Raw genomic sequence first — 53,460 nt, forward strand, 5'->3', positions numbered from 1 at the left:
CCGCCAGGCACCCATTAAAATCTGCGGTAAACGCAGTGCTTTTTGCCAAGATTGAGGCGAACAAGCGACGACTTCAGGAGCATAGTGAGCTATGTGACTGAACGAGGATGCGAAGTTCAACGATAATATTGGCGAAAAGAACCAGTTTGGTGCGGAGTGGTAGTTCAGTTGGTTAGAATACCGGCCTGTCACGCCGGGGGTCGCGGGTTCGAGTCCCGTCCACTCCGCCATCTATAACGAAGAACCCAGCCTAACGGCTGGGTTTTTTCGTTTCTGGCGGATAGACGGTTGAGTGGGTCTGCTCGCTCTGGTGTAACAACACATCCCTGTGAGATCCCTCCTGTCGGCATCCATGCCTCCACCTCGCCGGACTGCGATGCGTTGCATCGGTTCCGACTCACCCAAACGGCTGGTTTTTTTCGTTTCTGGCGTATGGACGGTTGAGTGGGTCTGCTCGCTCTGGTGTAACAACACACCCCTGTGAGCTCCCTCCTGTCGGCATCCCTGCCTCGTGCTCCGGGCCTGCGTCGCTGTGTGACCATCGATAACGAGACAATCCAATCGAGCCCCTGGAGCCATTTTCTTTACTCCAATTTTTGTTGGCATCTACTGTTCAGGAATCCGGTAACGCTCTCTTTCTTAGCGCTTTTCCCGATTTATACTGGGATCTAAGCCTAAAATGGGGTGGTGAAAAGTTGCGCAAGGTGGTCGATCTGGCCGCTCAGATTACGTAGACTGCGCCTTCTTTTAATCCGGCACCTGCCGATATTGAGTGGAATCGACCTTACTGTGCCTGTTTCTGTGACATTTGATGCGAACCTTGCCGAGCACCACACCTTTGGTGTTTCGGTGTGTTCTCGTGCCTTGGTGGTTGTCGACAGTGTGGATTCGCTGGCTCGATGCTATCGCAATGAGGAGTGGCAAAGCCTGCCCAAACTGGTTGTTGGCGGTGGAAGCAATCTGCTCTTTACCGAGGACTTCAATGGGCTGGTGATCCTGAACCGCATCAAAGAGCGCACGGTGTCCGAGTCGTCGGGTTGTTTTCGTCTTCACCTCGGAGCGGGCGAGGGCTGGCATGAGGTTGTGGCCTGGTCTCTTGAGCAAGGGATGCCGGGTCTTGAGAATCTGGCGCTGATTCCAGGAACCGTCGGTGCGGCACCGGTACAAAACATCGGTGCCTATGGAGTCGAGTTGGCAGACTTCTGTGAGTATGTCGACTACTGGGACTGCGAGCTTGGCAAGGTGGTTCGTTTGCCGGCCGCTGAGTGTCACTTTGGTTACCGTGAGTCGATTTTCAAAGGTGCTCTGAAAGGGCGGGCCGTAGTCGTCGCGGTGGGTTTGGCGCTGCCGAAAGCCTGGTCCCCCAAGTTGGGGTACGGACCGTTAGCTCAGCTCGGTGAGGAGGCGGCGCCCTCAGCCATCTTTGAGGCGGTATGCCAGATCCGTTCCAGTAAGCTCCCTGACCCGGAGCAGTTGGGCAATGCGGGTAGCTTTTTTAAGAACCCGGTGATCGATGCTGTCTTGTTTGAGCGCATCCAGCGTTCACACCCAGAGATCCCAAGTTACCCTGCTGGTCCGGGCGAGATGAAAGTACCGGCAGGCTGGCTGATCGATCAGGCCGGCCTCAAAGGTTACCAGGTTGGAGATGCGGCCGTTCATACCGAGCAGGCCCTGGTGTTGGTTAACCGTGACAAGGCCACGGCCGAGGAGATCACCACACTGGCTCGACATGTCGTTGCGACGGTTGAAGCCCGTTATGGGATCGAGTTGGAGCCGGAGGTTCGGATCCTTGATGGTCAGGGCGGAGCAGGCTGGTAAACGTGTTTCCTGTGATTCGACAGCAGCTGATTGCTGCACTTTCAGATGGCCAGTTTCATTCTGGTGCTTTACTGGCAGAACAGCTTGGCGTGTCCCGTGCTGCAATCCATAACCATATTGAATCTTTGGAGGAGATGGGGCTCGACCTTTACCGGGTTAAAGGTAAAGGTTACCGGCTTTCCCGTCCCTTAAGTCTGCTGACGCCAGAGGCTCTGGCCGCTGAGGCTCGCCCTGCACCACTCCATCTGTTTTGGCAGGTGGAGTCCACTAACGGCTATATGCTCGAGCGTGCAAAACGAGCCGTCAATGGCGAAGCCTGTCTTGCTGAGATGCAGACCAGCGGGAGAGGACGAAGGGGGCGTACCTGGGTATCGCCCATCGCTTCCCACCTTTATCTTTCCTACTTCTGGCGCTTGGACCAGGGTCTGGCTGCCGCGGCAGGATTGAGTCTGGCGGTTGGTGTGGTGCTGTGTGAGGCGCTGGAGTCTCTCGGAGTAGAAGGGCTGTCCCTCAAGTGGCCCAATGACATCTATCTCGGTGGCAAAAAGCTTGCTGGCATCCTGGTTGAGGTTTCGGGACAGCAGGGTGAGGCATGTGAACTGGTGATAGGCTGCGGCGTTAACGTCAGCATGCCGGAGTCGATCGCGAACCGCATCGACCAGCCCTGGGCCGACCTGAGCGGTGAGTGGGAGATACCGGACCGTAATCAACTCGCTCGAGCAATCCTAACCCATCTGGATCAAGGGTTGCTGGCGTTTGAGCAGGAAGGTTTAGCGCCATTTGTGGAGCGCTGGCAGCAGCGCGACCAGTTCGCGAACCGGCCGGTCAAATTGCTGCTGGGCAGCCAAACCCTGGAAGGGGTGGCGAGGGGTATCGACCAGCAAGGCCATCTGTTATTGGCCCTGCCAGACGGTACGGTTAAACGCTTTGCTGGTGGTGAGCTGAGTTTGCGGGCGCGAGATTAACCGCGCAGCCTTATCTGCTCAATGCGGTGCTCGGCGCCTTTGCTCAAAATCAGGGTCGCCCGCTCCCGGGTGGGAAGGATGTTCTGATTCAGGTTGGGTCCGTTAATCTCTTCCCAAATCTTACTGGCCGTTTTACGGGCTTCCCCTTCACTTAAGTGCGCGTAGTGGTGGAAGTAGGAGTTGGGGTCTTTAAAGGCGCCATCCCTAAAGCTGATAAAGCGGTCGATATACCAGGACTTCAGCAGATCCTCTTCGGCATCCACATAGATGGAGAAGTCGACGAAGTCTGAGACGAATGGGCGGTTGCCATCCGGGTAATCCATCCCGCTCTGCAATACGTTCAACCCCTCCAGAATCAGGATATCCGGGTTGTTGACCTCCTGATGGGTATCCGGGATCCGGTCGTAGCTCAGGTGAGAGTAGAGCGGGGCAGCGGTGCGTTCACCGGACTTCACGCCGCGGACAAACTCCAGCAGCATCCGAATGTCGTAGCTTTCAGGGAAACCCTTACGCTTGAGCAGGTCCCTACGCTTGAGCTCTTCTAGGGGATAGAGAAACCCGTCAGTGGTGACGAGTTCAACCTGGGGATGTTCAGGCCAGCGCTGCAACAGAGCCTGAAGAATACGGGCCGTCGTGCTTTTGCCCACGGCAACGGAGCCGGCAACACTGATGATGTATGGCCCGCGGGAGGGGCGACGGCCTAAAAACTGCTGCAGCACATCGCCACGCCGTTGATTGGAGTGCACGTACAGATTCAGCAACCGGGAAAGAGGAAGATAGACCGCTTCCACCTCTTCCAGCGAGACACTCTCGTTGATACCCCGTAAGCGCTCCAGCTCTTCTTCACTGAGGGGAAGGGGAACAGCGTCCCGCAGGGCGGCCCATTGACGGCGGGAAAAGCCCTGATAGGCACCAAGTTTGGTCTGGGCGTTCAAAGGTATCGTTTCTCCATAGTTTGCGACCGCGACATTACCTTAACCACTGGCAAAGGTACAGCATGGCAATCCCCCGGGGCGGCTGAGTTTAACCATGTCTTTCACCGCTTCGCTCTCTGGTTAAAAGCTCATCAGTTGCACGGGTTGAGTGATTTTTTTTGAAAATCCTATTGCGCTGAATCGGCCGTTTTCCTATCATGCGCTCCGCACATTAGTGCAGTGCCGGCATAGCTCAGTTGGTAGAGCAACTGACTTGTAATCAGTAGGTCCCGAGTTCGACTCTTGGTGCCGGCACCAAATTTGGAGGGGTTCCCGAGTGGCCAAAGGGAGCAGACTGTAAATCTGCCGGCTCCGCCTTCGAAGGTTCGAATCCTTCCCCCTCCACCATTTTCTCCCTGGCAAGTTGCCCGAGGGAAATCGCGGGCATCGTATAATGGCTATTACCCTAGCCTTCCAAGCTAGAGATGCGGGTTCGATTCCCGCTGCCCGCTCCAGTTTTAAGTGCTGATATAGCTCAGTTGGTAGAGCGCACCCTTGGTAAGGGTGAGGTCCCCAGTTCAAATCTGGGTATCAGCACCACTCCTCTCGCATCATGCCGATTTTTCCTTGTTATACTCAATTTCCGAGTACCAATAGCCCAGTGGGTCTACCCACTTCGTTTGGATCGAGGCAACACCATGTCTAAAGAAAAGTTTGAACGTACGAAACCTCACGTTAACGTTGGTACCATCGGCCACGTTGACCACGGTAAAACCACTCTGACCGCTGCTATCACCAACGTGCTGGCTAAAGCCCACGGTGGTCAAGCTCGCGCTTTCGATCAGATCGACAACGCTCCGGAAGAGCGTGAGCGTGGTATTACCATCGCCGCTTCTCACGTTGAGTACGACACTGAAACTCGTCACTACGCTCACGTAGATTGCCCTGGCCACGCCGACTACGTTAAGAACATGATCACCGGTGCTGCCCAGATGGACGGCGCGATCCTGGTATGTGCTGCTACTGACGGCCCGATGCCGCAGACTCGTGAGCACATCCTGCTGTCCCGTCAGGTTGGCGTACCGTACATCATCGTGTTCCTGAACAAGTGTGACATGGTTGATGACGAAGAGCTGCTCGAGCTGGTAGAGATGGAAGTTCGTGAACTGCTGTCCGAGTACGACTTCCCGGGCGACGACACTCCGGTAATCCAGGGTTCCGCTCTGAAAGCGCTGGAAGGCGAAGCTCAGTGGGAAGAGAAGATCCTGGAGCTGGCTAACGCTCTGGACACCTACATCCCTGAGCCGGAGCGTGCTGTAGACGGTGCCTTCCTGCTGCCGATCGAAGACGTATTCTCCATCCAGGGCCGTGGTACCGTAGTAACCGGTCGTGTTGAGCGTGGTATCGTTAAAGTTGGCGACGAAGTAGAAATCGTTGGCGTTAAAGAAACCACCAAGACCACCTGTACCGGTGTTGAAATGTTCCGCAAGCTGCTGGACGAAGGCCGCGCTGGTGAGAACTGTGGTGTTCTGCTGCGTGGTACCAAGCGTGAAGAAGTTGAGCGTGGTCAGGTACTGGCCAAGCCGGGCTCCATTACCCCGCACACCAAGTTCACCTCTGAGGTTTACGTACTGTCCAAAGAAGAAGGTGGTCGTCACACCCCGTTCTTCAAAGGCTACCGTCCTCAGTTCTACTTCCGTACCACTGACATCACTGGCACCATCGAGCTGCCGGAAGGTGTTGAGATGGTAATGCCGGGTGACAACATCCAGATGACTGTTACCCTGATCGCTCCGATCGCGATGGAAGAAGGCCTGCGTTTCGCTATCCGTGAGGGTGGCCGTACCGTAGGTGCTGGTGTAGTAGCGACCATCGTTGAGTAATCAACGGCTGCACTAAACCAGAAAAGGGCGCCATTTGGCGCCCTTTTTGCGTTTGCGCGGGTTGGTCGTCTTGTCAGCGATGGTGAGAATGCATAGAATCTAGGGCTGCTTTTTTGCCGGTGGATGGCCCAGTGAAGGCGTTCCAACTGCAGCTGCCGGCCTACCAACACTTGCTGGACGAAACCAGTTGGGTGTTACAGACTCGAATACGGGATTGTTGTAATGAGTACCAATACTGAAAATCAAGGCAGCTCCATGGATACTCTGAAGTGGGGTTTGGTGGCAGTGATCCTTGCCGCTGCAGTAGTGGGCAACCACTATTTTGCTGCTGAATCTGTGCTGATCCGCGCTGTTGGCGTGGTCGTTGCGATTGCGATCGCCCTGTTTATTGCCGCTCAGACTGAGAAGGGCAAAGCAGGTTGGGCTTTTGCACAAGAGTCCCGGATGGAAGTCCGCAAGGTCGTGTGGCCGACTCGCCAGGAAACGGTTCAAACCACGTTGATCGTGTTTGCCGCCACCGCGTTTATGGCGTTCTGCCTCTGGCTGCTGGATATGGGCCTGGTGTGGATCGTTAATCTGATTACTGGGGTATAACTGAATGTCTGAGCAACCGAAAATGCGCTGGTATGTGGTACAGGCTTTCTCCGGTTTTGAGGCGCGCGTCGCCCAATCCCTGAAAGAGCACATCCAGATGCATGGCATGGAAGAATTTTTTGGCGAGGTGCTGGTTCCCACCGAAGAGGTGGTTGAGATGCGTGCCGGTCAGCGTCGCAAGAGCGAGCGCAAGTTCTTCCCTGGCTACGTGCTGGTTCAGATGGTGATGAACGACCAATCCTGGCACCTGGTACGCAGCGTGCCGCGTGTGATGGGTTTCATTGGCGGTACTTCTGACCGTCCTGCTCCGATCACTGAGAAGGAAGCTAACGCGATTCTCAACCGTCTGCAGGAAGCCAGCGAGGCTCCGCGCCATCGCACTATCTTCGAGCCGGGCGAAGTGGTTCGTGTTACCGACGGCCCCTTTGCCGATTTCAACGGCACCGTGGAAGAGGTGGACTACGAGAAGAGCCGCCTGAAGGTGTCCGTGATGATCTTTGGCCGTTCCACTCCGGTGGAACTGGAGTTTGGCCAGGTCGAAAAGTCCTGATCAAAAGATCGTCAAGAAAGCGTTTGTCCTGGGGCGGCGAATTTGGCTATAATTCGCCGCCCCTTTTTCATCGGGGAGCCGAATTTCTGTTCGGCGCTTGAACCCAAATTGAGGTAATTACTCATGGCTAAGAAAGTCCAAGCCTACATCAAGCTGCAAGTTGCAGCTGGTGCTGCTAACCCGTCTCCGCCGGTAGGTCCGGCTCTGGGTCAGCACGGCGTAAACATCATGGAATTCTGTAAGGCGTTTAACGCTCGTACAGAAAAACTGGAAAAAGGTCTGCCGATCCCGGTTGTTATCACCGTTTACGCTGACCGTTCCTTCACTTTCGTTACCAAGACTCCGCCGGCTTCCGTTCTGCTGAAGAAAGCCGCTGGTCTGAAGTCTGGCTCCAGCCGTCCGAACACTGAGAAAGTGGGTACTGTTACCCAAGCTCAGCTGCGCGAAATCGCTGAAACCAAGGCTGCTGACATGACTGGTGCGGACGTCGATGCAATGGTTCGCTCCATCGCTGGTACTGCCCGTTCCATGGGCCTGGTAGTGGAGGACTAATCGATGGCTAAGATCTCTAAGCGCATGCGCGTAATCCGTGAGAAGGTTGACGCCACTCGCGAGTACGACATCAACGAAGCTGTTGCTCTGCTGAAAGAACTGGCTACTGCCAAGTTCGTTGAGAGCGTAGACGTTGCTGTAAACCTGGGCATCGATGCTCGTAAATCCGACCAGAACGTACGCGGTGCCACTGTACTGCCGCACGGCACTGGCCGCGACGTACGCGTAGCCGTGTTCACTCAAGGCGCCAACGCCGATGCCGCCAAAGAAGCTGGTGCTGACCTGGTAGGTATGGACGAACTGGCTGCTCAGGTTAAAGCTGGCGAGATGAACTTCGACGTAGTTATCGCTTCTCCGGATGCGATGCGCGTTGTTGGTCAGCTGGGTCAGATCCTGGGTCCGCGTGGCCTGATGCCGAACCCGAAGACCGGTACTGTAACCCCGAACGTAGCTGAAGCGGTTAAGAACGCCAAAGCTGGTCAGGTTCGCTACCGTAACGACAAGAACGGTATCATCCACACCACCATCGGTAAGGTTGACTTCGACGCTGAGAAGCTGAAAGAAAACCTGGAATCCCTGCTGGTAGCACTGAAGAAGGCCAAGCCTGCTTCTGCTAAGGGCACCTTCGTTAAGAAAGTGACCATCTCTACCACCATGGGTGCTGGTGTTGCGGTTGACCAGGCGACTCTGGAAGCGCAAGCCTAATTTGCAGGGCGCGTGATTTCCTGTATAATTTCGCGCCCTGAGGTCGAAGTCCGGATGGCGACATTCGGACTTTCGTCCAAGACCGCAGGTGGAGCCCCGGCTCCTTAATTTCCTGCGTAGACGGTGAAGGACCTGAAGAAGATTTCTAATCTTCTGGAACTCCCCGCCGTATGGAATCCCCCAGTTTCTGGGGTTGTTAAGTTTCTAGGCGCAAGCCTAGGTGGAATCCAGGAGTGAAGCCCAATGGCAATGAACCTCGAAGGCAAGAAAGCAATTGTTGCTGAGGTCAATGAAGCTGCCAAAGGTGCTCTGTCTGCTGTTGTTGCCGACTGTCGCGGCGTAACTGTAGGCAAGATGACCGCTCTGCGTAAGCAAGCTCGTGAAGCTGGTGTTGTTATGCGCGTTGTGCGTAACACTCTGGCCAAGCGCGCTGTTGAAGGTACCTCTTACGAGTGCCTGAGCGACGCATTTGTTGGTCCGACCCTGATCGCTTTCTCTATCGAGCACCCCGGTGCTGCGGCGCGTCTGTTCAAAGACTTCGCCAAAGATGAGCAAGCTTTTGAGGTCAAAGCACTGGCATACGAAGGGGAGCTGATCCCTGCCGAGCAGATTGACCGTCTGGCTAAGCTGCCGACTTACGAAGAAGCGATTGCACAGTTGATGATGACCATGAAGGAAGCATCTGCTGGCAAGCTGGTTCGTACTCTGGCTGCTCTGCGCGACCAAAAAGAAGAGCAAGCTGCCTAATTCTGTTGGCCGCTTAACCTTTTACAGTAATTTTTAGGATTGTTAGTAATGTCTATCACCAAAGACCAAATCATCGAAGCCGTTGCAGCTATGTCTGTAATGGAAGTTGTTGAACTGATCGAAGCTATGGAAGAGAAGTTCGGTGTTTCTGCTGCTGCTGCTGTTGTAGCTGGTGGCGCCGGCGATGCTGCTGCTGCTGAAGAGAAGACCGAGTTCGACGTAGTTCTGGCTGAAGCTGGTTCCAACAAAGTTGGCGCTATTAAAGCAGTTCGCGGCGCAACTGGCCTGGGTCTGAAAGAAGCTAAAGCTCTGGTAGAATCTGCTCCGGCAGCTATCAAAGAAGGCATCTCTAAAGAAGAAGCCGAAGCTCTGAAGAAAGACCTGGAAGAAGCCGGCTGTAAAGTTGAGCTCAAATAAGCTATCTTCTAGCTTATTGACCTGAGCAATCAGGTTGGGCTGGTGGTTATTTGACCACCGGCCCTTTTGCGCTATGAGCGCAAGCAAACCCGAGAAGGGTTTGCTTCCCCATCTTGGAACGCGGGCCTGGCAGAGATTATTGGTTGGGTTCTTGCGCATTTAGGACGAAATGCCTCATTTAGAGCGCATTTTGGATCTTCAATCACGAGCAGAGGAACCACATGGTTTACTCCGATTTCGAGAAAAAACGCATCCGCAAGGATTTTGGTAAGCGTCCCAAGGTACTGGACGTTCCTTACCTGCTTTCAATCCAGCTGGACTCGTTCCAAAACTTCCTCGAGCAGGATCCCGATGGCGAGCGCGGCCTGGAAGCGGCCTTCCGCAGCGTATTCCCCATCAAGAGCTTTTCCGGTTACTCCGAGCTGCAGTACGTCAGCTATAAGCTGGGCGAGCCGGTATTTGACGTTAAAGAGTGTCAAATCCGCGGCGTAACCTATTCCGCTCCCCTTCGTGTAAAACTGCGCCTGGTCCTGATGGACAAAGAGGCCGGTGGTGCCGTGAAGGACATCAAGGAGCAGGAAGTGTACATGGGCGATATCCCGCTCATGACCGAGAACGGTACCTTTGTGATCAACGGTACCGAGCGTGTGATCGTATCCCAGCTGCACCGCAGCCCGGGCGTGTTCTTCGATCACGACAAAGGTAAGACCCACTCCTCCGGCAAGGTGCTCTACAACGCGCGGGTTATCCCGTACCGTGGCTCCTGGCTGGACTTCGAATTCGATCCGAAGGACAACCTGTTCGTTCGTATCGACCGTCGCCGCAAACTGCCGGCCTCCATCATCCTGCGCGCTCTGGGTTACTCCACCCAGGAGATCCTGGATCTGTTCTTCGAGAAGGTTCAGTTCTCTCTGAAGAAAGACAAGCTGGTGATGGACCTGATCCCTGATCGTCTGCGTGGCGAAACCGCCCTGTTTGACATCAAGGACAACAATGGCGATCTGATCGTGGAGAAGGGCCGTCGTGTGACTGCTCGCCACATCCGTCAGCTGGAAAAAGGCGACGTTAAGCAACTGGAAGTGCAGGTTGAGTACCTGGTTGGCAAAGTGACCGCCCAGGACTACATCGACGAAGCGACCGGTGAAGTTGTTGTACACGCGAACCAGGAACTGTCCCTGGAAGACGTGGCCAAGCTGTCTCAGGCTGGCGTTAAGTCTTTCGAGACTCTGTACACCAACGATCTCGACCACGGCCCGTACATCTCCACCACCCTGCAGGCGGACAGCACCTCTGACCGCATGGAAGCGCTGGTTGAGATCTACCGCATGATGCGCCCTGGCGAGCCGCCGACCCGCGAAGCCGCGGAAGCGCTGTTCGAGAACCTGTTCTTCTCTGAAGATCGCTACGACCTGTCCACCGTTGGTCGGATGAAGTTCAACCGTCGTCTGGGCCGTGATGAGTCCACCGGCGTTGGCATCCTGACCAAAGAAGACATCGTTGACGTAATGCGTAAGATCATTGAGATCCGCAACGGTAACGATGAAGTGGACGACATCGACCACCTGGGTAACCGTCGTATTCGCTCTGTGGGCGAGATGGCTGAAAACCAGTTCCGTGTTGGTCTGGTGCGTGTAGAGCGTGCCGTTCGTGAGCGTCTGTCTCTGGGTGATCTGGATGCCCTGATGCCTCAGGACCTGATCAACGCCAAGCCGATCTCCGCAGCGGTGAAAGAGTTCTTTGGCTCTTCCCAGCTGTCCCAGTTTATGGATCAGAACAACCCGCTGTCCGAAGTGACTCACAAGCGTCGTATCTCCGCGCTTGGTCCGGGCGGTCTGACCCGTGAGCGTGCCGGCTTTGAGGTTCGAGACGTACACCCGACTCACTACGGTCGTCTGTGTCCGATTGAGACCCCTGAAGGTCCGAACATCGGTCTGATCAACTCCCTGTCTACCTTTGCTCGCACCAACGAGTACGGCTTCCTGGAAACCCCGTTCCGTCGCGTAATCGACGGCAAGGTGACCGAAGAGGTTGAGTACCTGTCTGCCATTGAAGAGAGCAACTTCGTTATCGCTCAGGCTAACGCCCAGCTGGACGAAGAAGGCAATCTGGTGGACGAACTGGTAGCAGCGCGTCAGAAGGGCGAATCCATCTTCGCCACCGCCGATCAGGTGAACTTCATGGACGTGTCTCCGCAGCAGATCATCTCCGTGGCGGCGTCTCTGATTCCGTTCCTGGAGCACGACGATGCTAACCGTGCCTTGATGGGTGCGAACATGCAGCGTCAGGCCGTTCCGACCCTGAAGGCTGACAAGCCGCTGGTAGGTACTGGTATTGAGCGTGCGGTAGCGGTTGACTCCGGTGTAACCGTGGTGGCCAAGCGTGGCGGTGTGATCGACTACGTGGATGCTTCCCGCATCGTGGTTAAGGTGAGCGAAGATGAGCTGATGGCCGGTGAAGCCGGTATCGACATCTACAACCTGACCAAATACACCCGTTCTAACCAGAACACCTGCATCAACCAGCGCCCTGTGTGTGCGGTTGGTGAGCCGGTAACCCGTGGTGACGTACTGGCCGATGGCCCGTCCACCGACCTGGGTGATCTGGCACTGGGTCAGAACCTGCGCGTCGCGTTCATGACCTGGAACGGTTACAACTTTGAGGACTCCATCCTGCTGTCCGAGCGTGTGGTTCAGGAAGATCGCCTGACCACCATCCACATTCAGGAACTGTCCTGTATTGCTCGTGACACCAAGCTGGGTCCGGAAGAGATCACCGCTGATATCCCCAACGTGGGCGAATCCGCTCTGTCCAAACTGGACGAGTCCGGCATCGTGTACGTGGGCGCTGAGATGAAGCCGGGCGACATCCTGGTGGGTAAGGTAACTCCGAAAGGTGAAACCCAGCTCACTCCGGAAGAGAAGCTGCTGCGCGCCATCTTCGGTGAGAAGGCGTCCGACGTTAAGGACTCCTCTCTGCGTGTGCCTAACGGCGTTTACGGTACCGTTATCGATGTTCAGGTCTTTACCCGCGATGGCGTAGAGAAGGACAAGCGTGCCGTTGACATCGAGAACATGCAGCTGCGTGACGCCAAGAAGGATCTGACTGAAGAGTTCAGCATCCTGGAAAACGGTGTCTACGACCGTGCCCGCACTCTGTTGCTGGGTGCTGGCTTCACCGAAGCTCAGTTGGAAAAACTGTCTCGCGACAAGTGGCTGGAGCAGCCGCTGGACAACGAAGCCAAGCAGACCGAACTGGAGCAGCTGGCTGATCAGTACGAAGAGCTGAAGGCTGATTTCGACAAGAAGTTCGAAATCAAGCGTCGCAAGATCACCCAGGGCGATGATTTGGCCCCGGGCGTACTGAAGATCGTTAAGGTTTACCTGGCGGTTAAGCGTCGCATTCAGCCGGGCGATAAGATGGCCGGTCGTCACGGTAACAAGGGTGTAATCTCCACCATTGTTCCTGTTGAAGACATGCCGCACGACGAAAACGGCGTGCCGGTGGACATCGTTCTGAACCCGCTGGGTGTACCGTCCCGTATGAACATCGGTCAGATCCTGGAAGTTCACCTGGGTATGGCTGCTAAGGGCATCGGTGACAAGATCAACGGCATGCTGGAGCAGCAGCGCAAGGTTGAGGAACTGCGTGAGTTCATGCAGAAAGCCTACGACCTGGGCAACACCCAGCAGAAAGTGGACCTGTCCACCTTCTCTGATGCCGAAGTTCTGCGTCTGGCCGATAACCTGAAGGGCGGTCTGCCGATTGCTACCCCGGCGTTTGACGGTGCAGCAGAAGCGGAAATCAAAGACATGCTGCGTCTGGCCGAGCTGCCGGATTCCGGTCAGTTCACGCTGTTCGATGGCCGTACTGGTAACGCTTTCGAGCGTCCGGTCACTGTTGGCTACATGTACATGCTGAAGCTGAACCACTTGGTAGACGACAAGATGCACGCCCGTTCCACCGGTTCCTACAGCTTGGTTACCCAGCAGCCGCTGGGTGGTAAGGCTCAGTTCGGTGGTCAGCGTTTCGGTGAGATGGAAGTGTGGGCCCTGCAGGCCTACGGTGCGGCTTACACGCTGCAGGAAATGCTCACCGTTAAGTCTGATGACGTTAACGGCCGTACCCAGATGTACAAGAACATCGTGGACGGTAACTACCAGATGCAACCTGGCATGCCTGAATCCTTCAACGTGGTACTTAAAGAGATCCGTTCTCTGGGTATCAACATCGAGTTGGATCAGGAATAAGCCGTCCGCTGCCTAGGCAGCCTGGTATCGGTCGAGTGCCCCGCTTGCGGGCGGGGCACACGGGTTAAAACCTCCATTTAGGAGACGATCGTGAAAGACTTACTTCAGTTTCTTAAGAAACAGAATGCGTCCGAAGAATTTAACGGCATCAAGATCGGCCTTGCGTCGCCGGACATGATCCGCAGCTGGTCTTTCGGTGAAGTGAAGAAGCCGGAAACCATCAACTACCGTACGTTCAAGCCGGAGCGTGACGGTCTGTTCTGTGCCCGCATCTTTGGTCCGGTGAAGGACTATGAGTGTCTGTGTGGCAAGTACAAGCGTCTCAAGCACCGCGGTGTGATCTGTGAGAAGTGTGGCGTTGAAGTGACCCAGACCAAAGTGCGTCGTGAGCGCATGGGTCACATCGAGCTGGCTTCTCCGGTTGCCCACATCTGGTTCCTGAAGTCCCTGCCGTCCCGTATTGGTCTGTTGCTGGACATGACCCTGCGTGACATCGAGCGGGTGCTGTACTTCGAAAGCTACGTGGTTATCGAGCCGGGCATGACCGCCCTGGAGCGCGGCCAGATGCTGACCGAAGAGGAGTATCTGGATGCCCTGGAAGAGCATGGTGACGAGTTCGACGCCCGCATGGGTGCCGAGGCCGTTCAGCAGCTGCTGAAGGACATCGATCTGGAAGGTGAAATCGCGGTAATGCGCGAAGAGCTGCCCCAGACCAACTCCGAAACCAAGCGTAAGAAGCTGACCAAGCGTCTTAAGCTGATGGAAGCCTTCTACAACTCTGGCAACAAGCCGGAGTGGATGATCATGGGCGTTCTGCCGGTTCTGCCGCCGGATCTGCGTCCGCTGGTACCGCTCGACGGTGGCCGCTTCGCGACCTCCGATCTGAACGACCTGTACCGCCGCGTGATCAACCGTAACAACCGTCTGAAGCGCCTGCTTGACCTGGCGGCTCCGGACATCATCGTGCGCAACGAAAAGCGGATGCTTCAAGAGTCCGTGGATGCCCTGCTGGATAACGGCCGTCGCGGTCGTGCCATCACCGGCTCCAACCGTCGCCCGCTGAAGTCGCTGGCTGACATGATCAAGGGTAAGCAAGGTCGCTTCCGTCAGAACCTGCTGGGTAAGCGCGTGGACTACTCCGGTCGTTCCGTAATTACCGTAGGTCCGACTCTGCGTCTGCATCAGTGTGGTCTGCCGAAGAAGATGGCTCTGGAGCTGTTCAAGCCCTTCATCTACGGCAAGCTGGAAGCCCGTGGCCTGGCCACCACCATCAAAGCTGCCAAGAAGATGGTAGAGCGTGAAGTGGCTGAGGTGTGGGACGTTCTGGACGAAGTGATCCGTGAACACCCGGTTCTGCTGAACCGTGCACCGACCCTGCACCGTCTGGGTATCCAGGCGTTCGAGCCGGTACTGATCGAAGGTAAAGCGATCCAACTGCACCCGCTGGTGTGTGCGGCCTATAACGCGGACTTCGACGGCGACCAGATGGCGGTACACGTACCGCTGACCCTGGAAGCCCAGCTGGAAGCCCGTGCGCTGATGATGTCCACCAACAACATCCTGCCGCCCGCCTCCGGTGACCCGATCATCGTACCGTCTCAGGACGTGGTACTGGGTCTGTACTACATGACCCGTGAAAAGGTGAACGGCAAAGGCGAAGGCATGGTGTTCTCTTCCGTTGAGGAAGCAGAAAAGGTGTACCGCGCCGGTCTGGTTGACCTGCACGCTCGCGTGAAGGTTCGCATCACCGACAGCTACAAGACCGAAGAGGGTGAGATCGTCGAAGAGCGTAAGATCGTCGACACCACCATTGGCCGTTCCATCCTGTCCATGATCCTGCCGAAGGGCCTGCCTTTCGAACTGATCAACCAGGACATGGGTAAGAAGCCGATCTCTGCGGTTCTGAACAGCTGCTACCGTGTACTGGGCCTGAAAGCGACCGTAATCTTCGCTGACCAGCTGATGTACACCGGTTTCCACTTCGCCACTGTGTCCGGTACCTCAGTAGGTATCAACGACATGGTGATCCCGGACGCCAAGAAAGAGATCGTTGCTGCTGCCGAAGAGGAAGTGGCGGAGATCTCCGAGCAGTTCCAGGCTGGTCTTGTGACCGCCGGTGAGCGCTACAACAAGGTGATCGACATCTGGGCCAGCGCCAACGAGAAAGTCTCCAAGGCGATGATGGAAAACCTCAAGACCGACACTGTGATCAACCGTGACGGTAATGAGGAAGAGCAGAAGTCCTTCAACAGCATCTTTATGATGGCTGACTCCGGCGCTCGTGGTAGTGCCGCTCAGATCCGTCAGCTTGCTGGTATGCGTGGCCTGATGGCCAAGCCGGATGGCTCCATTATCGAAACCCCGATTGTGGCCAACTTCCGTGAAGGTCTGAACGTACAGCAGTACTTCATCTCAACCCACGGTGCTCGTAAGGGTCTGGCGGATACCGCACTGAAGACCGCGAACTCCGGTTACCTGACTCGTCGTCTGGTAGACGTGTCTCAGGATCTGGTGATCGTTGAGCAGGACTGTGGTTCCGTAGAAGGCATCTCCGTTAAGCCGCTGATTGAAGGTGGTGACGTGGTTGAGCCGCTGCGTGAGCGCGTACTGGGTCGTGTGGTTGCTCAGGACGTACTGAAGCCGGGCAGCGAAGACGTTGTACTGATCCCGCGTAACACCCTGCTCGACGAGAAGTGGTGTGACGTTATCGAAGCGAACTCTCTGGATGAAATCCAGGTACGCTCCGTGATCACCTGTGAAACCGACTTCGGTGTGTGTGCCCACTGTTACGGTCGCGACCTGGCCCGTGGTCACCTGGTGGCCCAAGGTGAGGCGATCGGTGTGGTTGCTGCTCAGTCCATCGGTGAGCCGGGTACCCAGCTGACCATGCGTACGTTCCACATTGGTGGTGCGGCTTCTCGTGCTTCTGCCGAGAGCAACGTACAGGTTAAGAACAGCGGTATCCTGAAGCTTCAGAACGCCAAGTACGTGACCAACGCCGACGGCAAGATTGTTGTAACCTCCCGTTCTACTGAACTGGCTGTTATCGACGACCTGGGTCGTGAGAAGGAGCGTTACAAGCTGCCTTACGGTGCGGTTCTGGACAAGAGCGAAGGCGATGCCGTCAACGCTGGCGATATCGTTGTGAACTGGGATCCGCACACTCACCCGATTATCACCGAGGTGGAAGGTCGCATTCAGTTCGTAGACATGGTTGAAGGCGTCACCATGACCAAGCAGACCGACGAACTGACCGGTCTGTCCAGCATCGTGATCCTCGACGTGGCTCAGCGTACCAGCGCGGGTAAAGAGATGCGCCCGATGGTGAAGCTGATCGACGAGTCTGGTAACGACATCCTGATCCCGGGCACCGAAGTGCCTGCCCAGTACTTCCTGGGTGGCCACGCGATTGTGAGCATCGAAGATGGCTCCACTGTACGCGTGGGTGACGCTCTGGCTCGTATTCCGCAGGAATCCGGCGGTACCAAGGATATTACCGGTGGTCTGCCGCGCGTGGCCGACCTGTTTGAAGCCCGTAAGCCGAAAGAGCCGGCTATCCTGGCTGAAATCACCGGTACCATCTCCTTCGGTAAAGAGACCAAAGGTAAGCGCCGTCTGGTTATCACCCCGCACGATGGCGGTCAGCCCTACGAGGAGATGATTCCGAAGTGGCGTAACCTGAACGTGTTCGAAGGTGAGAAGGTTGAGCGTGGCGAAGTGATCGCTGATGGTCCGGAGGCTCCGCACGACATTCTGCGTCTGCGTGGCATCCATGCCGTAGCGAACTACATCGTTAACGAGGTTCAGGACGTATACCGCCTGCAGGGTGTGAAGATTAACGATAAGCACATCGAGGTGGTGATTCGCCAGATGCTGCGTAAGTGCATCATCGTAGACGGCGGCGACTCTGAGTTCCTGTCTGGTGAGCAGGCCGAAGTGGCCCGCGTTAACCAGGCGAACCGCGACCTGCTGGCCGAAGGCAAGCAACCTGCGACCTTCGAGCGTGAGCTGCTGGGTATCACCAAGGCGTCTCTGGCGACCGAGTCCTTCATCTCTGCGGCCTCCTTCCAGGAGACCACTCGCGTCCTGACCGACGCTGCCACTTACGGCAAGCGTGACGATCTGCGCGGTCTGAAAGAGAACGTGACTGTGGGTCGTCTGATTCCGGCGGGTACCGGTTACGCTTACCACCGTAGCCGTCAGCAGAAGAGTGAAGAGGCCACCCCTGCGGTGACCGCTTCCGAAGCTGAGCAGAACCTGGCGGATCTGCTGAACGCTGCTGGCCCGAACGACCAGTAATCTGGCCGTATATCGGTAAAGTAAGGGGCGCCGAGAGGCGCCCCTTTTTATTCTGTGGCGATAAAGCCACCAAGGCCTTTGGCTAATTCTTGACACCTACCTGGCAGGTGCTTAAAATTTCGCGTCCCCCATATGCGGGGATCGATTTTTCGCACCTAAAACTGAGTAGTTGAAGCTAATCAGGAGATTTTAATGGCTACTGTTAACCAGCTGGTACGTAAGCCGCGTAAGGACAAGGTTAAAAAGACCAACGTTCCTGCGCTGGAAGCGTGCCCTCAAAAACGTGGTGTTTGCACTCGTGTGTACACCACCACCCCGAAGAAGCCGAACTCTGCACTGCGTAAAGTGTGCCGTGTTCGTCTGACCAACGGTTTTGAAGTTACCTCCTACATTGGTGGTGAAGGTCACAACCTGCAGGAGCACTCCGTAGTGCTGATCCGCGGCGGTCGTGTAAAAGACTTGCCGGGTGTTCGCTACCACACTGTTCGTGGTGCCCTGGATACCGCCGGTGTGAACGACCGTCGTCAAGGTCGTTCCAAGTACGGCGCCAAGCGTCCTAAGTCTTAATGGTTCTCCGTTAAGTAAGGCCAAGCACTTAAATCGTTCATCCTGTTTTGGATAAACCTGAAAAAATCGGAGTATTCCCATGCCAAGACGTCGCGTCGTAGGTCAACGTAAAATTCTGCCGGATCCGAAGTTCGGATCTGAGCTTCTGGCAAAGTTTGTCAACGTAGTAATGCTGGACGGTAAGAAGTCCACTGCTGAGAAGATCATCTATGGTGGTCTGGCAGCGGCTGCTGAGAAATCCGGCAAAGCTGAGTTGGAAATCTTTGAAACTGCACTGGATAACATTCGTCCGACCGTGGAAGTTAAGTCCCGCCGTGTAGGTGGTTCTACTTACCAGGTTCCGGTTGAAGTTCGTCCGGTTCGTCGTAACACTCTGGCCATGCGCTGGTTGGTGGAAGCGGCTCGTAAGCGTAGCGAAAAATCTATGGCTCTGCGCCTGGCAGGTGAACTGCTGGACGCGAGCGAAAACAAAGGTACTGCGGTTAAGAAACGTGAAGACGTTCACCGCATGGCCGAAGCGAACAAAGCGTTCGCTCATTACCGCTGGTAATGTCCCCGGCGCAGCACTTCGGTGCTGCGCCACTTATTGTAAAAGCTGGTGCCACGGCGCCAGTATGAGGATTGTATTGTGGCTCGTACGACCCCGATTGAACGCTATCGTAACATCGGAATTTGTGCTCACGTAGACGCTGGCAAGACCACCACTACTGAGCGCGTTCTGTTCTACACTGGCTTGTCTCACAAGATCGGTGAGGTTCATGACGGCGCCGCGACCATGGATTGGATGGAGCAGGAGCAGGAGCGTGGTATCACCATCACCTCTGCTGCGACCACCACCTTCTGGCGGGGGATGGAAGCGCAATTCCCCGAGCACCGCATCAACATCATCGACACCCCCGGACACGTGGACTTCACCATTGAGGTGGAGCGTTCCCTGCGTGTACTGGATGGCGCAGTCGTGGTGTTCTGTGGCGCGTCCGGTGTGGAACCTCAGTCTGAGACCGTATGGCGTCAGGCTGACAAGTACCACGTGCCGCGTCTCGTGTTCGTCAACAAGATGGACCGCGCCGGTGCTGACTTTGACCGCGTTGTGGAGCAGATCCGCAACCGTCTGGGCGCCACTTGTGTGCCAATCCAAATGAATGTTGGTGCCGAGGACGAGTTCAAAGGTGTCATCGACCTGATCAAGATGAAATACATCAGCTGGAATGAAGCGGATCAGGGCATGACCTTTGAATACCAGGAGATCCCTGCCGAGCTGGCTGACAAAGCCGCCGACATGCGTGAATACCTGGTTGAAGCCGCCGCAGAAGCATCCGAAGAGCTGATGGATAAGTACCTGGAAGAGGGTGAACTGTCCGAAGAAGAGATCAAGAAAGCTCTTCGTCAGCGAACTCTGAACAACGAGATTGTTCTGGCCACCTGTGGCTCCGCCTTTAAGAACAAGGGCGTGCAGGCGGTTCTGGATGCGGTGGTGGAATACCTGCCGGCCCCGGTTGATGTTCCCGCCATTAAAGGCGTGGACATGGACGACAACGAGGTAACTCGTCCGTCCGACGATAATGCGCCGTTCTCTGCACTGGCGTTTAAGATCGCCACTGACCCCTTTGTGGGCACCCTGACCTTTATGCGCGTGTACTCCGGCGTTGCCAGCACTGGCGATGCGGTATTCAACACCGTGAAAGGGAAGCGTGAGCGCCTGGGCCGTATGGTTCAGATGCACGCCAATGATCGTAAAGAGATCAAAGAAGTGCGCGCTGGCGAGATCGCTGCAGCGATCGGCCTGAAAGACGTCACCACTGGTGACACCCTGTGCGACCAGGACCACAAAGTGATTCTGGAGCGTATGGAATTCCCTGAGCCGGTGATTCAGATCGCGGTTGAGCCAAGAACCAAGGCTGACCAAGAGAAGATGGGCATCGCCCTGGGTAAATTGGCTGCGGAGGATCCGTCCTTCCGTGTGGAGACCGATGAGGAATCCGGCCAAACCCTGATCTCCGGTATGGGTGAACTGCACCTGGATATCATCGTTGACCGCATGAAGCGCGAATTCAGCGTTGAGTGCAATGTTGGTAAACCCCAGGTGGCTTACCGCGAAACCATCCGCTCCGCTGTGGAAGTGGAAGGGAAATTCGTACGCCAGTCTGGCGGTCGTGGTCAGTTTGGTCACGTTTGGCTCAAACTGGAGCCCCGCGAAGCCGGCGAAGGCTACGAATTCGCCAACGAAATTGTTGGCGGCGTGGTGCCAAAGGAATATATTCCTGCTGTAGATAAAGGTATCCAGGAACAGATGGCTCAAGGCGTCCTCGCGGGCTTCCCCGTGCTGGACGTAAAAGTTACTCTGTTCGATGGTTCATACCACGATGTGGACTCCAACGAGATGGCGTTTAAGATCGCCGGCTCCATGGGCTTCCGTAAAGGTGCACTGGCGGCTAACCCGGTGTTGCTGGAACCCATGATGAAAGTGGAGATCACCACTCCTGAGGATTGGATGGGCGATGTGGTTGGCGATGTCAACCGTCGTCGCGGCATCATCGAGGGTATGGACGATGGAACTGCCGGTTTGAAGATCGTGCGTGCCAAGGTGCCGCTGGCCGAGATGTTCGGTTATGCCACCGACCTGCGCTCTGCGACTCAAGGTCGTGCTTCCTACTCCATGGAGTTCAGTGAGTACGCCGAAGCCCCGCAGAACGTGGCGCAAGCGGTTATCGAAGCGCGCGGATACTAATGCCTGAAAAGGCGAATAGGAACTCAGTTCGTTAACAGATCAGGTCCTCTGGGCCTGGTCGCAAATTGAAAGGAAAGACGTCGTGTCTAAAGAAAAGTTTGAACGTACGAAACCCCACGTTAACGTTGGTACCATTGGCCACGTTGACCACGGTAAAACCACTCTGACTGCTGCTATCACCAACGTGCTGGCTAAAGCCCACGGCGGTCAAGCTCGTGCTTTCGACCAGATCGATAACGCTCCGGAAGAGCGTGAGCGTGGTATCACCATCGCCGCTTCTCACGTTGAGTACGACACTGAAACTCGTCACTACGCTCACGTAGATTGCCCTGGCCACGCCGACTACGTTAAGAACATGATCACCGGTGCTGCCCAGATGGACGGCGCGATCCTGGTATGTGCTGCTACTGACGGCCCGATGCCGCAGACTCGTGAGCACATCCTGCTGTCCCGTCAGGTTGGCGTACCGTACATCATCGTGTTCCTGAACAAGTGTGACATGGTTGATGACGAAGAGCTGCTCGAGCTGGTAGAGATGGAAGTTCGTGAACTGCTGTCCGAGTACGACTTCCCGGGCGACGACACTCCGGTAATCCAGGGTTCCGCTCTGAAAGCTCTGGAAGGCGAAGCTCAGTGGGAAGAGAAGATCCTGGAGCTGGCTAACGCTCTGGACACCTACATCCCTGAGCCGGAGCGTGCTGTAGACGGTGCCTTCCTGCTGCCGATCGAAGACGTATTCTCCATCCAGGGCCGTGGTACCGTAGTAACCGGTCGTGTTGAGCGTGGTATCGTTAAAGTTGGCGACGAAGTAGAAATCGTTGGCGTTAAAGAAACCGCCAAGACCACCTGTACCGGTGTTGAAATGTTCCGCAAGCTGCTGGACGAAGGCCGTGCTGGTGAGAACTGTGGTGTTCTGCTGCGTGGTACCAAGCGTGAAGAAGTTGAGCGTGGTCAGGTACTGGCCAAGCCGGGCTCCATCACCCCGCACACCAAGTTCACCTCTGAGGTTTACGTACTGTCCAAAGAAGAAGGTGGTCGTCACACCCCGTTCTTCAAAGGCTACCGTCCTCAGTTCTACTTCCGTACCACTGACATCACTGGCACCATCGAGCTGCCGGAAGGTGTTGAGATGGTAATGCCGGGTGACAACATCCAGATGACTGTTACCCTGATCGCTCCGATCGCGATGGAAGAAGGTCTGCGTTTCGCTATCCGTGAGGGTGGCCGTACCGTAGGTGCTGGTGTAGTAGCGACCATCGTTGAGTAATCAACGGTTGCACTAAACCTGAAAAGGGCGCCATTTGGCGCCCTTTTTCTTTTCCCTCTGTTTTCCCCGCATTTAATCCCACTTTCCAACCGGCCCCTCCCCACTTTTTGGCTACGCTTAGATCTCCTCTTTCAGTGTCTGTGATGTGGTTAGGAGGCGGTATCCAGTGGAAAGAACGGATCAGTATTTGGCGGTTGAACCCACAGCAACCCAACGCCCCAGTCGATGTTGCCGGGTATCCGTACTTCTCGCTTCTCTGGGGCGTCCCAGCCTGCTGACGGCACTAAACTCCATCTTTGAAAACCAGGACATCCCCTACGAGGTGGTGCTGATCCTTGATGACCCCGATGTGTCGGCAGAGCAGCTGCTGGGAGGGGTGTTACCACAGCACCGGAGCAGGATCCGGGTATTTCAGAATGCAGAAAATCTCGGTCTGACCCGATCGCTCAATCGCGGCCTCGCGGAGTGCCAGGGTGATATTGTCGCCCGGCTCGACGATGACGACCGGTTTGCGCCAAATCGCTTGCAGCGGGTTGTCGAGCTTTTCGATGCACACCCGGAGGTGGATGTGGTACTGAGCGACACTCGTGTGGTCGATGGAGAGCGCCACTACCGCCTTACTGTCCCTCATCGGCATGATGAGATTCAGGCTGCTTTGCAGCGTCGCAATGTGCTGGTGCATTCCGCATTCAATATCCGTCGATCCGCATTGGAGCGGGTAGGGGGGTATAACGACGCGTTCCGCTATGCCCAGGACTATGAGTTGTACCTGAGGCTATTGCGTGCGGGCATCCGCTTTATGGGAGTCAACGAAGCCTTGGCTGAGCGGAATGAAGAGGAGGGCACCATAACGGTGAGCCGCCGTCAGCACCAGGCGTTGTTTTCTCTGTCGGCGCTGTGTCTTCACCATGCATCGGCATGGCGGGGGGATGGCGAACAGATTCAGGCGATCTGTGTGGCATTCGCCCGTTTTGTCGCCCCGAAAAGCCTGCGCCGAGGAGTGCGCTGGTTTCGTGCGGTGTCCAAAGGAGGAAGAGCATGACATCAGGCAACACGGTGTTGGTGATCTTCTCCTATGGCATGTCCGCCACCCGCTGGAAACAGATGGGGATTCTCTCGAAAGAGAAAGTGATTTTTGAGGCGTACCTGGAATCCGGATTGGCTGATAGGGTGCTTTGGTTTACCTATCATCCGGACGATTCCAGGCTGGTGGCGGAGGAGCAACAAGCGGGTCGTCTGCACCCCGGGATCCAGGTCATCCCTGCGCCCGATTGGGCCGTTAACCCCCTGGGCAAACTGGTCTATTCCCTGATAGGCCCATGGCTACAACGAAGGGCATTCGGTCAGGCGACGGCGATGATCAACCACCAAACCAGCGGCTGTTGGACGGGCTTGATGGCCCGCTTGCTGTTAGGCGGCCGCTTTGTCTATCGCTATGGCCATTCATTGTGGCGTCGGCATCTTGATCGCAAGCAGTACGCCAGGTTGGCCTTCTCCTGGCCGCTGGACCGATTGGCTCTGGCCTGTTCCGACCATGCGCTGGTGTGCACGGAGAGTGACTATCGTGCGACCTCCCAGGCTCCCCACATCAGCCATTGCCCCAATTTCGTGGAAGTGGGGCGCAGTGCCTGTGATGCTCCGCCTCCCTCGGAAAGGCCGGAGCGAGCCGCTTATGTGGGGCGGCTGATGCCATTCAAGAACCTGTTCGCACTGATTGAGGCTTGTGCTGCTCACGGTTTGCCCCTTGATCTGTATGGTGATGGCCCCCTGCGCGACGAGCTGGAAACCTATGCGGATTCGATCGGTGCCAACTGCCGCTTTCTTGGTGTGCGCCCCAATGAGGAGGTTCGCGCGGCGCTGCCAGGCTATCGTTGGTTTTTCCTGGTCAGCAACTATGAGGCGATGCCTAAGGCGTTGCTGGAGGGGATGGCTGCGGGTTGCGTCTGTGTGGCAGCCCCCAACTATGGTTGTGCTGAAGTGATTGAAGACGGTGTGGATGGGGTACTCAGTACTGACTGGAGTGCCGCCGCCATTCTGGAGGCGATGCTCCGGGCCGAAAGTGGCGATATGGACGCTATGGCGCGACGGGCCATGAGCAAAGTGCAGGAGCAGTATTCCCTGGAGCGTATTCTGATGCTGCATCGGCAGGCCCTGCTGGGGAGTGGCAGATGAACAACACCATGACCCTCGCTCGGGCTTACCCTCAAACACTCACCGGTTTGGGACTCTTCCTGCTGTTCTGGACCCTTGCGGTCATCATGGTGAAGCTCGAAATGGGTTTGCCTGCCCGAGTCTGGGTGCTGTTATTGGGCCTGGGCTGGTTTGCGCTGATGTTCAGGGTACCCTGGCGGACGTTGCTGAACGATAACGCCCACCTCAATGCCTTAGCCGCAATCATGCTGGTTGGTGTGCTCACTACGCTATTAAATTCACTGGACTGGAGCAATGCCATCCTGATGGCGGTTAAGTGGGCGCTCCAGCCAGCCCTGGCGTTCCTCTTTACCTTGTTGGTTTGCCATCTGTACGGCACCCGGCCGGTGATTCTGATCTTTCTGGCGGTGGTCGCACTGACGTCCGTGATTGCCGTATTGCAAGGGCTCGAATTTCAGCCGGCCTGGGACCTGAAGTACCGCTTTGAACAGTGGCAGGGCCTGGACCGGGCCCAGATCTTCGCCATTGAGCAGGAATCGGGGGGGGATGCCTACCACGATCTGTACCGTTCTCGTGGCCTCTCTTACTCTCCAATCCATCTTGGGTATCAGATTACTCTGGTAGCGGGGCTGCTCTATTACGCCGCCATTCGTGCGCCACAGCTAAACCCTTTGTCTCCATTCTGGACCTGGAGTTTGCTGCTGTTGCTGTTGGCTGCAGCCATCTTTTCCGGCACCCGTTCGACCATTGGCGGGCTGGTCCTGCTGCTGCCTCTGCACTTTCTGTTTTGCCATAGCAGGCGGGGACTGGCGGTACTGCTGGCACTCCTGTTCGCTTTGATGCTGCCTTTGCTGTTTATGCTGGCGTCCGAACTTCTGGATTTACGGATTTTCAGTACTTCTGACTCCAGCATGCACTCCAGAGTGCCCCTTACGCTGCTTGGCCTGCAGTTGTTCTGGGACAACCCACTCGGGCATGGCTGGCTGATTGAGGCGAGTGACCTTGCTGATCAGTATTGGCACCGGCTCTACCAGATAGACAATGCTGAAGTGGTGGTGTACCGGGGTATCCATAACCACGCGGTGAAGATGTTGTTTGTCTATGGCGTCTTTGGGGCAGGGATCCTGGTGCACTATCTGATTAAGCTGAAGCAGCAGTTTGGCGTTGCCATTCTGGTGGCGTTGGCCCCCTATGGATTCCATGCGCTGTTCCACAACGATGGGATCTTCCTGGGGGGGAACTACATCTGGGTATGGTTGGGGATCATGCACTGCTATTGGATGGAGCGGGGGCAAGATGACTCGACGGCTTAAGGTGGTTTGGCTCGGTGGACGTGGCTTTCACTCCAGCTATGGGGGGGTCGAAAACGCCATACGGGAACTGGCAAAGGAGAGCGCCCGCCTTGAGGATATTGAACCTTGGGTAACGGGCAAAGGCCGCAGTTGGTGGTTTGTTCAGAAGCAGGATTCCGGCGTCAATCTGGTCGAAGCTCCTAAATGGCTGGGGCGTTTGGGTCATGCAATCTGCAGCCTGGGGTTGCTGCTGTACGTGATAGCCAGAGTCCGGCCCGACACGCTTTTCCTGTTTGCCTCAGGCCCCAGTCTTTTATCGGTTATTGGACGTGGCTTTGGTGCTCATACGGTTGCCTGTTTGAGAGCGATTGACAGCCAGCGGGATGGGTGGCGTGGACTTAATCAGGGAATACTGAGGCTGGGTGAGTATGCGGCGACCCATGTCGCCCACCAGTGCACGGTGAACAGTTTGGCGATGCAGCGTTTTTTTGCGGCGAAAGGGCTGGACACCATCTATATCCCTAACGGCATTACGCCTTTGGCTGAACCTCTTCCTGGCTATCTGGAGAGCTTGAATGTGTCGCCCGAGGGCTATCTGCTGTATGCCGGAAGGCTGGATCCGGTAAAGCGTCTGGATGTGTTGCTGGAGGCACATCAGCAACTGCCTGAGAGCTCCCGCCCACCCCTGATTGTCGCGGGTGGAAAGTGCAAGTCTCCGCAATACCAGACTAAGCTGGAGAGGCTGGCCTCTAAGCAGGTGCGGTTCCTGGGGCATGTGGGCCAGAGGGAGATGTCTACGCTGATGGCCCATTGCAGCCTGTTTGTTTTGCCTTCCGTATTGGAGGGGATGTCCAATAGCCTGCTGACGGCAATGGGGGCGGGCAGATGCGTATTGTGTGCCGATGTACCAGAGAACGCGGACGTTGTTGCTGGTGATCCAAGGGTTCTGTTTGAGGCTGATAACGTCAATGCCCTTCGAGAGCAACTGACGGCTCACCTTGAGCAGAAACAGCGTAGGCAAGAGGTCGCTAAAACCATCAAAACCTTATCGAACAACTACAGTTGGCGCGAATCAGCAGCGGCGTTTTGCCAGCTAGCGCGTGAGGGGAGGGGAGGATGAACAGATCGGACTTAATCACTGTTGTAATTACCACATACAACCGCCCGGATCGTTTGGCCAAGGCGATCGCCAGCGTAGCGGCACAGGACTACCCGAATCTCGAGCTGGTGGTTGTAGACGATTGCTCGTCCAAAGATTATTCCTCGGTGCTTAAAGGGGCTTCTATCCCCCTGCGTTACTTCAGACAGGAGCGGAATCAGGGGGCCTGTGCTGCCCGCAACCTGGGTATCCGTGAAGCCAAGGGGAAATGGATTGCGTTTCTGGATGACGATGATCAGTGGGCGCCTGAAAAGCTGTCTCGGCAAGTTGCCGCCATCGGAGAGGCGGATCTGTGCCTTTGTGGTTACCGGGTGATTGAGAACGGTCATGTTCAAGTGCTCCCCCTTAAGCAGATCAGTGCAAAGCGCCTGTTCCGGTACAACCGGATATGTGGTACCAGCGGAGTCTTGGGCCGGACTGAGGCGCTGCGTCAGGAGGGGTTTGACGAGTCCCTGGTCTGCTCCCAGGACTGGGACCTGTTCTTACGTTATGCACTGCGTCAGCCCCTCCGTTATGTGGCGGCGCCGCTGTGTTTGTTCAGTGATGGCTCGCACGAACGGATAAGCAATAGCGCCAAGGCACTGTCGATTCCTCAGATTGAGCGCCGTCTTCTGGCCGTAGAGAAGCATCGCTCAGTGATTGGGGAGGATTGCTACCGCTCTAAAGTGGCGGCGACGGCATTGGCTTACATTGGGTCTCGCAGTAACAAGCTTGAGGCGCTGCAGTTCGCCGTAAATAGGGCGGGTTGGAAGGCATCGTTGGCCTACCTATTCAATAAAGTGGGACGCCGAAGCAGTGCTTCCCGGCCCACCAAGTTGGCGGAGGAGTAGTTATGGTGCCTGACTTCGGGCGGCGCCGGGCCGGAGCAGGCAGATGAGCCTGATGCGTAAGACGATACACGGGGTCAGTTGGACGCTGGGGGGACGCCAGGTTCAACAACTGGCTACCCTGTTTATAACCGCGCTTTTGGCCAAGCTGCTGAACCCGGAAGATTTCGGTCTGATGGGTATGGTGACCGTGCTGTCGGGCATGGCGATGATCCTCTCCGATACCGGCTTTTCCGCTGCGGTAATTCAACGAAAGGATCTGAATCAGACCCACTACTCCACCCTGTTCTGGGTGAATATTGCTATCGGCCTGACGGTGTCGGCCCTGTTTTTCCTGCTGGCGCCAGCCATCGCGCTGTTTTATCAGCGTCCGGAGCTGGAGGCGATCAGCCAGGTGCTCTCCATCTCCTTCACGCTCTCCGCACTCAGCTCCATCCCCCAGGCGTTGTTGCGTCGGGTTATGCGTTTTAAGCGACTGACCATCATCGATACGGCCGTGCATCTGGCGACGGGGACCGTGGTGGTGTCAATGGCGATGATGGGGTTTGGGATCTGGAGTTTGGTTGCTCAGCCGCTGCTGCAGCAGAGCCTGAAAGTGGTGATGATGTGGTGGTACTGCCCCTGGCGACCGAGCCTGGTTGTCTCAATCAGTGCGCTTAAAGATGTGTTCCGCTTTAGTGCCAACATCCTGGGGCTTCAGTACCTCCAGTACTTTATGAACAACCTCGACTACCTGTTGGTGGGGCGATTTCTTGGTGCGGAAGCGTTAGGGTATTACACCCTGGCTTACAAGCTGATGTTTGTCCCTATCAGGAACATCTGTCAGGAGATCGTCAAGGTGCTGTTTCCTGCCCTTTCCCGCGTTCAGGATGACCCGAGGGCGTTACTGGACGGATTGGCTAAGGCGCTGCGCTCGACCTGCTATATCGTGTTTCCCATGTTGATGGGCATGTATATGGTGGCGGACGTGTTCATTGAAACCGTGTTTGGCGAGCGCTGGCGTCCAACCATCGAAGTGCTCCAGGTGCTTTGCCTGGTAGGGCTGGTTCAGGCAGTCATTACAGTGCTGTCTGTGATGTTCCGGGCCATGGGGCGTCCGGAGAGAGAGTTACGGATCCACTTCGCCCGCCTTATCACCATGACGGTTGTATTGGCTGCCGCGCTGCCCTTCGGCCTGGTGCCCTTCACCTGGAGCTTGCTGGCGGTGACGTCACTGTTTTTGGTGGTGTACCTGCGAGCGGTGGGAGCGCTTCTGGGCTGTTCATTAAGGCCGCTGTTAAGCGCAATATGGCCCGCTTTGGGGGTGTCTTTGATGATGACGCTCTGTTTGTGGTGGGTGCGGGGGCAGTTGGCGCAGAACGCAATGGGTGGCGTTAATGAACTGGTGATATTAATTGTCAGTGGCGCTGCGCTGTACGGTTTTGGCGTTGCGCTTCTTTGGCTCTATTACCGCAGGATGGATCAGAGCCTGATTTGATCATTTCGCTCTCTGCCCTGGTAATCGAAGGCAATTCGGGGAAATCGATTATCTCTCATCTCCCCCTTCATCAAAGCCCTGCCAAACGGCCTGGGTATCTGTGCCCATGCCCGCCGAATGAACCCGTTTCCTGGCCCCACTTATGCGTTTGTCGACCACCTTCTCTTAGCCCAAGCTGCCGCGCACAAGTCATTGATTAATATGGATATAACCTGATGGTGATGGCTCGCCCCAGAGAGGGCGAAAAAAAATATGCCAATAGATCAATGCAGTACAGAGAGATGTGCCAGCTTAGGCAGATAATTTAGGGGCTTGCGCTATGCTTGATCTCGATCCGCATGCCAAGAAGGCCCTTGAGGCGACAAGGAAACGTCATCTCGATCTCTGTTGTTGGAACTGCCATTCCAGTTTGGGAGCGAAAAACGATGTTGAGCCAGTATCTAGGACGTTTAGGGGTATTCTTCGCCCTGCTGTGTGTCTGTTTCCCCCTTCAGGCTGAGCTAAGAGTCAGCCAGCAGCCGGACAAGAGTGTTTCTCAAGCGCTCGAAGGGGCTTCTTTAGATGGCACGGTGTACATCTTCTACGAACCTTCCGAGCCCATTACCCGCGTCAAATTCTATCTGGACACCGATACCGGCGGGACGGTTTTCCAATCTGAAGGGGTTCCCCCCTATGACTTTGCCGGGACGGCAAGCGGTGGATTGGGAAACCCGTTTGACACAAGCTCGCTCTCATCTGGCAGTCACTTCATCTGGGTGCAGGTAACGCCTCAGTCCGGGTCTGTGTATGAGGAGATGGCAAGCTTTAGCGTGGGTGGCGGCGGAACCATCACGACACTCAATTTCTCCCCGGCCAGCAACAGCTACACCGCATCTGTGGGCGAAGAGCTCAGTGGTAGCGCTAACTTGTCCCTCAGCGATGGTTCAAGCGGCACTGCCAACCTGTCCAGCTCGGCCTCCTGGTTGGTTCTGGACAGTGCGACACAATCTGTCCCGGGCAGTGTGGGCTATCGCGTGGTGGCAGATGGGCTGGCACCCGGTGGCTACAACGCGACTCTGACTGCCTCAGTTTCTGGTTACCCATCTGCAACCCACAATGTTTCGCTGACAGTGCACGACAGCAGCGGTGGCGGATATCGACTGATGGTCAGTGATCGTCCGGATCGCAGTGGCGCGGTGCCTCTGTCGGGCCAGTCCCTCTCCGGCGCCGTCTACATCTTTACCAGCCCGGACGATGGCGTGAGCAAAGTGCGTTTCTATCTCGACGATCCCACCTTCAGCGGATCGGCGATCAAAACCGAAGGGGTTGCTCCGTACGACTTTGCTGGCACAGCGCCTGATCGCACGGCGAAACCCTTTAATGTCGATAGTCTCAGCCAGGGCAACCATATCGTCAGTGCCCAGATGACCACCTCGGGTGGCGTAGTGAACCTGCAGGGCAGTTTTGCCGTTGGGGATGCCGAGGTAACCCTATTGAGCGACCCCTCCTCTGTCAGCAAAACTGCCGATGCCGACAGTGGTCCGGTCTATGGCAATACCACTATCAGTGCCTCTGATGGCAGCGTGTTGGTGATAGGCGAACAGCACTCCGCGCCCTGGTTGACAGTTGATCTGGGGGGCGACAACACACCGGCTGACGTCACCTTTGTCATGGATACGGACGGCCTGTCCCCAGGGACCTATTCCGACAGCGTGACCTTCTTCTCCAGCGGTGTAGGTTCGACTCAGGTACAGGTGACGCTCACCATCAACGACTCCGGTGGTGGTGGCGGAGGCGGCGGTGAAGCCTGCGGCCCCGTCCTGTGCAGTGAAATTAAGGTGACCTTGCCCTACGTACTGGAGTTCGATGGGGATGCGGGTGGCTACGAAGACACCAATCAGCTGGGCACCGGGTTTACTTACTTGCAGCCAACCAGCAAGGGTGTCGGGCACATTGCTGGCAACCTGGATGTGAATACCTCGACAGAGCGTCTGGTGGTGACCACAACTAAGGGGCTGCAGCACCAGAGTATCAATAACCTGGATAATGCCCTGGGCGTGGGTTACGCCGGGCCAAACCATATCGCCAGGATCAGCACCGTATTGGTCGATCCGCCTCCTGGTACTGGCAAGTATGAACAAGCCGGTTTGTGGATTGGCTATGACGAAGATCACTTCGTGAAACTGGTATACAACTCCACGGGTGGTGGTCAGATCGTTGAGTTTATCTATGAACTGGCCGGCAATGTTCAGGGCAAGCTTGATGCCGGCGTTGGCGACCTTTCCAGCGATACGCTTACGCTGATCCTGATTGCCAATCCGGACAGTCAAACCATCAGTGCGCGTTACGCGATCAACGGCGGAAGCGAAAACAACATCGGTTCCTTTGCGGTAGAGCCTGAGTTCTTCAGTTTTGACGCAGCGGGTATCGATCCGGTGATCGGCACACGCACCTTTACCGGGTTGATGGCCAGCCATCGCAATGGCCCCTCATCACTCCAGTACCAGTTTGAATCCTTTGCCGTTGAGAGCCTGGGCGCTCCGGGTGGCGGCGGAGGCGGCGGTGGTGGAGGCGGCGGCGGTGGCGGCGGTGGATCCACTGACTGGAGCTTCAGCAAAGTCAGCAGCCATCCGTTGAACTTCCCGACCTCCATGGTTTGGGGGCCTGATGACCGCCTTTATGTCACTGAGCTGTTCGGCACCATTCACGCCCTGACCTTTAATGACCAGTTGGAGGTTGTGAATGACCAGGTGATCACCGGCCTGACCGATCGACACGGGTCGCGCATGACGCTGGGTATTACCGTCTATCACGACAATCCATCGGACCCGAATGACTTCTCGCTTTGGGTGAACCACTCCAGTTCCTCAACCAGTAACGGTGAGATCAACTCCGGCGAGGTCACCCGACTGTTCGGCAATAATTTTGCTGAATCGGAAGTGGTGATCAGCGGGCTTCCGCGGGCCAAGGCTAACCATGGTCCCAACAGTCTCCATTTTGGTCCGGATAACCGGCTGTATATCGCCATCGGCGGCATCACCGGTGCCGGGGCGGCGGTGGATCCCAATATTGCCGACACCGAGTTTGGTGATAGAGCGGAGCAACCCCTGTCCGCTGCCATTCTGGTCGCCGATGTGTTTGCCTCCGGGTTCGATGGCACCTGTGACAACAGTCCTGACATCTTTGGACCCAATCCATGTGATGTGGAGAACTGGACCACCGGCCTTCGCAATGCCTACGACTTTGTGTTCCACAGCAATGGCGAAGCGTATGGCACCGATAATGGCCTGGGCGTTCAGGGGGCTTACCCACCTAAACCAACTCCGGATTGTAGCGGCTTTGGTGACCCCGCTCCCTACACTCAGGGTGGCGACAATCCAGGCACACAACCGGACCTGTTAGTGAAGCTGGAGCAGGGGATGTACTACGGTCACCCGAATCCGTCCCGGGACGAGTGTGTGTTTAAGGACGGCAGCTATCAGCAGGTGGCGCCACTGCCAAACTATCAGCCGGAGATCTTCTCTCTGGGTAACAACAAATCGGCCAACGCCATCATTGAGTACCGCTCAAATAAAGCGTGTGGCGCCTTGAGTGGTGATCTGATGATCGCTTATTACTCCAAGGACGATGGGGTGACCCGGGTGCAGTTGAACGAGAACGGCGATGGTGTGGTGCTGGCGGAGAAAGTGTACTCCGATCTGGTCGACCCGCTCCCGCTGGCGGAGAAGGACGGAAACCTCTATGTCGGTGAGTTCGGAGCGGGCGTGTTGTCCGTGCTGGAACTCTCCAGCAGCTCCTGCTGGGAAGCTGGCGCCGATGCACCGGCTGAGTTGCTCGACAGCGGCAGTGTTGTTCTCGATGGGCAACTGCATGTGGTGGGTGGCAAGACCGCATCCGGCCATGTAAACACCCACTACGCCTACGACATCAGTGCTGATAGTTGGCAGACGCTGGCGCCGAAACCCGGTACGGCGGTGGAGAATCTCGCTGTGGCGGCTTATAACGGCGATCTCTATGCCTTTGGTGGCTCCTCAGGCCCCTTTAATGGCGCCGTAACGGAGAGCTATCGCTATGACCCCGGCAGCAACAGCTGGCAGACCCTGGCACCGATGCCGGTGGCTTTGGGTGGGATCCGAGCTGAGACCATAGGCAACAAGATCTACATCGCTGGCGGCATGAACAATAGCGGCGCGTCGGTCAGCAGCCTGTTGATCTACACCCCCTCCAGTAACACCTGGAGCACCGGGCCCAGCATGAGTCAGGTCAGGGATAACCCGGGTACGGCGGTGCTCAATGGTGAGCTTTATGTGTTGGGTGGCCGTCACCGCTTGTCCGATGGCACCTCGGTGAATGGAGAGCTGGAGAGCATGGCGATCTATAACCCGGGCAGCAATCAGTGGCGAAATGGCCCGGATCTTCTGACCGGAAGACGCACCTTTGCGGTTGGTACCCTGAATGGTCGACTGCAGATCATCGGCGGAGAATTTGCTGGTGGGGTGCCCAACAACGTGTTCCCACAATTTGAGGAGTTCGATCCCGATACCAATCAATGGCAATACCTGGGCGATGCCCTGTTCCCAACTCATGGTGCCGCTTTTGGTACAGACGGTAACCTGTTGATCCTCTCTACAGGAGGCCCGTCGGGAGGGACATCGTTCAGTAACGATACTTACCGGGTATCCGGGCAGTAGTCGTGTGGCCGGACGGAGAGCGTCCGGCCATTTCCGTTGGGCCGCAGTCGGTATGCGGCACATGCAATCGGGAGTCAGCGATGACGGATAAGGAGTTTTCAGCTGGAATCGAAGGGAGCCTGCCTCCGTGGTTGGCGCGCGTCTTCGACCTGTCTGCGGTTTTGGTTGGTCTTGCGCTGGTGTATGCCCTGGGGGGGCCACTCTATCTGCCAATAAATGAGTTGGTGCTTTGGGGTTTGCTCGCGGCCTTGTTGATGATCTACATGGCCGAGGTGTTCTCACACTATCGCTCCTGGCGATTAGCCCCCTTTTCAGAGGTGGTGGTGACCACGCTGCTGCTCTGGGCGGCAGTGACCATCGTGTTAGTGATTGCACTCTACTTTCTGAAACTGGCTGAGAACTTTGGCCGAATCGGTTTTGCTTACTGGTGCACGGTGACGGCAACATTGCTGGTGGCTTGGCGCTGGGCAGTTCGACGTTATCAGGCACGGCTTCGAACCCAGGGGCATAACCTGAAAACCGCATTGGTGGTTGGCGCCACGCCACTGGGCATTGAGCTGGCGGACGCCTTGGCGAGAGAGCCAGAAGTGGGGGTACGGGTTCTCGGGTTCTATGACGACAGGGACAAACACCGCCTGGACTCAAGCGTGCAGAACCTTGTAATAGGAAACGTGGATGACGCTCTAGATAGGGCGGAGCGTGGCGGCATAGATCAGATCTTTGTTGCGCTGCCGCTGAAAGCGGAGGACCGCATCTCGGCCATCCTGCAACGCTGTGCCAACACCACCAGCCAGGTTCATATCGTGCCCAACTTCTTTGTCTACAACCTGGTCAATGCGGCTTGGTGTGAAGTGGGTGGGATCCGGACGCTCAGTGTGTACGAATCCCCTATTCGGGGTCCTTGGGGAGCGCTCAAGCGGGCGGAGGATTTGACCATCGCAACCATCGCTCTGCTTGTGTTTGCCATTCCCATGCTGCTTATCGCTCTGGCGATCCGACTCGAGTCTCGGGGGCCGGTTCTGTTTAAGCAGGAGCGCTATGGAGTGGATGGCCGGAAGATCGAGGTCTGGAAATTTCGCTCCATGACCTGTGTCGAAAATGGAACTACTATAAAACAGGCAACAAGAAACGACAGTCGGATCACTAAGATAGGCGCGTTTATTCGCCGGACCTCCCTGGATGAGCTACCGCAGTTCATTAATGTATTGCAGGGAAGAATGTCAGTCGTGGGGCCCCGGCCCCATGCAGTAGCGCACAACGAGCAGTATCGTGCGCTGATCCAGGGTTACATGTTGCGGCACAAGGTAAAGCCAGGTATCACCGGTTGGGCCCAAGTCAATGGTTGGCGGGGTGAGACCGATACCCTGGACAAGATGGCCAGAAGGGTAGAGCACGATATGCACTACATCACTCACTGGTCAGTGGTTCTTGATATCCAGATCCTGTTTCTGACGCTTAGGAAGGGCTTTGTTCACGATAACGCTTACTGATCCTTACGGGGTGGCGCGTGAAACGACATTGGGGATGGGTCTTGGGTGTGCTGGCGGTAACGGCTGGCGCCGAAGAGTTTGAGCCAGCGCGAGTGAGACTGGGTGATGGGGCCCAGTTTCAACCGGTCATGGCGCTGGAATACGGTTACGATGACAACTTGCTCCACACCGGGGCCGATACACTGGACTCTCAATATCTGAGACTGATTCCCGAGCTTCAGTTTGTCTGGGGGCGACGGATCAGCCACATCAAGGCGGGATACACTCTGGATGCCGCCTCCTACTTCGATTCCTCTGACGATAACTACGTCGACCATCAGGTCGACCTTATCGGCCATCATGAATTTACCGCCCGCCACCGCATCGATGCGACTTACGAGTTTTTAAAGGGGCATCAGGCTCGAGGAACCGGCATTGCAGAGTTTGAGCAAACGGATAAGCCGGTGGAGTTCACCGATCACGATGTCGATGCCGCGTATGAGTTTGGTGCGCAGAGTGCCCGAATGCAGTTGGGCGTCAACCTGGGGTATTACCAGCGCACCTACGACAACTTCCGTGAACGCAGCCAATACCGGGATTACGACAGCTTCCATTATGGTGCAACGTTCAAATGGCGGGTCGGTACCCGAACCAAGTTGCTGCTCGACCTGTCCGACAGCGACATCAACTACGACCGCGTGGAACCGGGCCAGATAAGTCGGGACAGTAACGTGACTCGCGGATTGGTCGGTGTGATATGGGAAGCCACCGCGAAGAGCGAGGGGCGAGCGGCATTCGGGATAGAGGACAAGCGGTTTGTGGATAAGGGTCGGGAAGACTTCACCGGCTTCGCCTGGGATGTGGCTTTTACCTGGCGGCCCACCACTTACTCCACGCTGGAGCTTGTCAGTGCCCGGGAGAGTAAAGATCCGTTCACCAGCGGTGATTACGTGGAGGAGTCCAGTTACGAGCTGAACTGGGAGCACTACTGGCTGGAGCGGTGGGCGACCGACATTCAGTTGAGCTATGTCGACAAGGACTATACCGGTGACGACCGCGAAGATGAGATCACCAAAATTCGGCTCGGGGTGATCTACGAGTTTCGGCGCTGGATGAAGCTTGAGCCGTTTTACAGTTACTGGGATAACAGTTCGACTCGCGAGGATCCTGAGCTGAACTACGATAAGAATCAGTTCGGTATCCTGATTACGTTGGCGCTGTGAGGGTAGGCGATGAAGTGGTTTTTGCTGTTTTTGAGTGTGTTTGCTGCCAGCGTATCGGCTGATGATGCGTCGGGCTATCAACTGGGCCCGGGTGATCAGATCCGTATTCAGGTGTTTGGTGAGCCGGATCTGAGCATTGCTGAGATTCGACTTAGTGAGTCCGGGGCCATCAACTATCCCTACCTGGGACAGCTCAAACTGTCCGGCCTGAAACTGAGCCAGGTTGAGCAGTTGATTCATCGGGGCCTCAAAGGCGATTACCTGATCAATCCCAGTGTGTCGGTTAGCATCGTCGAATATCGCCCCTTCTTTATTAATGGCGAAGTGCGTCGACCCGGCGGCTACCCTTTCCAACCAGGCCTGACGGTACGCAAAGCGATTGCTCTGGCTGGCGGACTGACTGAGCGCGCCTCCTCCAGAGACATCAGCCTGACCCGCAAAACGCCCAATGGCGAAAGGATCATCGAGGTGTCCATGGCATCCGAAGTCTTGCCGGGTGATTCCATTTATATCGAAGACTCCTTCTTCTGATCCCCAACGATAACCGGGAGAGCGCTATGAATCGCGACGCAGGGTCACGGCAAACCAAGGGGCTAAGACTGGAATGGGTTGGTTTATCCGGCCGCTTCTCGACACTGGCTCGCTATAAGTGGTGGATCCTGCTTGCGACCCTGCTGACGACGACGGCGGGCGCCCTTTATCTCTTCCGCTTACCCGCGATATACAGCTCAACCGCTACGCTCCTTCTGGAAAACACGCCCTCCAAAGTGGTCTCTATCGAAGGGGTTTACGGGGTGGATTCGAGCCGTGATGAATACTTTCAGACTCAGTACGAGATCATCCAGTCGAGGAAGATTGCCGAAGTAGTCATTGCTGAATTGGGGCTGACCGAACGGGAAGAGTTCGTGCCCCAGGAAAGCGGCAGTTTTGGTTTGTCCATGGTGAAAAGTTGGGTGCGAAACCAACTCAAACAGGTACTGGGGGAGGGGAGTGATACTCCGCTGCTCAGCGAGGAAGAGAAAGCGTACCGTTTGCAGCAGCAGGTCATTGACGAGTATTACCGGCGGTTGACTCTGAAACCGGTCCGCAACACCCAGCTGGTCAGTATTCAATTTGAAGCACAAGACCCGGTGCTGGCGGCAGATGTGGCCAACGCCATCGGGCAGGCGTTCATCGAGTCCTATATGGAGGACAAGCTCACCGCAACCCAGGAAGCAACAGGCTGGATGCGGGAGCGCCTGGAGACTTTACGCAACAATCTGCGAGCGTCCGAAGAGGCGTTACAGAACTTTAGGGAGCAGGCGGGGCTGGTCGATGTGGAAGGGCTCCTGACCTTGGAGAGTCAGGAGCTGGAAAAGATCGCCAACCGCTTATCGGAAGCACGGGACCGTCGCAGCGCGGCGGAGGCCGTGGCTCGCAGCGTCGCGGGAACCGGGGGCGGTAATATTGAGTCTCTGGCGTCATTGCCGGAAATCAACCGACACCCCAGCGTCCAGCGGTTGCGTGAGGCGGAATCTCAGGCCGAGCAGCAAGTGGCGCAACTGTCCAAGCGTTATGGCCCCAAGCATAAGGCGATGATCACCGCTGAGGCTGAGCTGGCGGAAGTACGCTCGGCGTTGCGGCGCCAAATCCGTGAGCTGGTCAGCGGGATTCAGCAGGAGTACCGCTCTGCTCGTGATCAGGAAGCAACATTGTCCGAAGAGCTGGCGGCCGCTCGCCAGAACTACCAAGGCCTGAGCAAGAATGAGAGCGAGTACCGTGAGCTGCAAAGAGAGGTGGAAACCAACCGGCAGCTTTACGACACCTTTATGACCCGCATCAAGGAAACCGGCGTTGCCGGCGACTTCAATGAAGCGATCGCGCGCTTTACCGATAAGGCTTTGCCGGCGCTACTGCCAAGTCGGCCACAGAAAGGCGCCATCATGGCGATGACGGTGCTGGCTTCCCTGATGCTGTTTTCGACTCTGGCTTTGCTGCACGCCCGCTTTGTCGATGTCATCAGTCGTGCCAGCGAGGTGGAGAGTCTGCTCTATGCCAAGCTGCTGGGGATCGTACCCGAAGTTCGTAACCTGGACTCCAAATCAACCGTGAAAACCTACTTTGAGAAACGCCAGCCCGAGTTTGGGGAGGCGTGGCGAAGCATTCGGACCACTTATACCCTGCAGCACATGAACTCGACAGGGATGGCAATGGCGATCAGCTCTGCGTTGACCGGGGAGGGGAAGACCACCTCGGCCATCAGCATGGCGCTGTCGCTTCAACAGGTGAAGCGGGTTCTGCTTATCGACTGTGATTTGCGAAAGCCCAAGGTAGGAAAGGCGTTTGACCTGCCCTCCTATCAGCCGGGTCTCACCAACACCCTGTGCGGCACCCACTCTTTGGAGCAGTGTTTGTATGTGGATGAGGACACCGGTTTGTCGATCCTCTCAGCCGGTACGGTCCTGTCGAACCCGCTTGAGGCGCTCTCCGGGGACAGCTTCCGCCGAGTGCTGCAGCAGGCCAGGGCACAGTTTGATGTGGTGCTGCTGGATACACCGCCGGTACAGGCCGTATCGGACGCCTTAGTGGTGGCCAGAACGGCGGGTTCCATGATGTTCATCGTGCGTGCAGACCACACTCGGGCCCGCCTGGCCCAAAGAGCATTGGAAAGGGTATTGGAGAACAAGATCCTGTTGGAAGGCGTGGTTTTGAACCGGGCAGGGAAGGGCGCCATGAAGGCGCAATACGGTAAGGGGTATGACGCTTATTATGGCCAGGGTTACGGCCAGCAGCCCTCTACGGTTTCTCCTCGCGAGAGTGCGGCCTAGCTCACAAAATCGGGGATCTTCTTGATGTAGTATCTGCCGCCATCAGACAGGGACGGATTATCAAAAAAGTCCCTTGCGTTTATCCGCAAGGTGCGTATAATTCGTCCGGCTCAGGCAATTGGCTTGAGTGCACCTTAGGGTGCAGGACACAATATGTGTCCTTTAATACAGCAACTCCGATTTGGAGTTGAATGGTTAGCGAATCGTCTCTTCCCCTTTCATAAGAAGGTGGTGAAGGGATTGGTTTATGTGTTTCTTAGAGTTGGAGCTCTGGTCAATGCAGAACCAAAGAATCCGTATCCGCCTGAAGGCGTTCGATCATCGCCTGATCGACCAGTCTACCGCGGAAATCGTTGAGACTGCTAAGCGCACTGGTGCTCAAGTTCGCGGTCCCATCCCGCTGCCCACCCGTAAAGAGCGCTACACCGTTCTGATCTCTCCTCACGTGAACAAAGATGCACGTGATCAGTATGAGATCCGTACTCACAAGCGCCTGGTGGACATTGTTGAGCCTACCGATAAGACTGTTGACGCGCTGATGCGTCTGGATCTGGCTGCTGGCGTCGACGTGCAGATCAGCCTGGGTTAAGGCTGAGATCCTAAGCGGAAAGAGGTTTAGAGAAATGGCTATCGGTCTTGTTGGTCGCAAAGTTGGTATGACTCGTATCTTCACTCCTGAAGGCGTGTCTATCCCTGTGACCGTAATCGAAGTAGAACCGAACCGTGTAACCCAGGTTAAGACGCTGGAAACTGACGGCTATCGTGCACTGCAGGTAACTGCTGGCACTAAGAAAGCCAACCGCGTTACCAAGCCTGAAGCTGGCCACTTTGCCAAAGCTGGTGTTGAAGCCGGCCGTGGCAGTTGGGAGTTTCGCCTGGGTGAAGGTGAAGGCGAAGGCATCGAACTGGGTGCTGAGCTGAAAGTCGACATCTTGACTGATGTTGCAAAAGTAGACGTTACCGGTCAATCCAAGGGTAAAGGTTTCCAGGGTGCTATCAAGCGCTGGAACTTCCGTTCCCAGGACATGACTCACGGTAACTCCTTGAGCCACCGTGCTCCGGGTTCCATTGGTCAAAACCAATCCCCGGGTAAGGTTTTCAAGGGCAAGAAAATGGCTGGCCACATGGGTGCTGAGCGTGTAACTACTCAGAACCTGGAAGTGGTACGTATTGACGCAGAACGTAACCTGCTGCTGGTTAAGGGTGCAATCCCTGGTGCCAACGGTGGTGACGTGATCGTTAAGCCTGCCGTTAAAGCGTAACGTCTGAGGAGATAGTAATGGAATTGGTAATGAAAGACGCGCAGAGCGCTCTTGAAGTTTCCGAAACTACCTTCGGGCGTGAATTCAACGAAGCGCTGGTACACCAAGTGGTTGTGGCTTTTGCCGCTAACGCTCGTCAGGGTACCCGTGCTCAGAAGACCCGCGCTGAAGTGGCTGGCACCGGCAAAAAGCCGTGGCGTCAGAAAGGTACTGGCCGTGCTCGTTCCGGTACCGTTAAGAGCCCGATCTGGCGTTCTGGTGGCGTATCTTTCGCTGCTAAGCCGCAGGATCACGGCCAGAAAGTGAACAAGAAGATGTACCGCGGCGCGATGCGTAGCATCCTGTCCGAGCTGGTACGTCAAGATCGTCTGATCGTTGTTGAGAAGTTCGCTGTTGAAGCTCCGAAGACCAAAGAACTGGTTGGCAAGCTGAAAGAGCTGGACCTGAACGACGTGCTGATCGTAACCGGCGAAGTTGACGAGAACCTGTTCCTGGCTTCCCGCAACCTGTACAAGGTTGACGTTCGCGACGTAGACGGCATCGACCCTGTTAGCCTGATCGCCTTTGAAAAGGTTCTGATGACTGCTGACGCGGTTAAGCAGATTGAGGAGAAGCTGGCATGATCCGTGAAGAACGTTTGCTGAAAGTGCTGCTGGCTCCCCACATCTCTGAAAAGAGCACCATGGCTGCTGAACTGAACAACACTATCGTGTTCAAGGTTGCCAAGGACTCTACCAAAGCAGAGATCAAGGCTGCGGTTGAGAAGCTGTTCGAAGTGCAGGTTACTGGCGTTCGCACCAGCGTGGTTAAGGGTAAGGTTAAGCGTCACGGCGCTCGTTTCGGTCGCCGCAGCGACTGGAAAAAAGCCTACGTAACCCTGGCTGAAGGCGCTGACATCGACTTCGTCGGCGGCGCTGAGTAAGCAGTAGGAGTTTAGATAATGGCTATTGTTAAATGTAAGCCTACCTCTGCAGGTCGCCGCCACGTCGTTAAGGTCGTGAACAGCGATTTGCACAAGGGTAAGCCCCACGCTGCTCTGTTGGACAAGAAGTCCAAGACTGGTGGTCGTAACAACGCCGGCCGCATCACCACTCGCCACATCGGCGGTGGTCACAAGCAGCACTACCGTATCATCGACTTCAAGCGCAACAAAGATGGCATCCCTGCCAAAGTTGAGCGCCTGGAGTACGATCCGAACCGCAGCGCGAACATCGCTCTGGTTCTGTACGCCGACGGTGAGCGTCGTTACATCCTGGCCCCGAAAGGTCTGCAAGCTGGTGACACCATCGTGTCTGGCCAGGAAGCTGACATCAAGCCTGGTAACGCTCTGCCGATGCGTAACATCCCGGTAGGTTCTACCGTGCACAACGTAGAGCTGAAGCCTGGTAAAGGCGGTCAGCTGGCTCGTTCTGCCGGTGCTTACGCTCAAATCGTCGCTCGTGACGGTGCTTACGTAACCCTGCGTCTTCGCTCTGGCGAGATGCGCAAGGTGCTGGCCGAAGGCCGTGCCACCTTGGGTGAAGTTGGCAACTCCGAGCACATGCTGCGTCAACTGGGTAAGGCCGGTGCCAAGCGCTGGCGTGGTGTTCGTCCGACCGTTCGTGGTGTTGCCATGAACCCGGTAGATCACCCGCACGGTGGTGGTGAAGGTCGTACTTCTGGTGGTCGTCACCCGGTTACTCCGTGGGGCGTTCCGACCAAAGGTAAGAAGACCCGCAGCAATAAGCGTACCGATAAGTACATCGTACGTCGTCGTACCAAGTAATTTAGAGGATTCACCATGCCACGTTCTCTCAAGAAAGGTCCATTTATCGACCTGCACTTGCTGAAGAAGGTAGAGAAAGCGGTGGAAAGCGGAGACAAAAAGCCTGTTAAGACTTGGTCCCGTCGTTCGATGATCATTCCTGATATGATTGGTCTCACCATCGCTGTCCATAATGGTCGTCAGCACGTACCGGTTTTCGTTACTGAAGACATGATCGGCCACAAGCTGGGCGAATTTGCGCCGACTCGCACTTACCGCGGCCATGCTGCGGATAAGAAAGCGAAGAAACGCTAAGGGGTAGAAGATGGAAGTTTTAGCTAAACACCGTTTTGCCCGTACCTCTCCGCAAAAGGCTCGCCTGGTTGCCGACCAGATCCGTGGTCTGCCGGTTGACCGTGCCCTGGATATCCTGGCTTTCAGCCCGAAAAAAGCTGCCAGCCTGGTGAAGAAGGTACTGGAGTCTGCCATTGCCAACGCAGAACACAACGAAGGTCTGGATATCGACGATCTGAAAGTCGCCAAGATCTACGTTGATGAAGGACCGACCATGAAGCGCATCATGCCGCGTGCCAAAGGTCGTGCCGATCGCATCCTGAAGCGCTCCAGCCACATCACTGTGGTTGTGGCTGACAAGTAAGGGGAGCCGCAATGGGACAGAAAGTACATCCTAATGGTATCCGCCTTGGTATTACCAAGCCCTGGTCCTCGACCTGGTACGCGGAGAAGAAAGATTACGCTGACAACCTGTTCAGCGACCACGAAGTGCGTGAGTTCCTGAAGAAGGAACTGAAGAACGCTTCCGTTTCCCGCATCACCATTGAGCGTCCGGCCAAGAGCATCCGTGTGACCATTCACACTGCTCGTCCGGGTGTTGTAATCGGTAAGAAAGGGGAAGATGTTGAGAAGCTGCGCCTGAAAGTCGCCAAACTGGCCGGCGTTCCTGCGCAAATCAACATCAGCGAAGTTCGCAAGCCGGAACTGGATGCTCAACTGGTTGGTGACTCTGTTGCCTCTCAGCTGGAGCGTCGCGTTATGTTCCGTCGCGCTATGAAGCGCGCGGTTCAGAACGCTATGCGTTTGGGTGCCAAGGGCATCAAGATCGAAGTTTCTGGTCGTCTGGGTGGTGCCGAGATCGCACGTACCGAATGGTACCGTGAAGGTCGTGTGCCGCTGCACACTCTGCGCGCTGACATCGACTACGCCACTTCCGAAGCTCACACCACTTACGGTGTAATCGGTATCAAAGTTTGGATCTTCAAAGGTGAAGTTCTGGGCGGTATGCCGGTAGTAGCTGAAGAGCCTAAGGCGCAGCCGAAGCGCAAAGGTCGTGGTAAGTAAGGGGAACCGAGATGCTGCAACCTAAACGTATGAAGTTCCGTAAGATGCACAAAGGCCGTAACCGTGGTGTAGCCACCAGCGGTGACAAGGTTTCCTTTGGCTCTTTCGGCCTGAAAGCGACCACTCGTGGCCGTCTGACCGCGCGTCAAATCGAAGCGGCTCGTCGTGCTATGACCCGTCACATCAAGCGTCAAGGTAAGATCTGGATCCGTGTATTCCCGGATAAGCCGATTACCGAAAAGCCGCTTGAAGTGCGTATGGGTAAAGGTAAAGGTAACGTCGAGTACTGGGTAGCTCAGATCCAGCCGGGTCGTGTTCTGTACGAGATGGACGGTGTTGCTGAAGAGCTGGCTCGTGAAGCCTTCTCTCTGGCTGCTGCCAAACTGTCCGTTCAGACCACCTTTGTAACTCGTAAGGTGATGTGATGAAAGCACAAGATCTGCGTGAAAAGAGCGTTGAAGAACTGAATGCTGAGCTGCTGAACCTGCTCCGCGAACAGTTCAACCTGCGTATGCAGAACGCTACCGGTCAGCTGAAAGCGACTCACGAAATGAAGAAGGTACGCCGCAACATTGCGCGCGTTAAGACCATTCTGACTGAGAAGGCAGGTGCGTAATGTCTGACAAAATCCGTACTCTGCAGGGTCGTGTGATCAGTGACAAGATGGACAAGTCCATCACCGTAGCCATCGAGCGCAAAGTTAAGCACCCGATCTACGGCAAGTTCATGAAGCGCACTACCAAGCTGCACGTTCATGACGAGAACAACCAGTGCGGTATCGGCGACGTGGTAGAAATCCGCGAGTGCCGCCCGCTGTCCAAGACCAAGTCCTGGACTCTGGTGAACATCCTGGAAAAGGCTTAATTCTTAAGCTCTTATCTTAGGTGTTAAGTGGCCGGCCTGGGGTGACCTGGGCCGGTTACTTTTTTATCTATCTTTTCTCTGGCGCTTGGTGTTATAATTTCGCGCCTTTTAAAGGCAGCCAACGCCCGAGAGGGCATTTGAAGTAAAAATAGCGGAGCACTGAAATGATCCAAATGCAATCTGTGCTGGATGTTGCCGATAACTCCGGCGCACGCAGCGTGCAGTGTATTAAGGTCTTGGGTGGCTCTCACCGTCGTTACGCCGGCATCGGCGACATCATCAAGGTTTCCGTGAAGGAGTCCATTCCGCGCGGTAAGGCCAAAAAAGGTGATGTGTACAACGCGGTGGTAGTTCGTACCAAGAAGGGCGTTCGTCGTCCTGACGGTTCTGTCATTCGCTTCGACCGTAACGCTGCAGTTCTGCTGAACGCGAACCTGCAGCCGATCGGCACTCGTATCTTTGGCCCTGTGACTCGTGAACTGCGTAATGACAAGTTCATGAAGATTGTGTCCCTGGCGCCGGAAGTACTGTAAGGAGCTAAACATGGCAGCAAAAATCCGTCGCAACGACGAAGTGATTGTACTGGCAGGTAAAGACAAGGGTAAGCGCGGTAAGGTTACCCAGGTTCTGACCACTGGTAAGATCCTCGTCGAAGGCATCAACCTGGTGAAAAAACACCAGAAGCCGAACCCCCAACTGGGTGTTCAAGGTGGCATCGTAGAGAAGGAAGCCCCTATCCACGCTTCTAACGTGGCACTGTTCAACCCTGCTACTGGCAAGGCTGACCGTGTAGGTTTCCGATTTGAAGACGGCAAGAAAGTCCGTTTCTTCAAGTCCAACGACGAAATCGTTAAGTAATTTTGGAGTAAACGATGGCGAAACTGCATGATTACTACAAAGAGACTGTAGTAAAAGAGCTGATGCAGCAATTCGGCTATAAAAGCATCATGCAAGTCCCTCGGATTGAAAAGATCACCCTTAACATGGGTGTCGGTGAAGCCGTAGCGGACAAGAAGGTGCTGGAAAATGCCGTTGCTGATATGACAGCAATTTCCGGTCAGAAGCCTCTGGTTACCAAAGCTCGCAAATCTGTTGCTGGCTTTAAGATCCGTGAAGGTTACCCGATTGGCTGTAAAGTAACCCTGCGCGGCGAGCGTATGTGGGAGTTCTTCGAGCGCCTGGTATCCATCGCGGTACCGCGTATCCGTGACTTCCGTGGCCTGAACCCGAAAGCGTTCGATGGCCGTGGTAACTACTCCATGGGCGTTCGTGAGCAAATCATCTTCCCGGAAATCGATTACGACAAGATCGATAAGCTGCGCGGTATGGATATCACCATTACCACTTCCGCCGGCTCTGACGAGGAAGGGCGTGCTCTGCTGGCTGCCTTCAACTTCCCGTTCCGCAAGTAAGGTGTAGGGTTATGGCTAAACTTTCCATGAAAGCGCGTGAAGCAAAGCGCGCGAAGCTGGTCGCTCAGTACGCTGAAAAGCGCGCTGCCCTTAAAGCGATCATCAAGGACGTCAACGTCTCTGAAGAAGAGCGTTGGGCCGCTGTTCTGAAACTGCAACAACTCCCGCGTGACTCCAGTGCATCTCGTCAGCGTAACCGCTGCAACATCACTGGCCGTCCCCATGGTGTTCTGCGCAAGTTCGGCCTGAGCCGTATCAAGCTGCGCGAAGCTGCCATGCGTGGTGAAGTTCCTGGCCTCAAAAAGGCCTCTTGGTAATTCGGGAGTAAGCGATTATGAGCATGCAAGATCCGATCGCGGATATGCTGACGCGCATCCGTAACGGCCAGGCTGCCAACAAAGTTGCAGTGACCATGCCGTCCTCTAAGCTGAAGGTGGCTATCGCTAACGTTCTGAAAGCAGAAGGTTACGTAGCTGATTTCGCCGTCTCCGGTGACGTTAAACCGACTCTGGAAGTAACTCTGAAGTACTTCCAAGGTAAGCCGGTGGTTGATTCCATCGCGCGTGCCAGCCGCCCCGGCCTGCGCATCTACAAAAAGAAAGATGAGCTGCCGACTGTAATGGGTGGTCTGGGTATCGCTATCGTGTCCACCTCTAAAGGTGTGATGACCGACCGTGCAGCCCGTAACCTGGGTCTGGGCGGCGAGATCATCTGCTACGTAGCGTAAGGGAGGTAGCAATAATGTCTCGAGTAGCTAAGGCACCCGTTGCTATCCCTGCCGGCGTAGAGGTATCTCTGAACGGTCAGGAAATCACCATTAAAGGTGGTAAGGGCACTCTGACTCGTGTAATCCACGAGGCCGTAGTTGTAGCCAAAGAAGAGAGTGAAATCACTTTTGGTCCTCGCGAAGGCGCTGCCAACGCTTGGGCACAAGCTGGTACCGCTCGCGCTCTGGTAAACAACATGGTTGTTGGTGTTACCGAAGGCTTCACTAAGAAGCTGCAACTGCTGGGTGTGGGTTACCGTGCCGCAGTTAAAGGTAACGCTGTGAGCCTGACTCTGGGCTTCTCCCACCCGGTTGAATACGTTCTGCCGGAAGGTGTGAAGGCCGAGTGCCCCAGCCAAACTGAAATCGTCCTCACTGGCGCAGACAAGCAGTCTGTAGGTCAGGCGGCCGCTAACATCCGCGCATACCGTGCTCCTGAGCCTTACAAAGGTAAAGGTGTTCGTTACGCTGATGAGCAAGTGCGCCGTAAAGAGGCCAAGAAGAAGTAAGGTAACACGATGGACAAGAAAGCAGCTCGTCTGCGTCGCGCGACTCGCGTACGCAAACAAATTCAGGAAATGGGCGCGACTCGTCTGGTCGTGCACCGTACTCCGCGTCACATCTACGCCCAGGTTATCACTGCAGACGCAACTGTAGTGGCAACCGCTTCTACTGTAGAGAAGGCGATCAAAGAGCAACTGACTGGCACCGGTAACACCGATGCTGCCAAGGCAGTTGGTAAGGCTGTAGCCGAACGTGCTCTGGAAAAAGGTGTTAAAGCCGTTTCCTTCGATCGCAGCGGCTTTAAGTTCCACGGTCGTGTAGCCGCTCTGGCTGACGCTGCCCGTGAAGCTGGCCTCCAGTTCTAATTTGGGAGTGGATCATGGCGAATATTGAAAATCAAGCCGGTGACCTGCAAGAGAAGCTCATTGCAGTAAACCGCGTTTCCAAAGTAGTTAAGGGTGGTCGCATTTTCAGCTTCACCGCTCTGACTGTAGTTGGTGACGGTAACGGCCGTGTTGGCTTTGGTTACGGTAAGGCTCGTGAAGTGCCTGCTGCTATCCAGAAGGCAATGGAAAAAGCCCGTCGTAACATGTACACCGTATCCCTGAAGAACGGCACTCTGCACCACCCGGTGAAGGGTCGTCACTCTGGTTCCAAGGTATACATGCAGCCTGCTTCCGAAGGTACCGGTATTATTGCTGGTGGTGCAATGCGCGCCGTTCTGGAAGTGGCTGGTGTACACAACGTACTGGCTAAAGCTTACGGCTCAACCAACCCGATCAACATCGTGCGCTCCACCGTTGACGCACTGGTGAACATGAATTCTCCCGAGCAAATCGCTGCTAAGCGCGGTCTGCCGGTTGATGAGATCCGGGGGTAATCTGTCATGGCTAAAACTATCAAGGTTACTCAGACCAAAAGCTCCATCGGTCGTCTGCCTAAGCACAAGGCGACTCTGGTAGGCCTGGGTCTGCGTAAAATCGGTCACACTGTTGAGCTGGAAGACACTGCTTCCGTTCGCGGTATGATCAACAAAGTTTCCTACATGGTTAAAGTGGAGGAGTAAAATGCGCCTGAATACTATTTCTCCGGCTGCTGGCTCCAAGACTGCAGCTAAGCGTGTAGGCCGTGGTATCGGTTCCGGTCTGGGTAAGACTGGTGGCCGTGGTCACAAAGGTCAGAAGTCCCGTTCTGGTGGCTCCGTACGTCCTGGTTTCGAAGGCGGTCAGATGCCTCTGAAGCAGCGTCTGCCCAAGTTCGGTTTTACTTCTCGCAAGTCTCTGGTCTCTTCTGAAGTTCGCCTGAGCGAACTGGCAAAAGTAGACGGTGAGGTTGTGAGCCTGGCGACTCTGAAAGACGCTGGTGTTATTTCCGCCAACATTCAGTTTGCGAAAGTAGTGCTTTCAGGTAAAATCGAGCGCCCAGTGACTGTAAGCGGTCTCAAAGTGACCAAAGGCGCTCGTGAAGCCATTGAGGCTGCGGGCGGCAAAATCGAAGAGTAACGGGAAAGTACGCAATGGCTAAGCCAGGACTTGAGTTAAAAAGTGCGAAAGGGGGCCTTTCGGAGTTGAAAGCGCGTCTGTGGTTTGTTCTCGGCGCAATCATCGTATTCCGGGCCGGTTCTTTCGTGCCAATTCCTGGTATTGACGCCGCTGTGCTTGCCGAACTGTTCAAACAGCAACAAGGTACCATCGTGAGCATGTTTAACATGTTCTCCGGTGGTGCCTTGGAACGTGCCTCCATCTTCGCCCTGGGGATCATGCCGTACATTTCGGCGTCGATCATCATGCAGCTACTTACCGTAGTGCATCCCACTCTGGCGGAGTTGAAGAAAGAGGGTGAATCTGGTCGTCGTAAGATTAACCAGTACACTCGCTGGGGTACTCTGGTACTGGCTACCTTCCAGTCCATCGGTATTGCTACTGGCCTGCCCAGTATGCTGCCTGGTCTGGTGGTTAACCCTGGCTTCGGCTTCTACTTTGTAGCAGTTGTGAGCCTGGTGACTGGTACCATGTTCCTGATGTGGCTGGGTGAGCAGATCACCGAGCGCGGTATTGGTAACGGTATCTCGATCCTGATCTTTACAGGTATCGTGGCCGGTCTGCCTTCCGCTATCGGTCAAACGGCAGAGCAAGCGCGTCAAGGTGAAATGCATCTGATCCTTCTGCTCGGTCTGGTTGTGATCGTCAGCCTGATTACCGCTTTTGTGGTGTTTATGGAGCGCGGTCAGCGTCGAATCGTGGTAAACTACGCCAAGCGTCAGCAAGGCCGCCGCGTGTTCGCTGCTCAAAGCACTCATTTGCCTCTGAAAGTGAATATGGCCGGCGTGATCCCGCCGATCTTCGCGTCCAGCATTATTCTGTTCCCGGGCACCTTGGCCCAGTGGTTCGATAAGAACCAGGGTGGCATTCTGTCAGACATCTCTCTGGCACTGTCTCCGGGACAGCCGCTGTACGTAATGATTTATGCGGTCGCGATTGTCTTCTTCTGTTTCTTCTACACGGCGCTGGTGTTTAACCCCCGTGAGACTGCAGACAACCTGAAGAAGAGTGGTGCGTTCATCCCCGGAATTCGTCCGGGCGAGCAAACTGCCCGTTATATTGATAAAGTAATGACCCGCCTGACTCTGGCTGGCGCGGCTTACATTACCTTTATCTGCTTGGTTCCGGAGTTCATGATGATTACTACCAATGTACCTTTCTACTTTGGTGGTACCTCACTGCTGATTATGGTGGTGGTAATCATGGACTTCATGGCTCAGGTACAGACCCATCTGATGTCATCTCAGTATGATTCTGTGCTGAAGAAGGCCAACCTTAAGGGCTACGGCCGTTAAGGTCGCCGATTACGGAGTACCAAAATGAAAGTTCGTGCATCCGTTAAGAAGATGTGCCGCAACTGCAAGGTCATCAAACGTAACGGCGTTGTACGTGTTATCTGCTCTGAGCCGAAACACAAACAGCGTCAGGGTTAATCGGATTATCCGGTAAACCCAAATAAGCGCACAGGGCTGGCCCATGGTCAGCCCCTGTGTTGTTGCAAACCGGTCTTCTGTTGGGTATCCTATCGGGCTTTTCGCAGTTGACCAATTGAGATAGTAGGAGTGCTATAGTGGCCCGTATCGCTGGCATTAACATTCCTGAGCATAAACATGCGGTTGTTGCTCTGACCGCCATTTTCGGCGTCGGCCAGACTCGCGCAAAAGCCATTTGCGCTGAAGCCGGCATTGCTGAAGATGTGAAATTCAAAGATCTCGACGAAGCCACCATCGATAAGGTGCGTGAAGTCGTAGGCCAGTTCACCGTTGAGGGTGACCTGCGTCGTGAGATCTCCATGAACATTAAGCGTCTGATGGACCTGGGTTGCTTCCGCGGCCTGCGTCACCGTCGTAACTTGCCTGTTCGTGGTCAGCGTACCAAGACCAACGCGCGTACCCGTAAGGGCCCGCGTAAACCGATTAAGAAGTAAGGGGAATTAAGCAATGGCTAAAACTCCTTCTCGTACTCGTAAAAAGGTACGTAAGCAGGTAGCGGACGGTATCGCTCACGTTCATGCTTCCTTCAACAACACCATCGTGACCATCACCGACCGTCAAGGTAATGCCCTGGCTTGGGCTACCGCTGGTGGTTCTGGTTTCCGTGGTTCTCGTAAGTCCACTCCGTTCGCTGCCCAGGTGGCCGCTGAGCGTTGCGCTGAAGTCGCAAAAGAGTACGGCTTGAAGAATCTGGAAGTCGAAGTGAAGGGTCCGGGTCCGGGTCGTGAATCATCCATTCGTGCGTTGAATGCTGCGGGTTTCCGCATCACCAACATCACCGATGTGACTCCGATCCCGCACAACGGTTGTCGTCCGCCGAAAAAACGTCGCGTGTAACGCACGTTAGGACTGTTGGAGAAAGAACATGGCAAGATATTTGGGTCCTAAGCTCAAACTCAGCCGTCGTGAAGGTACTGACCTGTTCCTGAAAAGCGGCGTTCGAGCGATCGATTCTAAATGTAAAATTGATACCGTACCTGGTCAGCACGGCGCTCGTCGCGCTCGTCTGTCCGACTACGGTGTCCAGTTGCGTGAAAAGCAGAAAGTTCGTCGTATCTACGGCGTACTGGAAAAGCAGTTCCGTAACTACTACAAGGAAGCGGCTCGTCTGAAGGGCAACACTGGTGAAAACCTGCTGCAACTGCTCGAAAGCCGTCTGGACAACGTGGTATACCGCATGGGTTTTGGTGCTACCCGCGCCGAAGCTCGTCAGCTGGTGAGCCACAAGGCCATCAAGGTTAACGGTCGTGTTGTAAACATCCCGTCCTTCTCCGTTTCCCCGAACGACGTTATCGCCGTTCGTGAGAAAGCTCAGAAGCAGGCCCGTATTAAAGGTGCCCTGGAAGTTGCTGAGCAACGCGAGAAGCCGACTTGGGTTGAAGTAGACGCCGCTAAGATGGAAGGCACTTTCAAGCGCCTGCCTGAGCGTAGCGATCTGTCTGCTGATATCAACGAACAGCTGATCGTCGAGCTTTACTCCAAGTAAAGCTTAACCATAGAGAGAGGACACAATGCAGGGTTCTGTTACCGAATTTCTAAAGCCGCGACTTGTAGATATTGATCAAGTTAGCCCCTACCGGGCTAAGGTGACTCTGGAGCCGCTCGAGCGTGGTTTCGGCCACACTCTGGGCAATGCGCTGCGTCGCATTCTGCTCTCTTCTATGCCTGGCTGTGCAGTAACCGAAGTCGAAATCGACGGCGTGTTGCATGAGTACAGCAGCAAAGAAGGCGTGCAGGAAGACGTCCTGGAGATCCTGCTGAACCTGAAAGGTTTGGCTGTGAAGCTCGAGGGTAAAGACGAAGCCATTTTGACTCTGAGCAAGTCTGGTGCGGGCCCTGTCACTGCGGCAGACATCACCCACGACGGTGATGTAGAGATCGTTAATCCGGAACACCTGATCTGTACTCTGACCGGCGCCGATGCTGAGATCAGCATGCGTATCAAGGTTGAATTGGGCCGTGGTTACATCCCGGCCTCTGCTCGCGCACAAATTGAAGAAGACGAACGTCCTATCGGCCGCCTGCTGGTAGACGCGTCCTTCAGCCCGGTGGTTCGCATTGCCTACAATGTAGAAGCCGCCCGTGTTGAGCAGCGTACCGACCTGGATAAGCTGATCATCGACATGCACACTGACGGCACCCTGGATCCTGAAGAAGCTATCCGTCGCTCCGCCACTATTCTGGCTGAGCAACTGGAAGCCTTCGTGGACCTGCGTGATGTTAGCGAGCCGGAAGAGAAGGAAGAGAAGCCGGAATTCGATCCGATCCTGCTGCGTCCTGTCGACGACTTGGAGCTCACTGTTCGTTCGGCAAACTGCCTGAAAGCAGAAGCCATTCACTATATTGGCGATCTGGTTCAGCGTACCGAAGTCGAGCTGCTTAAGACCCCGAACCTGGGTAAGAAGTCGCTGACTGAGATTAAAGACGTGTTGGCCTCCCGTGGTCTGTCTCTGGGCATGCGCCTTGAGAACTGGCCGCCGGCCTCACTTGCCGACAACATGTAACCAAGTCTGGTAAAGATTTAGGTTAAAAGGATAAGGTCATGCGCCATCGTAAGAGTGGTCGTCAACTGAACCGCAACAGCAGCCACCGTCAAGCTATGTTCCGCAACATGGCTGGTTCTCTGGTTCGCCACGAGGTTATCAAGACGACCTTGCCTAAGGCCAAAGAGCTGCGCCGTGTAGTAGAGCCGCTGATTACCCTGGCTAAAACTGACAGCGTTGCTAACCGCCGTCTGGCATTCGCCCGCACCCGCGATCAATTCGTAGTGGGCAAACTGTTTAACGAACTGGGTCCGCGCTACCAAGAGCGTGCTGGTGGTTACACCCGCATTCTGAAGTGTGGCTTCCGCGCTGGTGACAACGCGCCGATGGCTTACATCGAGCTGGTTGATCGTCCGGCTGCTGAAGAGGTTGCCGAAGAAGCTCAAGCTTCTGCCGAGTAATCCTCCCGCATCGAAAAAGGGCTAGCGTTTGCTAGCCCTTTTTGTTTTTCGGCATTGCCATTTTTCTCTCCTGATGGCTTTTTAGTCTTGCTGTCTTGCTGTCTTGCTGTCTTGCTGTCTTGCTGTCTTGCTGTCTTGCTGTCTTGCTGTCTTGCTGTCTTGCTGTCTTGCTGTCTTGCTGTCTTGCTGTCTTGCTGTCTTGCTGTCTTGCTGTCTTGCTGTCTTGCTGTCTTGCTGTCTTGC

The 53,460-nt window shown here is 55.6% G+C and carries 56 protein-coding genes and 5 tRNA genes; 59 read left to right on the forward strand and 2 right to left on the reverse strand.

The window, feature by feature from the left end:
• The first annotated feature begins 153 nt into the window (after positions 1-153).
• The 3 genes from KUV52_RS15580 to birA all read left to right on the forward strand — a co-directional run bounded on the left by KUV52_RS15580 (position 154) and on the right by birA (position 2,783).
• Positions 154-230, forward strand: a tRNA-Asp gene (locus KUV52_RS15580).
• A 571-nt stretch (positions 231-801) separates the two neighbouring features.
• Positions 802-1,818 (forward strand): UDP-N-acetylmuramate dehydrogenase, encoded by a 1,017-nt coding sequence (gene murB / locus KUV52_RS15585; RefSeq protein WP_222526880.1) that lies wholly within the window; start codon positions 802-804, stop codon positions 1,816-1,818.
• Positions 1,819-1,829: 11 nt separating this feature from the next.
• Complete coding sequence (gene birA, locus KUV52_RS15590) at positions 1,830-2,783, forward strand: bifunctional biotin--[acetyl-CoA-carboxylase] ligase/biotin operon repressor BirA (RefSeq protein WP_315900218.1); 954 nt, start codon at positions 1,830-1,832, stop codon at positions 2,781-2,783.
• Here birA and coaA read toward each other — a convergent pair.
• Positions 2,780-3,718 carry a type I pantothenate kinase gene (gene coaA / locus KUV52_RS15595; RefSeq protein WP_222526882.1) on the reverse strand — a complete coding sequence of 313 codons (939 nt, stop codon included), beginning with the start codon at positions 3,716-3,718 and terminating at the stop codon, positions 2,780-2,782. The genes birA and coaA overlap by 4 nt on opposite strands.
• 221 nt (positions 3,719-3,939) lie before the next feature.
• On the opposite strand from coaA, the gene KUV52_RS15600 reads away from it, so the two are divergent.
• From KUV52_RS15600 to rplQ, 56 genes are all read left to right on the forward strand, one after another.
• Positions 3,940-4,015: transfer RNA gene (locus KUV52_RS15600), tRNA-Thr, on the forward strand.
• 5 nt (positions 4,016-4,020) lie between these two features.
• Positions 4,021-4,105 (forward strand) — tRNA-Tyr (locus KUV52_RS15605).
• 32 nt (positions 4,106-4,137) lie between these two features.
• Positions 4,138-4,212 (forward strand) — tRNA-Gly (locus KUV52_RS15610).
• A gap of 9 nt (positions 4,213-4,221) precedes the next feature.
• Positions 4,222-4,297 (forward strand) — tRNA-Thr (locus tag KUV52_RS15615).
• 98 nt (positions 4,298-4,395) lie between these two features.
• Complete coding sequence (gene tuf, locus KUV52_RS15620) at positions 4,396-5,580, forward strand: elongation factor Tu (RefSeq protein WP_222526883.1); 1,185 nt, start codon at positions 4,396-4,398, stop codon at positions 5,578-5,580.
• Positions 5,581-5,802: 222 nt separating this feature from the next.
• Positions 5,803-6,174: a preprotein translocase subunit SecE gene (gene secE / locus KUV52_RS15625; RefSeq protein WP_222526884.1), complete on the forward strand. Its 372-nt coding sequence runs from the start codon at positions 5,803-5,805 to the stop codon at positions 6,172-6,174.
• Between the two features lie 4 nt (positions 6,175-6,178).
• Positions 6,179-6,724: a transcription termination/antitermination protein NusG gene (gene nusG / locus KUV52_RS15630; RefSeq protein ID WP_222526885.1), complete on the forward strand. Its 546-nt coding sequence runs from the start codon at positions 6,179-6,181 to the stop codon at positions 6,722-6,724.
• Positions 6,725-6,847: 123 nt separating this feature from the next.
• On the forward strand, positions 6,848-7,276 hold the full coding sequence (gene rplK / locus KUV52_RS15635) for a 50S ribosomal protein L11 (RefSeq protein ID WP_222526886.1): 429 nt from the start codon (positions 6,848-6,850) through the stop codon (positions 7,274-7,276).
• 3 nt (positions 7,277-7,279) lie between these two features.
• Complete coding sequence (gene rplA / locus KUV52_RS15640) at positions 7,280-7,981, forward strand: 50S ribosomal protein L1 (RefSeq protein WP_222526887.1); 702 nt, start codon at positions 7,280-7,282, stop codon at positions 7,979-7,981.
• Between the two features lie 243 nt (positions 7,982-8,224).
• Positions 8,225-8,728 carry a 50S ribosomal protein L10 gene (gene rplJ / locus KUV52_RS15645; RefSeq protein ID WP_222526888.1) on the forward strand — a complete coding sequence of 168 codons (504 nt, stop codon included), beginning with the start codon at positions 8,225-8,227 and terminating at the stop codon, positions 8,726-8,728.
• A 48-nt stretch (positions 8,729-8,776) separates the two neighbouring features.
• Entirely contained in the window at positions 8,777-9,145 is a 369-nt protein-coding gene (gene rplL, locus KUV52_RS15650) for a 50S ribosomal protein L7/L12 (protein ID WP_222526889.1), read from the forward strand.
• A gap of 221 nt (positions 9,146-9,366) precedes the next feature.
• The gene (rpoB, locus tag KUV52_RS15655; protein WP_222526890.1) at positions 9,367-13,392 is read left to right on the forward strand and encodes a DNA-directed RNA polymerase subunit beta; all 4,026 of its coding nucleotides are present in this window, start codon (positions 9,367-9,369) and stop codon (positions 13,390-13,392) included.
• 90 nt (positions 13,393-13,482) lie between these two features.
• A complete protein-coding gene (gene rpoC, locus KUV52_RS15660; RefSeq protein WP_222526891.1) occupies positions 13,483-17,691 on the forward strand; it encodes a DNA-directed RNA polymerase subunit beta' in 4,209 nt (1,402 codons plus the stop codon).
• Positions 17,692-17,883: 192 nt separating this feature from the next.
• Entirely contained in the window at positions 17,884-18,258 is a 375-nt protein-coding gene (gene rpsL / locus KUV52_RS15665) for a 30S ribosomal protein S12 (protein WP_013343773.1), read from the forward strand.
• 79 nt (positions 18,259-18,337) lie between these two features.
• On the forward strand, positions 18,338-18,808 hold the full coding sequence (gene rpsG / locus KUV52_RS15670; RefSeq protein WP_222526892.1) for a 30S ribosomal protein S7: 471 nt from the start codon (positions 18,338-18,340) through the stop codon (positions 18,806-18,808).
• Between the two features lie 78 nt (positions 18,809-18,886).
• Complete coding sequence (gene fusA / locus KUV52_RS15675; RefSeq protein ID WP_222526893.1) at positions 18,887-20,986, forward strand: elongation factor G; 2,100 nt, start codon at positions 18,887-18,889, stop codon at positions 20,984-20,986.
• Between the two features lie 82 nt (positions 20,987-21,068).
• Positions 21,069-22,253, forward strand: coding sequence for an elongation factor Tu (gene tuf / locus KUV52_RS15680; RefSeq protein ID WP_222526894.1), 1,185 nt, complete (start codon positions 21,069-21,071; stop codon positions 22,251-22,253).
• A 166-nt stretch (positions 22,254-22,419) separates the two neighbouring features.
• Positions 22,420-23,295 (forward strand): glycosyltransferase, encoded by an 876-nt coding sequence (locus tag KUV52_RS15685; protein ID WP_222526895.1) that lies wholly within the window; start codon positions 22,420-22,422, stop codon positions 23,293-23,295.
• Positions 23,292-24,425 carry a glycosyltransferase family 4 protein gene (locus KUV52_RS15690; RefSeq protein ID WP_222526896.1) on the forward strand — a complete coding sequence of 378 codons (1,134 nt, stop codon included), beginning with the start codon at positions 23,292-23,294 and terminating at the stop codon, positions 24,423-24,425. The genes KUV52_RS15685 and KUV52_RS15690 overlap by 4 nt, the downstream gene beginning before the upstream one ends.
• A complete protein-coding gene (locus KUV52_RS15695) occupies positions 24,422-25,717 on the forward strand; it encodes an O-antigen ligase family protein (protein WP_222526897.1) in 1,296 nt (431 codons plus the stop codon). Before KUV52_RS15690 ends, KUV52_RS15695 begins: the two co-directional genes overlap by 4 nt.
• A complete protein-coding gene (locus KUV52_RS15700; RefSeq protein ID WP_222526898.1) occupies positions 25,701-26,816 on the forward strand; it encodes a glycosyltransferase family 4 protein in 1,116 nt (371 codons plus the stop codon). The genes KUV52_RS15695 and KUV52_RS15700 overlap by 17 nt, the downstream gene beginning before the upstream one ends.
• Entirely contained in the window at positions 26,813-27,685 is an 873-nt protein-coding gene (locus tag KUV52_RS15705) for a glycosyltransferase family 2 protein (RefSeq protein WP_222526899.1), read from the forward strand. Before KUV52_RS15700 ends, KUV52_RS15705 begins: the two co-directional genes overlap by 4 nt.
• A 43-nt stretch (positions 27,686-27,728) precedes the next feature.
• A complete protein-coding gene (locus KUV52_RS15710; protein WP_222526900.1) occupies positions 27,729-29,159 on the forward strand; it encodes an MOP flippase family protein in 1,431 nt (476 codons plus the stop codon).
• A gap of 425 nt (positions 29,160-29,584) precedes the next feature.
• The gene (locus KUV52_RS15715) at positions 29,585-33,829 is read left to right on the forward strand and encodes a kelch repeat-containing protein (protein WP_222526901.1); all 4,245 of its coding nucleotides are present in this window, start codon (positions 29,585-29,587) and stop codon (positions 33,827-33,829) included.
• 80 nt (positions 33,830-33,909) lie between these two features.
• The gene (locus KUV52_RS15720) at positions 33,910-35,319 is read left to right on the forward strand and encodes an undecaprenyl-phosphate glucose phosphotransferase (protein ID WP_222526902.1); all 1,410 of its coding nucleotides are present in this window, start codon (positions 33,910-33,912) and stop codon (positions 35,317-35,319) included.
• Between the two features lie 17 nt (positions 35,320-35,336).
• Positions 35,337-36,521, forward strand: coding sequence for an outer membrane beta-barrel protein (locus KUV52_RS15725; protein ID WP_222526903.1), 1,185 nt, complete (start codon positions 35,337-35,339; stop codon positions 36,519-36,521).
• 9 nt (positions 36,522-36,530) lie between these two features.
• Positions 36,531-37,052 carry a polysaccharide biosynthesis/export family protein gene (locus KUV52_RS15730; RefSeq protein WP_222526904.1) on the forward strand — a complete coding sequence of 174 codons (522 nt, stop codon included), beginning with the start codon at positions 36,531-36,533 and terminating at the stop codon, positions 37,050-37,052.
• Positions 37,053-37,078: 26 nt separating this feature from the next.
• The gene (locus KUV52_RS15735; protein WP_222526905.1) at positions 37,079-39,328 is read left to right on the forward strand and encodes a GumC family protein; all 2,250 of its coding nucleotides are present in this window, start codon (positions 37,079-37,081) and stop codon (positions 39,326-39,328) included.
• A gap of 277 nt (positions 39,329-39,605) precedes the next feature.
• Positions 39,606-39,917 (forward strand): 30S ribosomal protein S10, encoded by a 312-nt coding sequence (gene rpsJ, locus KUV52_RS15740; RefSeq protein WP_013343788.1) that lies wholly within the window; start codon positions 39,606-39,608, stop codon positions 39,915-39,917.
• A 34-nt stretch (positions 39,918-39,951) separates the two neighbouring features.
• Positions 39,952-40,590, forward strand: coding sequence for a 50S ribosomal protein L3 (rplC, locus tag KUV52_RS15745; protein ID WP_222526906.1), 639 nt, complete (start codon positions 39,952-39,954; stop codon positions 40,588-40,590).
• Positions 40,591-40,607: 17 nt separating this feature from the next.
• A complete protein-coding gene (gene rplD / locus KUV52_RS15750) occupies positions 40,608-41,213 on the forward strand; it encodes a 50S ribosomal protein L4 (RefSeq protein WP_222526907.1) in 606 nt (201 codons plus the stop codon).
• Entirely contained in the window at positions 41,210-41,512 is a 303-nt protein-coding gene (gene rplW, locus KUV52_RS15755; protein WP_222526908.1) for a 50S ribosomal protein L23, read from the forward strand. The genes rplD and rplW overlap by 4 nt, the downstream gene beginning before the upstream one ends.
• An 18-nt stretch (positions 41,513-41,530) precedes the next feature.
• Positions 41,531-42,355: a 50S ribosomal protein L2 gene (gene rplB / locus KUV52_RS15760; protein WP_222526909.1), complete on the forward strand. Its 825-nt coding sequence runs from the start codon at positions 41,531-41,533 to the stop codon at positions 42,353-42,355.
• Positions 42,356-42,370: 15 nt separating this feature from the next.
• Positions 42,371-42,649, forward strand: coding sequence for a 30S ribosomal protein S19 (rpsS, locus tag KUV52_RS15765; protein WP_013343793.1), 279 nt, complete (start codon positions 42,371-42,373; stop codon positions 42,647-42,649).
• Positions 42,650-42,659: 10 nt separating this feature from the next.
• Positions 42,660-42,992: a 50S ribosomal protein L22 gene (gene rplV / locus KUV52_RS15770; protein ID WP_013343794.1), complete on the forward strand. Its 333-nt coding sequence runs from the start codon at positions 42,660-42,662 to the stop codon at positions 42,990-42,992.
• Positions 42,993-43,003: 11 nt separating this feature from the next.
• Positions 43,004-43,693 (forward strand): 30S ribosomal protein S3, encoded by a 690-nt coding sequence (gene rpsC, locus KUV52_RS15775; RefSeq protein ID WP_222526910.1) that lies wholly within the window; start codon positions 43,004-43,006, stop codon positions 43,691-43,693.
• An 11-nt stretch (positions 43,694-43,704) separates the two neighbouring features.
• On the forward strand, positions 43,705-44,118 hold the full coding sequence (rplP, locus tag KUV52_RS15780; RefSeq protein WP_013343796.1) for a 50S ribosomal protein L16: 414 nt from the start codon (positions 43,705-43,707) through the stop codon (positions 44,116-44,118).
• A complete protein-coding gene (gene rpmC, locus KUV52_RS15785; protein WP_222526911.1) occupies positions 44,118-44,309 on the forward strand; it encodes a 50S ribosomal protein L29 in 192 nt (63 codons plus the stop codon). The genes rplP and rpmC overlap by 1 nt, the downstream gene beginning before the upstream one ends.
• On the forward strand, positions 44,309-44,557 hold the full coding sequence (rpsQ, locus tag KUV52_RS15790) for a 30S ribosomal protein S17 (RefSeq protein WP_222526912.1): 249 nt from the start codon (positions 44,309-44,311) through the stop codon (positions 44,555-44,557). The genes rpmC and rpsQ overlap by 1 nt, the downstream gene beginning before the upstream one ends.
• Before the next feature lie 164 nt (positions 44,558-44,721).
• On the forward strand, positions 44,722-45,090 hold the full coding sequence (gene rplN / locus KUV52_RS15795; protein WP_013343799.1) for a 50S ribosomal protein L14: 369 nt from the start codon (positions 44,722-44,724) through the stop codon (positions 45,088-45,090).
• A 10-nt stretch (positions 45,091-45,100) separates the two neighbouring features.
• Positions 45,101-45,415: a 50S ribosomal protein L24 gene (gene rplX / locus KUV52_RS15800; protein ID WP_222526913.1), complete on the forward strand. Its 315-nt coding sequence runs from the start codon at positions 45,101-45,103 to the stop codon at positions 45,413-45,415.
• A gap of 14 nt (positions 45,416-45,429) precedes the next feature.
• Positions 45,430-45,969: a 50S ribosomal protein L5 gene (gene rplE / locus KUV52_RS15805; RefSeq protein WP_222526914.1), complete on the forward strand. Its 540-nt coding sequence runs from the start codon at positions 45,430-45,432 to the stop codon at positions 45,967-45,969.
• Between the two features lie 11 nt (positions 45,970-45,980).
• Positions 45,981-46,286 (forward strand): 30S ribosomal protein S14, encoded by a 306-nt coding sequence (rpsN, locus tag KUV52_RS15810; protein WP_222526915.1) that lies wholly within the window; start codon positions 45,981-45,983, stop codon positions 46,284-46,286.
• A 17-nt stretch (positions 46,287-46,303) separates the two neighbouring features.
• Positions 46,304-46,696 carry a 30S ribosomal protein S8 gene (rpsH, locus tag KUV52_RS15815; RefSeq protein ID WP_222526916.1) on the forward strand — a complete coding sequence of 131 codons (393 nt, stop codon included), beginning with the start codon at positions 46,304-46,306 and terminating at the stop codon, positions 46,694-46,696.
• Positions 46,697-46,710: 14 nt separating this feature from the next.
• A complete protein-coding gene (gene rplF / locus KUV52_RS15820; RefSeq protein ID WP_222526917.1) occupies positions 46,711-47,244 on the forward strand; it encodes a 50S ribosomal protein L6 in 534 nt (177 codons plus the stop codon).
• A gap of 9 nt (positions 47,245-47,253) precedes the next feature.
• Positions 47,254-47,604, forward strand: a complete 351-nt coding sequence (rplR, locus tag KUV52_RS15825) for a 50S ribosomal protein L18 (protein ID WP_222526918.1) — start codon at positions 47,254-47,256, stop codon at positions 47,602-47,604.
• A gap of 14 nt (positions 47,605-47,618) precedes the next feature.
• Positions 47,619-48,119 (forward strand): 30S ribosomal protein S5, encoded by a 501-nt coding sequence (gene rpsE, locus KUV52_RS15830; RefSeq protein WP_222526919.1) that lies wholly within the window; start codon positions 47,619-47,621, stop codon positions 48,117-48,119.
• Positions 48,120-48,125: 6 nt separating this feature from the next.
• Entirely contained in the window at positions 48,126-48,305 is a 180-nt protein-coding gene (gene rpmD, locus KUV52_RS15835) for a 50S ribosomal protein L30 (protein WP_013343807.1), read from the forward strand.
• A 1-nt stretch (position 48,306) separates the two neighbouring features.
• Entirely contained in the window at positions 48,307-48,741 is a 435-nt protein-coding gene (gene rplO / locus KUV52_RS15840; protein ID WP_222526920.1) for a 50S ribosomal protein L15, read from the forward strand.
• Between the two features lie 14 nt (positions 48,742-48,755).
• On the forward strand, positions 48,756-50,075 hold the full coding sequence (gene secY / locus KUV52_RS15845) for a preprotein translocase subunit SecY (protein WP_222526921.1): 1,320 nt from the start codon (positions 48,756-48,758) through the stop codon (positions 50,073-50,075).
• Between the two features lie 24 nt (positions 50,076-50,099).
• Positions 50,100-50,213 (forward strand): 50S ribosomal protein L36, encoded by a 114-nt coding sequence (gene rpmJ, locus KUV52_RS15850; protein ID WP_013343810.1) that lies wholly within the window; start codon positions 50,100-50,102, stop codon positions 50,211-50,213.
• Positions 50,214-50,350: 137 nt separating this feature from the next.
• Positions 50,351-50,707: a 30S ribosomal protein S13 gene (gene rpsM, locus KUV52_RS15855; protein WP_222526922.1), complete on the forward strand. Its 357-nt coding sequence runs from the start codon at positions 50,351-50,353 to the stop codon at positions 50,705-50,707.
• Positions 50,708-50,720: 13 nt separating this feature from the next.
• Positions 50,721-51,110, forward strand: coding sequence for a 30S ribosomal protein S11 (rpsK, locus tag KUV52_RS15860; protein WP_222210143.1), 390 nt, complete (start codon positions 50,721-50,723; stop codon positions 51,108-51,110).
• Between the two features lie 28 nt (positions 51,111-51,138).
• A complete protein-coding gene (rpsD, locus tag KUV52_RS15865) occupies positions 51,139-51,759 on the forward strand; it encodes a 30S ribosomal protein S4 (RefSeq protein ID WP_222526923.1) in 621 nt (206 codons plus the stop codon).
• 25 nt (positions 51,760-51,784) lie between these two features.
• Complete coding sequence (locus KUV52_RS15870; RefSeq protein WP_222526924.1) at positions 51,785-52,777, forward strand: DNA-directed RNA polymerase subunit alpha; 993 nt, start codon at positions 51,785-51,787, stop codon at positions 52,775-52,777.
• Between the two features lie 38 nt (positions 52,778-52,815).
• Positions 52,816-53,217: a 50S ribosomal protein L17 gene (rplQ, locus tag KUV52_RS15875; protein WP_013343815.1), complete on the forward strand. Its 402-nt coding sequence runs from the start codon at positions 52,816-52,818 to the stop codon at positions 53,215-53,217.
• Here the strand turns inward: rplQ and KUV52_RS15880 are convergent.
• Positions 53,199-53,460 (reverse strand): hypothetical protein (locus KUV52_RS15880; protein WP_222526925.1); only part of this gene is annotated, 262 nt, incomplete at its 5' end. The genes rplQ and KUV52_RS15880 overlap by 19 nt on opposite strands.

This window comes from Ferrimonas balearica (genome assembly GCF_019802055.1).
Classification (GTDB): Bacteria; Pseudomonadota; Gammaproteobacteria; order Enterobacterales; family Shewanellaceae; genus Ferrimonas; species Ferrimonas balearica_A.

What these genes read in the sequence shown, in the direction of transcription:
- secY (WP_222526921.1), top strand. Translation starts at nt 48,756, where the DNA reads ATGGCTAAGCCAGGACTTGAGTTAAAAAGTGCGAAAGGGGGCCTTTCG.
- rpsK (WP_222210143.1), top strand. Translation starts at nt 50,721, where the DNA reads ATGGCTAAAACTCCTTCTCGTACTCGTAAAAAGGTACGTAAGCAGGTA.
- rplO (WP_222526920.1), top strand. Translation starts at nt 48,307, where the DNA reads ATGCGCCTGAATACTATTTCTCCGGCTGCTGGCTCCAAGACTGCAGCT.
- KUV52_RS15690 (WP_222526896.1), top strand. Translation starts at nt 23,292, where the DNA reads ATGACATCAGGCAACACGGTGTTGGTGATCTTCTCCTATGGCATGTCC.
- rpsN (WP_222526915.1), top strand. Translation starts at nt 45,981, where the DNA reads ATGGCTAAACTTTCCATGAAAGCGCGTGAAGCAAAGCGCGCGAAGCTG.
- rpoB (WP_222526890.1), top strand. Translation starts at nt 9,367, where the DNA reads ATGGTTTACTCCGATTTCGAGAAAAAACGCATCCGCAAGGATTTTGGT.
- rplD (WP_222526907.1), top strand. Translation starts at nt 40,608, where the DNA reads ATGGAATTGGTAATGAAAGACGCGCAGAGCGCTCTTGAAGTTTCCGAA.
- rplK (WP_222526886.1), top strand. Translation starts at nt 6,848, where the DNA reads ATGGCTAAGAAAGTCCAAGCCTACATCAAGCTGCAAGTTGCAGCTGGT.
- rplA (WP_222526887.1), top strand. Translation starts at nt 7,280, where the DNA reads ATGGCTAAGATCTCTAAGCGCATGCGCGTAATCCGTGAGAAGGTTGAC.
- nusG (WP_222526885.1), top strand. Translation starts at nt 6,179, where the DNA reads ATGTCTGAGCAACCGAAAATGCGCTGGTATGTGGTACAGGCTTTCTCC.
- rplW (WP_222526908.1), top strand. Translation starts at nt 41,210, where the DNA reads ATGATCCGTGAAGAACGTTTGCTGAAAGTGCTGCTGGCTCCCCACATC.
- rpsE (WP_222526919.1), top strand. Translation starts at nt 47,619, where the DNA reads ATGGCGAATATTGAAAATCAAGCCGGTGACCTGCAAGAGAAGCTCATT.
- rpsQ (WP_222526912.1), top strand. Translation starts at nt 44,309, where the DNA reads ATGTCTGACAAAATCCGTACTCTGCAGGGTCGTGTGATCAGTGACAAG.
- KUV52_RS15710 (WP_222526900.1), top strand. Translation starts at nt 27,729, where the DNA reads ATGAGCCTGATGCGTAAGACGATACACGGGGTCAGTTGGACGCTGGGG.
- rplB (WP_222526909.1), top strand. Translation starts at nt 41,531, where the DNA reads ATGGCTATTGTTAAATGTAAGCCTACCTCTGCAGGTCGCCGCCACGTC.
- rpsS (WP_013343793.1), top strand. Translation starts at nt 42,371, where the DNA reads ATGCCACGTTCTCTCAAGAAAGGTCCATTTATCGACCTGCACTTGCTG.
- rplE (WP_222526914.1), top strand. Translation starts at nt 45,430, where the DNA reads ATGGCGAAACTGCATGATTACTACAAAGAGACTGTAGTAAAAGAGCTG.
- KUV52_RS15730 (WP_222526904.1), top strand. Translation starts at nt 36,531, where the DNA reads ATGAAGTGGTTTTTGCTGTTTTTGAGTGTGTTTGCTGCCAGCGTATCG.
- rpsL (WP_013343773.1), top strand. Translation starts at nt 17,884, where the DNA reads ATGGCTACTGTTAACCAGCTGGTACGTAAGCCGCGTAAGGACAAGGTT.
- rpsJ (WP_013343788.1), top strand. Translation starts at nt 39,606, where the DNA reads ATGCAGAACCAAAGAATCCGTATCCGCCTGAAGGCGTTCGATCATCGC.
- KUV52_RS15695 (WP_222526897.1), top strand. Translation starts at nt 24,422, where the DNA reads ATGAACAACACCATGACCCTCGCTCGGGCTTACCCTCAAACACTCACC.
- rpsG (WP_222526892.1), top strand. Translation starts at nt 18,338, where the DNA reads ATGCCAAGACGTCGCGTCGTAGGTCAACGTAAAATTCTGCCGGATCCG.
- KUV52_RS15720 (WP_222526902.1), top strand. Translation starts at nt 33,910, where the DNA reads ATGACGGATAAGGAGTTTTCAGCTGGAATCGAAGGGAGCCTGCCTCCG.
- rpsH (WP_222526916.1), top strand. Translation starts at nt 46,304, where the DNA reads ATGAGCATGCAAGATCCGATCGCGGATATGCTGACGCGCATCCGTAAC.
- KUV52_RS15735 (WP_222526905.1), top strand. Translation starts at nt 37,079, where the DNA reads ATGAATCGCGACGCAGGGTCACGGCAAACCAAGGGGCTAAGACTGGAA.
- rplP (WP_013343796.1), top strand. Translation starts at nt 43,705, where the DNA reads ATGCTGCAACCTAAACGTATGAAGTTCCGTAAGATGCACAAAGGCCGT.
- rplR (WP_222526918.1), top strand. Translation starts at nt 47,254, where the DNA reads ATGGACAAGAAAGCAGCTCGTCTGCGTCGCGCGACTCGCGTACGCAAA.
- rplJ (WP_222526888.1), top strand. Translation starts at nt 8,225, where the DNA reads ATGGCAATGAACCTCGAAGGCAAGAAAGCAATTGTTGCTGAGGTCAAT.
- rpmD (WP_013343807.1), top strand. Translation starts at nt 48,126, where the DNA reads ATGGCTAAAACTATCAAGGTTACTCAGACCAAAAGCTCCATCGGTCGT.
- rplF (WP_222526917.1), top strand. Translation starts at nt 46,711, where the DNA reads ATGTCTCGAGTAGCTAAGGCACCCGTTGCTATCCCTGCCGGCGTAGAG.
- KUV52_RS15870 (WP_222526924.1), top strand. Translation starts at nt 51,785, where the DNA reads ATGCAGGGTTCTGTTACCGAATTTCTAAAGCCGCGACTTGTAGATATT.
- rplC (WP_222526906.1), top strand. Translation starts at nt 39,952, where the DNA reads ATGGCTATCGGTCTTGTTGGTCGCAAAGTTGGTATGACTCGTATCTTC.
- rplX (WP_222526913.1), top strand. Translation starts at nt 45,101, where the DNA reads ATGGCAGCAAAAATCCGTCGCAACGACGAAGTGATTGTACTGGCAGGT.
- secE (WP_222526884.1), top strand. Translation starts at nt 5,803, where the DNA reads ATGAGTACCAATACTGAAAATCAAGGCAGCTCCATGGATACTCTGAAG.
- KUV52_RS15700 (WP_222526898.1), top strand. Translation starts at nt 25,701, where the DNA reads ATGACTCGACGGCTTAAGGTGGTTTGGCTCGGTGGACGTGGCTTTCAC.
- KUV52_RS15715 (WP_222526901.1), top strand. Translation starts at nt 29,585, where the DNA reads ATGTTGAGCCAGTATCTAGGACGTTTAGGGGTATTCTTCGCCCTGCTG.
- rpsC (WP_222526910.1), top strand. Translation starts at nt 43,004, where the DNA reads ATGGGACAGAAAGTACATCCTAATGGTATCCGCCTTGGTATTACCAAG.
- rplL (WP_222526889.1), top strand. Translation starts at nt 8,777, where the DNA reads ATGTCTATCACCAAAGACCAAATCATCGAAGCCGTTGCAGCTATGTCT.
- tuf (WP_222526883.1), top strand. Translation starts at nt 4,396, where the DNA reads ATGTCTAAAGAAAAGTTTGAACGTACGAAACCTCACGTTAACGTTGGT.
- rpmJ (WP_013343810.1), top strand. Translation starts at nt 50,100, where the DNA reads ATGAAAGTTCGTGCATCCGTTAAGAAGATGTGCCGCAACTGCAAGGTC.
- rplN (WP_013343799.1), top strand. Translation starts at nt 44,722, where the DNA reads ATGATCCAAATGCAATCTGTGCTGGATGTTGCCGATAACTCCGGCGCA.
- rplQ (WP_013343815.1), top strand. Translation starts at nt 52,816, where the DNA reads ATGCGCCATCGTAAGAGTGGTCGTCAACTGAACCGCAACAGCAGCCAC.
- rpsD (WP_222526923.1), top strand. Translation starts at nt 51,139, where the DNA reads ATGGCAAGATATTTGGGTCCTAAGCTCAAACTCAGCCGTCGTGAAGGT.
- rplV (WP_013343794.1), top strand. Translation starts at nt 42,660, where the DNA reads ATGGAAGTTTTAGCTAAACACCGTTTTGCCCGTACCTCTCCGCAAAAG.
- KUV52_RS15705 (WP_222526899.1), top strand. Translation starts at nt 26,813, where the DNA reads ATGAACAGATCGGACTTAATCACTGTTGTAATTACCACATACAACCGC.
- rpmC (WP_222526911.1), top strand. Translation starts at nt 44,118, where the DNA reads ATGAAAGCACAAGATCTGCGTGAAAAGAGCGTTGAAGAACTGAATGCT.